Source organism: Shewanella sp. S23-S33, assembly GCF_043359565.1.
GTDB classification, from domain to species: domain Bacteria; phylum Pseudomonadota; class Gammaproteobacteria; order Enterobacterales; family Shewanellaceae; genus Shewanella; species Shewanella oncorhynchi.
This window is the reverse complement of record NZ_JBHFFD010000032.1, coordinates 1-42,132: the sequence shown is the minus strand read 5'-3', so window position 1 is coordinate 42,132 and position 42,132 is coordinate 1. Positions and strand designations below refer to the sequence as shown.

General features: G+C 46.7%; 32 protein-coding genes. 14 read left to right on the top strand and 18 right to left on the bottom strand.

Annotated elements, in window-relative coordinates:
* Nucleotides 1–34: 34 nt before the first annotated feature.
* From sucD to sdhC, 8 genes are all read right to left on the bottom strand, one after another.
* Nucleotides 35–907 (bottom strand): succinate--CoA ligase subunit alpha, encoded by an 873-nt coding sequence (sucD, locus tag ACHA99_RS09325; RefSeq protein WP_028759703.1) that lies wholly within the window; start codon nucleotides 905–907, stop codon nucleotides 35–37.
* Entirely contained in the window at nucleotides 907–2,073 is a 1,167-nt protein-coding gene (sucC, locus tag ACHA99_RS09320) for an ADP-forming succinate--CoA ligase subunit beta (RefSeq protein ID WP_006081976.1), read from the bottom strand. Before sucC ends, sucD begins: the two co-directional genes overlap by 1 nt.
* A gap of 105 nt (nucleotides 2,074–2,178) precedes the next feature.
* A complete protein-coding gene (gene odhB / locus ACHA99_RS09315) occupies nucleotides 2,179–3,369 on the bottom strand; it encodes a 2-oxoglutarate dehydrogenase complex dihydrolipoyllysine-residue succinyltransferase (RefSeq protein WP_393942358.1) in 1,191 nt (396 codons plus the stop codon).
* A 31-nt stretch (nucleotides 3,370–3,400) separates the two neighbouring features.
* Nucleotides 3,401–6,232, bottom strand: coding sequence for a 2-oxoglutarate dehydrogenase E1 component (sucA, locus tag ACHA99_RS09310; protein ID WP_028759702.1), 2,832 nt, complete (start codon nucleotides 6,230–6,232; stop codon nucleotides 3,401–3,403).
* Between the two features lie 214 nt (nucleotides 6,233–6,446).
* Nucleotides 6,447–7,154: a succinate dehydrogenase iron-sulfur subunit gene (locus ACHA99_RS09305; RefSeq protein WP_393942356.1), complete on the bottom strand. Its 708-nt coding sequence runs from the start codon at nucleotides 7,152–7,154 to the stop codon at nucleotides 6,447–6,449.
* 11 nt (nucleotides 7,155–7,165) lie between these two features.
* Nucleotides 7,166–8,932 carry a succinate dehydrogenase flavoprotein subunit gene (gene sdhA, locus ACHA99_RS09300; protein ID WP_105252695.1) on the bottom strand — a complete coding sequence of 589 codons (1,767 nt, stop codon included), beginning with the start codon at nucleotides 8,930–8,932 and terminating at the stop codon, nucleotides 7,166–7,168.
* Nucleotides 8,933–9,280, bottom strand: a complete 348-nt coding sequence (gene sdhD, locus ACHA99_RS09295) for a succinate dehydrogenase, hydrophobic membrane anchor protein (protein WP_028759700.1) — start codon at nucleotides 9,278–9,280, stop codon at nucleotides 8,933–8,935.
* A complete protein-coding gene (gene sdhC / locus ACHA99_RS09290) occupies nucleotides 9,274–9,669 on the bottom strand; it encodes a succinate dehydrogenase, cytochrome b556 subunit (RefSeq protein WP_012089416.1) in 396 nt (131 codons plus the stop codon). The genes sdhD and sdhC overlap by 7 nt, the downstream gene beginning before the upstream one ends.
* Before the next feature lie 414 nt (nucleotides 9,670–10,083).
* Between sdhC and ACHA99_RS09285 the strand changes: the two genes are divergently transcribed.
* The 4 genes from ACHA99_RS09285 to ACHA99_RS09270 all read left to right on the top strand — a co-directional run bounded on the left by ACHA99_RS09285 (nucleotide 10,084) and on the right by ACHA99_RS09270 (nucleotide 19,041).
* Nucleotides 10,084–11,370, top strand: coding sequence for a citrate synthase (locus ACHA99_RS09285; RefSeq protein ID WP_105252697.1), 1,287 nt, complete (start codon nucleotides 10,084–10,086; stop codon nucleotides 11,368–11,370).
* A gap of 298 nt (nucleotides 11,371–11,668) precedes the next feature.
* Nucleotides 11,669–12,733: an efflux RND transporter periplasmic adaptor subunit gene (locus ACHA99_RS09280; RefSeq protein WP_263191604.1), complete on the top strand. Its 1,065-nt coding sequence runs from the start codon at nucleotides 11,669–11,671 to the stop codon at nucleotides 12,731–12,733.
* Between the two features lie 12 nt (nucleotides 12,734–12,745).
* Nucleotides 12,746–15,997 carry an efflux RND transporter permease subunit gene (locus ACHA99_RS09275; RefSeq protein WP_393942350.1) on the top strand — a complete coding sequence of 1,084 codons (3,252 nt, stop codon included), beginning with the start codon at nucleotides 12,746–12,748 and terminating at the stop codon, nucleotides 15,995–15,997.
* Nucleotides 15,994–19,041: an efflux RND transporter permease subunit gene (locus ACHA99_RS09270; RefSeq protein ID WP_393942348.1), complete on the top strand. Its 3,048-nt coding sequence runs from the start codon at nucleotides 15,994–15,996 to the stop codon at nucleotides 19,039–19,041. The genes ACHA99_RS09275 and ACHA99_RS09270 overlap by 4 nt, the downstream gene beginning before the upstream one ends.
* A gap of 125 nt (nucleotides 19,042–19,166) precedes the next feature.
* On the opposite strand, the gene yqfB is transcribed toward ACHA99_RS09270, so the two are convergent.
* Complete coding sequence (gene yqfB, locus ACHA99_RS09265) at nucleotides 19,167–19,484, bottom strand: N(4)-acetylcytidine aminohydrolase (protein WP_113940516.1); 318 nt, start codon at nucleotides 19,482–19,484, stop codon at nucleotides 19,167–19,169.
* A 338-nt stretch (nucleotides 19,485–19,822) separates the two neighbouring features.
* On the opposite strand from yqfB, the gene ACHA99_RS09260 reads away from it, so the two are divergent.
* Nucleotides 19,823–20,020, top strand: coding sequence for a DUF2986 domain-containing protein (locus ACHA99_RS09260; RefSeq protein WP_028759693.1), 198 nt, complete (start codon nucleotides 19,823–19,825; stop codon nucleotides 20,018–20,020).
* Between the two features lie 226 nt (nucleotides 20,021–20,246).
* Here ACHA99_RS09260 and ACHA99_RS09255 read toward each other — a convergent pair whose 3' ends face one another.
* Nucleotides 20,247–21,788 carry an MATE family efflux transporter gene (locus ACHA99_RS09255; RefSeq protein ID WP_173496817.1) on the bottom strand — a complete coding sequence of 514 codons (1,542 nt, stop codon included), beginning with the start codon at nucleotides 21,786–21,788 and terminating at the stop codon, nucleotides 20,247–20,249.
* 45 nt (nucleotides 21,789–21,833) lie between these two features.
* Nucleotides 21,834–22,691, bottom strand: coding sequence for an ion transporter (locus tag ACHA99_RS09250; RefSeq protein WP_028759691.1), 858 nt, complete (start codon nucleotides 22,689–22,691; stop codon nucleotides 21,834–21,836).
* Nucleotides 22,692–22,863: 172 nt separating this feature from the next.
* Here ACHA99_RS09250 and ACHA99_RS09245 point away from each other — a divergent pair, with 172 nt between their 5' ends.
* The 3 genes from ACHA99_RS09245 to ACHA99_RS09235 all read left to right on the top strand — a co-directional run bounded on the left by ACHA99_RS09245 (nucleotide 22,864) and on the right by ACHA99_RS09235 (nucleotide 24,788).
* Nucleotides 22,864–23,376 (top strand): murein L,D-transpeptidase family protein, encoded by a 513-nt coding sequence (locus ACHA99_RS09245; RefSeq protein ID WP_028759690.1) that lies wholly within the window; start codon nucleotides 22,864–22,866, stop codon nucleotides 23,374–23,376.
* A gap of 174 nt (nucleotides 23,377–23,550) precedes the next feature.
* A complete protein-coding gene (locus tag ACHA99_RS09240) occupies nucleotides 23,551–24,234 on the top strand; it encodes a VOC family protein (protein ID WP_393942345.1) in 684 nt (227 codons plus the stop codon).
* 293 nt (nucleotides 24,235–24,527) lie between these two features.
* Complete coding sequence (locus ACHA99_RS09235; protein ID WP_006081993.1) at nucleotides 24,528–24,788, top strand: DUF5062 family protein; 261 nt, start codon at nucleotides 24,528–24,530, stop codon at nucleotides 24,786–24,788.
* Between the two features lie 154 nt (nucleotides 24,789–24,942).
* Here ACHA99_RS09235 and ACHA99_RS09230 read toward each other — a convergent pair whose 3' ends face one another.
* Together ACHA99_RS09230 and ACHA99_RS09225 are read right to left on the bottom strand one after the other, a co-directional pair.
* Entirely contained in the window at nucleotides 24,943–25,881 is a 939-nt protein-coding gene (locus ACHA99_RS09230; protein ID WP_393942342.1) for a M23 family metallopeptidase, read from the bottom strand.
* A 298-nt stretch (nucleotides 25,882–26,179) separates the two neighbouring features.
* Complete coding sequence (locus ACHA99_RS09225) at nucleotides 26,180–27,052, bottom strand: 6-carboxytetrahydropterin synthase (protein ID WP_393942340.1); 873 nt, start codon at nucleotides 27,050–27,052, stop codon at nucleotides 26,180–26,182.
* Between the two features lie 482 nt (nucleotides 27,053–27,534).
* Between ACHA99_RS09225 and ACHA99_RS09220 the strand changes: the two genes are divergently transcribed.
* On the top strand, nucleotides 27,535–28,533 hold the full coding sequence (locus ACHA99_RS09220) for a cytochrome-c peroxidase (RefSeq protein ID WP_393942338.1): 999 nt from the start codon (nucleotides 27,535–27,537) through the stop codon (nucleotides 28,531–28,533).
* Nucleotides 28,534–28,691: 158 nt separating this feature from the next.
* Here the strand turns inward: ACHA99_RS09220 and yejK are convergent, their stop codons facing one another.
* Complete coding sequence (gene yejK, locus ACHA99_RS09215) at nucleotides 28,692–29,720, bottom strand: nucleoid-associated protein YejK (protein ID WP_006081997.1); 1,029 nt, start codon at nucleotides 29,718–29,720, stop codon at nucleotides 28,692–28,694.
* A gap of 77 nt (nucleotides 29,721–29,797) precedes the next feature.
* Here yejK and ACHA99_RS09210 point away from each other — a divergent pair, with 77 nt between their 5' ends.
* Nucleotides 29,798–30,016, top strand: a complete 219-nt coding sequence (locus ACHA99_RS09210; RefSeq protein ID WP_011847036.1) for a YejL family protein — start codon at nucleotides 29,798–29,800, stop codon at nucleotides 30,014–30,016.
* A gap of 66 nt (nucleotides 30,017–30,082) precedes the next feature.
* Nucleotides 30,083–31,870, top strand: coding sequence for a DUF3413 domain-containing protein (locus tag ACHA99_RS09205; RefSeq protein ID WP_393942335.1), 1,788 nt, complete (start codon nucleotides 30,083–30,085; stop codon nucleotides 31,868–31,870).
* 253 nt (nucleotides 31,871–32,123) lie between these two features.
* Here ACHA99_RS09205 and ACHA99_RS09200 read toward each other — a convergent pair whose 3' ends face one another.
* Nucleotides 32,124–33,230, bottom strand: coding sequence for an NADH:flavin oxidoreductase/NADH oxidase (locus ACHA99_RS09200; RefSeq protein WP_168825364.1), 1,107 nt, complete (start codon nucleotides 33,228–33,230; stop codon nucleotides 32,124–32,126).
* 117 nt (nucleotides 33,231–33,347) lie between these two features.
* On the opposite strand from ACHA99_RS09200, the gene ACHA99_RS09195 reads away from it, so the two are divergent.
* Entirely contained in the window at nucleotides 33,348–34,214 is an 867-nt protein-coding gene (locus ACHA99_RS09195) for a LysR family transcriptional regulator (protein WP_393942333.1), read from the top strand.
* Nucleotides 34,215–34,296: 82 nt separating this feature from the next.
* Here ACHA99_RS09195 and trmY read toward each other — a convergent pair whose 3' ends face one another.
* The 3 genes from trmY to ACHA99_RS09180 form a co-directional block, all read right to left on the bottom strand.
* On the bottom strand, nucleotides 34,297–34,893 hold the full coding sequence (trmY, locus tag ACHA99_RS09190) for a tRNA (pseudouridine(54)-N(1))-methyltransferase TrmY (RefSeq protein WP_028759682.1): 597 nt from the start codon (nucleotides 34,891–34,893) through the stop codon (nucleotides 34,297–34,299).
* Between the two features lie 647 nt (nucleotides 34,894–35,540).
* Complete coding sequence (locus ACHA99_RS09185; RefSeq protein ID WP_393942330.1) at nucleotides 35,541–36,629, bottom strand: ATP-binding protein; 1,089 nt, start codon at nucleotides 36,627–36,629, stop codon at nucleotides 35,541–35,543.
* Nucleotides 36,626–37,354, bottom strand: coding sequence for a response regulator (locus tag ACHA99_RS09180; protein WP_393942328.1), 729 nt, complete (start codon nucleotides 37,352–37,354; stop codon nucleotides 36,626–36,628). The genes ACHA99_RS09185 and ACHA99_RS09180 overlap by 4 nt, the downstream gene beginning before the upstream one ends.
* Nucleotides 37,355–37,519: 165 nt before the next feature.
* On the opposite strand from ACHA99_RS09180, the gene ACHA99_RS09175 reads away from it, so the two are divergent.
* Nucleotides 37,520–38,677 (top strand): efflux RND transporter periplasmic adaptor subunit, encoded by a 1,158-nt coding sequence (locus tag ACHA99_RS09175; protein WP_393942325.1) that lies wholly within the window; start codon nucleotides 37,520–37,522, stop codon nucleotides 38,675–38,677.
* Nucleotides 38,678–38,693: 16 nt separating this feature from the next.
* Nucleotides 38,694–41,813 carry a multidrug efflux RND transporter permease subunit gene (locus tag ACHA99_RS09170; protein WP_393942323.1) on the top strand — a complete coding sequence of 1,040 codons (3,120 nt, stop codon included), beginning with the start codon at nucleotides 38,694–38,696 and terminating at the stop codon, nucleotides 41,811–41,813.
* Nucleotides 41,814–42,132 lie beyond the last annotated feature (319 nt).

Here is a 42,132-nt window from a genome sequence, read left to right as displayed (position 1 = left end):
CGCCTTAGGCGCCTTTTATATTCGAAAGGTTAGCTTACCAACCTGTACGAATACGCAGCGCTTTGCCGATATCAGCAAGCGAGCGGACAGTTGTCACGCCCGCTGCTTCTAATGCAGCAAATTTGTCTTCTGCAGTACCTTTACCGCCAGCGATAATCGCGCCAGCATGGCCCATACGCTTACCTGCAGGTGCAGTGACACCCGCAATATAAGACACAACAGGCTTAGTCACGTGTGCTTTAATGAAAGCCGCCGCATCTTCCTCAGCGTTACCACCGATTTCACCGATCATAACGATCGCTTCAGTCTGTGGATCGTTTTGGAACATTTCCAGTACATCAATGAAGCTAGTACCTGGAATTGGGTCACCACCAATACCTACGCAAGTAGATTGGCCGAAACCTTCATCCGTTGTTTGCTTAACCGCTTCATAAGTCAGAGTACCTGAACGAGAAACGATGCCCACTTTGCCTTTTAAGTGGATGTGACCTGGCATAATGCCGATCTTACATTCACCTGGGGTGATAACACCTGGGCAGTTAGGGCCGATCATGCGAACGCCAGTTTCTTCAAGCTTCACTTTAACTTGCAGCATGTCCAGTGTAGGAATGCCTTCAGTGATACAAACGATAAGCTCGATGCCACCGTCGATAGCTTCAAGAATGGCATCCTTACAGAACGGAGCCGGAACATAGATCACAGAAGCAGTCGCACCAGTCGCAGCCACAGCGTCTTTCACAGTGTTGAACACTGGCAGACCTAAGTGAGTTTGACCACCTTTACCAGGAGACACACCGCCCACCATTTGCGTACCGTAATCGATAGCTTGTTGTGAGTGGAATGTACCTTGACCGCCAGTGAAACCTTGGCAAATTACCTTGGTATCTTTATTGATTAAGACAGACATTATTTGCCCTCCGCAGCTTTAACTACTTGCTCAGCCGCGTCAGTTAGACTGGTAGCTGCAATGATATCTAGACCTGATTTAGCTAATACTTCACGGCCAAGTTCAGCGTTAGTACCTTCTAAACGAACCACAACAGGTACTTTAACGCCCACTTCTTTAACTGCGCCGATAATACCTTCTGCGATCATGTCACAACGTACGATACCGCCGAAAATGTTAACCAGAACCGCTTTCACATTGCTGTCAGACAGAATGATTTTGAATGCTTCTGCTACACGTTCTTTCGTCGCGCCGCCGCCTACGTCTAAGAAGTTCGCTGGCTTGCCACCGTGCAAGTTAACGATATCCATAGTACCCATCGCCAGACCTGCACCGTTCACCATACAGCCAACGTTACCGTCTAATGCAACGTAGTTCAGCTCGAACTTAGCAGCGTGAGCTTCGCGGGCATCATCCTGTGATGGATCGTGCATGCCTTTGATTTTTGGTTGACGATAAAGTGCGTTACCGTCGATACCGATTTTACCGTCTAGGCAGTGTAGGTTGCCTTCAGTGGTAATAACCAGTGGGTTGATTTCAAGCAATGCGAAATCATGATCAACGAACATAGTCGCCAGACCCATGAAAATCTTAGTGAACTGCTTCATTTGAGTTGGGTTTAAACCTAACTTGAAGCCAAGATCACGTGCTTGATAACCTTGTGGGCCAGTCAAAGGATCTATGATTGCAGTGTGGATGAGTTCTGGCGTTTCTTCTGCCACTTTCTCAATTTCAACACCACCTTCAGTCGACGCCATGAACACAACACGACGAGTCGCGCGGTCAACAACGGCACCTAAGTACAGTTCGTTAGCGATGTCGGTACAGCTTTCTACTAAAATTTTAGCAACTGGCTGGCCTTTCTCATCAGTTTGATAAGTCACCAGATTTTTGCCTAACCAGTGTTCGGCAAAGGCTCTGATTTCTTCTTTATCGCCAGTGACTTTAACGCCACCTGCTTTACCGCGGCCGCCTGCGTGTACTTGACACTTAACAACCCATAAATTTCCGCCAATATGGCCTGCCGCTTCTACAGCTTCTTGGGCTGTATCACATGCAAAACCTTCTGACACTGGTAAACCATATTCGGCAAATAAGGATTTTGCCTGATACTCATGCAAATTCATGATGATCTATCCGTATACTTCTAATCAAATCCAACTGGCCCGTTTGGGCCAGTCACGAGGGTATGTCTGGCTATTTCTTTAAGCGCAATCTCTTATCGAGTTGTGTTACAGATCAAGCAGCAGACGAGTTGGGTCTTCTAGGAAGTCTTTAATCGCAACCAAGAAACCAACAGACTCACGGCCATCAACAATACGATGGTCATATGAGAGTGCTAGGTACATCATGGGCAGGATTTCAACCTGACCATTGACTGCCATTGGGCGATCTTTAATGGCATGCATGCCTAAAATCGCACTTTGTGGCAGGTTAAGGATCGGTGTAGACATCAGTGAACCGAAAACACCACCGTTAGTCACAGTGAAGTTACCGCCAGTCATGTCAGCCACAGTCAGCTTACCGTCACGGCCTTTAAGGGCTAAGTCACGAACTGCTTTTTCGATTTCAGCTAAGTTCATGGTATCTGTGTCACGTAGCACTGGTGTTACCAGACCACGTGGTGTTGATACTGCAATGCTGATGTCGAAGTAGTTGTGATAAACGATATCATCGCCATCAATAGACGCGTTGACTTCTGGGAAACGTTTCAGCGCTTCAGTCACGGCTTTGATGTAGAAAGACATAAAGCCTAAACGGATACCGTGGCGCTTTTCAAAGATATCTTGGTATTGCTTACGGATATCCATGATTGGCTTCATGTTCACTTCGTTAAACGTCGTGAGCATAGCGGTAGAGTTTTTCGCTTCTAACAAGCGGTTTGCGATTGTCTTACGCAGACGTGTCATTGGCACGCGCTTCTCGCTACGGCCAGCCGCTAACGGAGCTACAGCAGGTACTGCTGGCGCCGCAGCTTTAGGGGCAGACTTAACGAAGGCTTCTACGTCTTCTTTCGTAATACGACCACCCACACCAGTGCCTTTTACTTTGCTGGCATCAACATTGTGCTCTGCCAGTAAACGGCGAACAGATGGGCTTAACGCATCACTGCTTTCATCGCTGGTTTCAGCTGCAGGCGTTGCCGCTTCAGCTTGCGCTTTAGTGACTTCTTTGCCCGATACAGCACCGGCGATGAATTTAGCGATCACTTGTTCACCCAGAACAGTGGCGCCTTCTTCAAATAAAAACTCGCCAATGTGGCCATCTTCTGGCGCAACCACTTCAAGAACCACTTTATCGGTTTCAATATCAACCAGGTTTTGATCACGAGAAACTTGCTCGCCCACTTTTACATGCCAAGTGGCAATCGTGGCATCGGCAACAGATTCTGGTAGTACGGGTACCTTGATTTCGATACTCATGAAAAACTATCCTTTTATAAAATGTCTATTACTACAGTGTGATTGTAAGTTTCAGGGCACTGTTCACTAAAGATTCTTGCTGATGTGTGTGCAACTCAGGGTAACCACACGCTGGTGCGGCTGACGCTTCACGACCAGCATAAGTTAACTGTGCACCTGCAGGAACCGCGGCCCAGAAATGGTGTTGACTAGAGTACCAAGCACCTTGGTTCTGTGGCTCTTCCTGACACCAAACAAAATCTTTCACATGTTGGTAATCAGCCAAAGCAACGATCATTTCATCATGTGGGAACGGATATAACTGTTCGACACGGATTAACGCTACGTTAGTGATATTTTCTTTACGACGTTTTTCCAGCAGTTCGAAGTAAACCTTACCACTGCAGAAGACAACTCGGTCAACCTTGCTTGCTTCCAACGTATCGATTTCACCGATCACATTTTGGAAACTGCCATTGGCTAATTCTTCCAAGCTTGAAACCGCTAATGGATGACGTAGTAATGACTTAGGCGACATGACGATAAGTGGACGACGCATAGGACGCACCACTTGGCGGCGCAACATATGGTAGACCTGTGCAGGTGTTGAAGGCACACACACTTGCATATTGTGGTTAGCACACATCTGCAAGAAACGCTCTAAACGGGCGCTTGAATGCTCAGGGCCTTGACCTTCATAGCCATGGGGTAACAACATAGTCAGACCACATAAACGGCCCCACTTCTGCTCACCCGATGACAAGAACTGATCGATTACCACTTGGGCACAGTTAGCAAAGTCACCAAACTGCGCTTCCCAAATAGTCAATCCGCCGGGTTCTGCTGTGGCATAACCATACTCAAACGCCAGTACTGAGGCTTCAGATAATACTGAGTCAGTAATATCAATTGGGCCTTGTTCATCAGCAATATTGCGCAGTGGCATGTAAGTCGTGCCATCGTTTTGATTGTGCAATACAGCATGACGATGGAAGAAAGTACCGCGGCCAGAATCCTGACCTGTAATACGTACACGCTTGTTGTCTTCCAGAATCGAGGCATAAGCCAGCGTTTCTGCAAAACCCCAATCGAGTGGCTTCTCGCCTTTTGCCATCGCTAAACGGTCGCTATAAATCTTAGCAACCCGTGATTGCAATGGATGACTTTCAGGTACATAGCTCAGTTTGTCAGCCAGACTTTGTAAACGCTCAGCCGACATAGAGGCTTGATACGCTTCGTCCCACTCACGACCGATATACGGTGTCCAATCAACAGAATGCAGCGTCATTGGGCGCCATTCTTTAACCACACAATCACCTTGATCTAATGCATCACGGTAATTATTGATAAGACCAGTCACATCATCAGCAGCCATCACGTTTTCAGCGATTAGCTTGTCTGCATAAATCTTACGTGGCGTTGGGTGTTTCTTGATCTTGGCATACATCAGCGGCTGAGTTGCACTTGGCTCATCGGCTTCGTTATGACCATGACGGCGATAACACACCAATTCAACCACCACATCACGTTTGAACTCGTTACGATAATCAACGGCTAACTGCGACACAAAAGCAACGGCTTCGGGATCATCAGAGTTAACGTGGAAAATCGGTGCCTGAACCATCTTAGCGATGTCAGTACAGTATTCAGTCGAACGAGTATCCGCATGGTTAGAGGTCGTGAAGCCCACTTGGTTGTTCACTACGATGCGAATACTGCCGCCGACTTTAAAGCCACGGGTTTGAGACATGTTGAATGTCTCTTGTACTATCCCTTGACCTGCAATTGCAGAGTCACCGTGGATAGTAATAGGCATAACTTGTAAGCCATCCTTACAACCGCGACGGTCTTGACGGGCACGTACAGAGCCAATCACCACAGGGTTAACGATTTCAAGGTGCGATGGGTTGAAGGCCAGTGCTAAATGCACATTGCCGCCCGGCGTTTCAAAATCAGAGGAGAAACCTTGGTGGTACTTAACGTCACCAGAACCGTGGGTATCAGCATGCTTACCCGCGAACTCGTCAAACAGTTCAGCTGGACGCTTACCTAATACGTTCACTAACACGTTCAGACGACCACGGTGAGCCATACCGACGACGATTTCTTTAGTACCGGCTTCACCTGCACGATAAATAATTTCGCGCATCATAGGCACTAACGCATCACCGCCTTCTAACGAGAAACGTTTCGCACCAGGGAATTTAGCACCTAAGTATTTTTCAATACCTTCTGCGGCGTTAAGGCCTTCAAGAATGCGTGTCTTAACACTTTTATCGTAGTTAGCTTTACCTAAGGAAGGTTCGAGACGTTGTTGGATCCAGCGTTTCTCATCGGTATCGGTAATGTGCATATATTCAGCACCGATAGAACCACAGTAGGTGGCTTTCAGCGCTTTTACCAAATCCGCGAGCTTCATGGTTTCGCCACCATGAGCAAAAGAACCTGTATTAAACTCACGTTCCATGTCTTCTTTAGTCAAGCCGTGGAAAGCAGGATCTAAATCAGCTACGGGTTCACGTTTCCACAGTTCGAGGGGATCAAGATTAGCACCTTGGTGACCACGGAAACGATGGGCGTTAATTAATTGCAGGACTTTAACTTGTTTAGCATCCATTTCAGGATCCGTCACACGAGCTGAGCTCTTATGGCGACCTTCTAACGCTAAACTGCGAAAATAATCACGTACTTTTGAGTGAGCAGCTTCAGGCGCATCAACAGAGGCACCGTTCACAGGAGGGAGATTATCAAATACCGCACGCCAATCATCAGCGACTGACTGTGGGTCTTCTTGATAGGCTTCATACATCTCTTCTACGTAGGTCGAATTTGCACCACTTAAGTGAGATGATTCGAGCCAGGCTTTCATGATGCCTTGGTGCATTTCTATTCCTTTCAAACTTTATACACGTGCTTAGCCATAGTATTAAATATGCAGTCTGTAGAGATTACCTTCGACGCATAATTTCTGCCGCCCCTAGATGTCCAGATATACGGCGCGTTGTCTTCCATTACATACGCAAAAGAGTCACCTTCTGCTACCAGAAAGTGACTCTTCAAGAGCTATATTATTATTGGTTTCAGCTCGGGTTCTCGCATTACACTGCTCGCTTCAACAGCATGGACTTAATATGACCAATTGCTTTAGTCGGATTAAGACCTTTTGGACAAACGTCAACGCAGTTCATGATGCCATGGCAACGGAACACGCTATAGGCGTCGTCCAGCTCAGATAAACGTTCTTCTGTAGCTGTATCGCGACTGTCGATCAAGAAACGATATGCATGAAGCAGACCGCTTGGACCGATAAACTTATCAGGATTCCACCAGAATGATGGACAAGCCGTAGAACAACAAGCACACATGATACATTCGTACAAACCATCTAAATGAGCACGCTCTTCAGGGGATTGTAAGTGTTCACGAGCAGGTTGTTTCTCATCATTGATGAGGTAAGGCTTGATCTTCTCATACTGCTTATAGAACTTAGTTAAATCAACAACTAAGTCACGAACAACAGGCATACCTGGTAATGGACGTATTTCTAATTTCTTGCCTTTAAAGGTTGAAATTGGGGTAATACACGCCAGGCCATTCTTACCATTCATGTTCACGCCGTCTGAACCACACACGCCTTCACGGCATGAGCGACGGAATGACAAAGTCGGATCTTGCTCTTTCAACTTGATCAGTGCATCGAGCACCATCATGTCAGAGCCTTCAGCCACTTCTAAGCTGTAATCCTGCATATACGGTTTAGTATCTACGTCAGGATTGTAGCGATAAACTGCAAATGTCAATTTCATCTTTGCAACTCCTAGTAGGTACGTTTCTTCGGCGGGAATGCTTCACGTAACTTAGGTGCCATGTTCACTGCACGACGATCCATCGTTTCAGTGATTGGGTCAAATAAGCTGTGGCATAACCAATTCTCATCATCACGCTCTAAATAATCTTCACGTGAGTGAGCACCGCGACTTTCGGTACGGAAGTTAGCCGCATAAGCCGTGGCGATTGCCGTTGCCATCAAGTTATCTAACTCTAAACATTCAATACGTTGAGTATTGAATTCACGAGAGTTATCAGACAATTTAGCATTTGCAAGACGTTCACGAATCACTTTCAACTGCTCTAACCCTTCAGCCATAGCATCGCCACGACGGAATACAGAAAAGTTTAATTGCATACACAGTTGCAGATCCTTACGGATTTGCGCTGGGTCTTCGCCATCTTTATTGCTTTCCCAACGATTCAGACGAGCCAAAGAGGCAGCAATATCCGCATCGCTAGCATCTTTTGGATCGTCAGTCTCATCCAAAGCTTTACCTAAATGCTGACCCGCTGCGCGACCAAAGACCACTAAATCAAGCAGTGAGTTACCACCTAAACGGTTTGCACCATGTACAGATACACAGGCAATCTCACCCACAGCGAACAGACCAATAACATCTTGTTCAGTGCCGTCTTCATTCTTACGAATAACTTGACCACTGACCTTAGTTGGTAGACCGCCCATCATATAGTGACACGTTGGTAGTACTGGAATTGGACCATCGGCTGGATCGATATGGGCAAAAGTACGAGACAATTCACACACGCCTGGTAAACGTGCTTCTAATGTTTCTTTACCTAAGTGATCAAGCTTGAGCAAACAGTGTGGGCCTAATGGACCGTCTAAACCACGACCTTCGCGGATTTCAGTCATCATAGAACGTGCTACCACGTCGCGTGATGCCAAATCTTTCGCGTTAGGGGCATAACGCTCCATGAAACGCTCGCCGTCTTTGTTCAGCAGATAACCGCCTTCACCACGACAACCTTCAGTCACAAGTACACCCGCGCCGGCGATGCCAGTTGGGTGGAATTGCCACATTTCCATGTCTTGCATTTGCACGCCAGCACGCATTGCCATACCAACGCCGTCACCGGTGTTGATATGCGCGTTAGTCGTCGAAGCGTAAATACGCCCTGCACCACCGGTCGCAAGAATCGTTGCTTTAGCTTTGAAATAAACGATATCGCCCGTTTCAATTTCAATCGCAGTACAACCCACAACGGCGCCATCATCGTTTTTAACGAGATCTAATGCATACCATTCTGAGAAGACTTGCGTCTTATGCTTAACGTTTTGTTGGTATAAACAGTGAAGCAAAGCATGACCAGTACGGTCGGCAGCTGCCGCAGTACGCGCAGCCTGCTCGCCACCAAAGTTCTTAGATTGACCACCAAATGGACGTTGGTAAATCGTACCATTTTCGAAACGAGAGAAAGGCAAACCCATTTGCTCAAGTTCAATCACGGCTTCAGGACCGGTTTTACACATGAACTCGATCGCTTCTTGGTCACCGATAAAATCGGAACCTTTCACGGTATCGTACATGTGCTGTTCCCAATGATCTTCATGGGCGTTACCTAACGCAACAGTGATACCACCCTGTGCAGATACGGTATGAGAACGGGTTGGGAATACTTTTGATAAAAGCGCACAGCTTTTACCTTCTTTGGAAATCTGCAGCGCTGCACGCATACCAGCGCCACCGGCACCGATCACTACAGCATCAAATTCGCGTACTGGAATACTCACTTAGACACCCCACACAATAACAATGCCGGCCGCTAAATAACAAAATACGGTAACGACAAAGGTGAACTGTAAAACACCACGTAACGACGTGCACTTAACGTAATCTGTCAGCACTTGCCATACACCAATCCAAGCATGTACTAATAAGGCTACCAGCGTCAGAAGTGTAAACACTTTCATTGGCAGAGCACTAAATAGGCCATGCCAGACGTCGTAGGTGAGAGGGGAACTACATGCAATAAAGCCAACCAAGAAAATGGTGTAACAGGCGAGGATCACTGCACTAGCGCGTAGTAGAATATAGTCATGAACACCACTGCGTCCAAAACTTGCTGCATTGGTTACCATACCCAGATCCCCGCTATGATTGAAAAGGCTACCGTTAAGGCAAATACAGCTTTCGCTGATGCGGCACCCGATGACAATTCTTCCCAACGACCGGTATCCATTACTAAGTGGCGCAGGCCACCAAACAAGTGATAGGCCAGTGCAGTCATAATGCCCCACAGGATAAACTTCATCACGAAGTTATCGAATAGAGACTGTACGCCAGCGAAACTTTCAGCTGATGCTAAAGATGAATTTAGCAACCAAATGAGAATGCCAACTGCGAACAGCATGATGACACCGGAAACACGGTGAAGAATTGACACAATCGCTGTTGCAGGAAAGCGAATGGTCTGCAGATCTAAATGGACAGGTCTTTGCTTTTTCACGTTCTGCTCACTCAGCTCCATTGAGCATTTTTTTTGTTATGTGAACCGCTTTTGTACAAACTTTAAACAGGAGGTTGATCACTGCAAAAGTAAACACAAAAGCAAAGTTTAAACAAACAGTTAACTATCTGAGCACGCACTCATTTAACATGTAAACAAAGGGTGCTTTATAATCGTTGTTTGCGGCCCTTATTGGGCGAGGCAAGTATACTCGCGGCAAATGTCAAATACAAACATCACAGAATGCAAATTATGTTTTTTTGACTATTTTTTACTGTAAGTGCCAGTTACAAATAGAAAAGTAAAGGCTTTTATACCATGGTCTAACAAATTTAAACGCTTATTTAAATTGAAATGTGATCTAGAATGGCTGTAAAGTAATGGCGGTTTGACATGCCGCACTCACAGATAAGAACTAAGTAAGGAGAACGGGGTATGGCTGATTTAAAAGCCAAATTAGAATTACCAGGGAACGACTCGATAGAATTGCCAGTAAAGCAGGGAACCGCTGGTTTTGACGTAATCGATATCAGTAAACTTGGCAGCAAAGGTTACTTTACTTTTGATCCAGGTTTTCTTGCGACTGCCTCCTGTGAATCTGCAATTACCTATATTGATGGTGATCTAGGTATATTGTTACACCGTGGCTATCCAATCGATCAACTTGCCGTTGACTCCGATTACCTAGACCTGTGTTATTTGCTGCTTTACGGTGAACTACCGACCAAAGCGCAATATACTGAGTTTGTACATACAGTTAAAACCCACACTATGGTTCACGAGCAGCTAGCCTTCTTCTTTAGAGGTTTCCGTCGTGATGCACATCCTATGGCCATGTTATGTGGTGTGACGGGTGCATTATCTGCATTTTACCAAGACTCTCTGGATGTTAACGATCCACGTCACCGCGAAATCGCCGCTTATCGCTTAGTCTCAAAAATGCCTACGATAGCAGCCATGTGCTACAAGTATTCTTCAGGCCAGCCATTCGTGTACCCACGTAATGACTTAAGCTATGCAGGCAACTTCTTAAGCATGATGTTTGCTGTACCGTGCGAAGAATACGTCGTGAACCCTATTGTTGAACGTGCAATGGACAGGATCTTCATTTTACATGCAGATCATGAACAAAACGCATCGACTTCAACAGTACGTTTAGCCGGTTCTTCAGGTGCAAACCCATTTGCGTGTATTGCAGCGGGTATCGCATCTCTTTGGGGCCCTGCACACGGCGGCGCTAACGAAGCCTGTTTGCAAATGTTAGAAGAAATCGGTTCAGTAGACCGTATTCCTGAATTCATTGAACGCGCTAAAGATAAAAATGATCCTTTCCGTCTGATGGGCTTTGGACACCGTGTTTACAAAAACTTTGACCCACGAGCCAAAGTGATGCGTGAAACCTGTCATGAAGTGCTGAAAGAACTGAAAGTACAAGATCCACTCTTGGATGTGGCAATGGAGCTTGAGCGCATTGCACTTGAAGACGAATACTTCATTTCTAAAAAGCTGTATCCAAACGTCGACTTCTACTCTGGCATCATTATGAAAGCCATTGGTATTCCAACCAGTATGTTCACTGTGCTATTTGCACTGGCACGTACTGTAGGCTGGATTGCTCACTGGAAAGAAATGTTAGATCAACCAGGCCACAAAATCAGCCGTCCACGTCAGTTATATACTGGTGAAACTGCGCGTGATTTCGTCGCACAAGACAAACGCTAAGTCCCACGACTTACGCATTAAAAAGCGCCTAAGGGCGCTTTTTTCATTTCAAATAATCCTCTTTTAAACTTACTTCTCCTGACAAAATACATTGTTGCAATTGCGCACTTGTGTAATCTTAATTAACCGCGTTTAGTTATTCTCATCACTTTTTAAACCTTTTGGCTACATTTAGTAAGAATCACAAATCACACTTAGCCAAAAATACGACTAACAGACTGAAATTAAACAACTTTAAATATTGGCATGGTTTCTGCTAACAACTGACATCACAATAAAGACAACAGGTAACATTCTTATGGAAAAGTCAAAAATTGCTCAATTCACCCTGCCACTGCTAATGATTTCGATGCTAGCAGCCTGTGGTGAGGAAGAAGTGGTCAAAAAAGAAGAAAAATATGCCATTCCCGTCGAAACCACTACAGTGATGCAAGGAAACGTTTCTTCTTTTTACAGTACAACTGCCACCTTAGAAGCGCCACAGGAAGCCAATGTAGTGAGTCGTATATCAGGACTCATTGAATCTCTCGCTGTTGAAGAAGGTGACCGCGTTCAAAAGGGCCAAGTGCTGGCTGTTATTGATGCCAAGAGGCAGCAATATGATTTAGACCGCTCAGAAGCCGAAGTCAAAATCATCGAACAAGAATTAAATCGTCTGAAGAAAATGAGCAACAGAGAATTTATCAGCGCGGATTCAATGGCCAAACTTGAATATAACTTGCAAGCCGCTATCGCTAAAAAAGATCTCGCCGAACTGCAAGTAAAAGAAAGCCGCGTACTGTCCCCTATCAGCGGTGTAGTTGCTAAACGCTATGTGAAAGCTGGCAATATGGCGAAGGAATTTGGCGATTTGTTTTATATAGTCAACCAAGATGAACTTCACGGTATAGTTCATTTGCCAGAGCAACAGCTTGCGAGCTTAAAACTCGGCCAAGAAGCACAAGTGTTTAGTAATCAACATAGCAAGAATGCTATCCACGCCAAAGTGTTGCGCATAAGCCCGATTGTGGACCCACAAAGTGGCACCTTTAAGGTGACACTTGCTGTGCCGAATCAAGAGGCGCGCCTTAAAGCTGGCATGTTTACCCGGGTTGAGCTCAAATACGATACCCACGAGAACGTGATTACCGTTCCCTATAGCGCCCTGATTAACCAAGATAACAGGCAAGCTCTGTATGTTATCGATGGCACTAATGCTAACCGCCGTGAAGTCGAAATTGGCTACCGTGAAGGTGATTCGGTAGAAGTGATTACAGGTATTAACCCCGGTGAACAAGTCGTGACCCGTGGCCAGCAAAACTTGAAAGACCAATCCTTAGTCGAAGTGATCACCCCACTCGATCTTGCTTCCGCTAAGAACTGATAGGAGCCTTTCATGTCAATTATCAGCACTTCTGTTAAACGGCCAGTCACGGTATGGATGTTCATGCTGGCGGTGATTTTATTCGGTATGGTGGGATTTTCCCGCCTAGCGGTGAAGTTACTGCCAGACTTAAGCTATCCCACATTAACCATTCGCACTATGTATGACGGCGCGGCGCCAGTTGAAGTCGAACAGCTCGTCTCTAAACCAATTGAAGAAGCCGTTGGCGTGGTCAAAGGCTTACGTAAAATCAGTTCTATTTCGCGCTCAGGCATGTCAGATGTGGTGCTTGAGTTTGAATGGGGCACAACAATGGATATGGCGAGTTTAGATGTACGTGAAAAACTCGACACTATCGCTCTGCCGCTCGATGTTAAAAAGCCCTTATTACTGCGTTTTAACCCCAACCTTGACCCTATTATGCGTCTCGCGCTGTCTGTGCCCAATGCATCTGAAGCCGATCTCAAACAAATGCGCACCTATGCAGAGGAAGAACTTAAGCGTCGTTTAGAGGCGCTATCTGGGGTCGCCGCCGTGCGTTTATCTGGCGGCCTAGAGCAAGAAGTGCATATTCAGCTCAATCAAGAAAAACTGTCGCAGCTCAATCTCAATGCCGATGATATTAAACGTCGTATTAATGAGGAAAACATCAACCTCTCTGCGGGTAAAGTGATCCAAGGTGATCGCGAATACTTAGTACGAACGCTAAACCAATTCAACTCATTAGATGAACTCGGCCAAGTGATCGTCTATCGCGACGAGCAAGCTTTAGTCCGTTTATTCGAAGTTGCTACCATCACAGATGCCTACAAAGAGCGTAGTGATATCACCCGCATCGGCAGTCAAGAATCGATTGAACTGGCCATTTATAAAGAAGGTGATGCAAATACTGTCGCTGTCGCCAAAAAACTGCGCGATGAACTCGTCAAAATCAATCAAGACCCTAAGCAAAATAAGCTCGAAGTGATTTACGATCAGTCTGAGTTTATCGAAAGTGCGGTCAGCGAAGTCACCTCTTCTGCGCTGATGGGCAGCTTGTTATCTATGCTAGTGATTTACCTGTTTTTGCGTAATATCATCCCGACACTGATTATTTCTATCTCGATACCCTTCTCAGTGATCGCCACCTTTAACATGATGTATTTTGCCGATATCAGCTTAAACATCATGTCATTAGGTGGTATTGCCCTTGCCATCGGTCTCTTGGTCGATAACGCCATTGTGGTATTAGAGAACATAGACCGCTGCCGTAGCGAAGGCATGAGTAAATTAGAAGCTGCAGTGACGGGGACTAAAGAAGTGGCAGGCGCAATTTTTGCCTCAACACTCACCACTCTTGCGGTGTTTGTGCCGCTAGTATTTGTGGATGGGATTGCTGGCGCACTCTTCTCAGACCAAGCGCTAACGGTCACTTTTGCGCTGTTAGCATCGCTATTAGTCGCGTTAACGTCCATTCCAATGCTGGCATCACGTGAAGGCTTTAAAACCTTACCCGCGCTGATAAAAACGACACCTAAGGATAAACCCACCACTAAAATGGGTAAGCTTAAACACTATAGCGCGACTGTGTTTTCCTTTCCTATTCTATTAATTGTTAGTTACTTACCCAGTGCACTACTGACCTTAGTGTTGATTTTAGGCCGCTTCTTCTCATGGCTTATTGGTCTAGTGATGCGCCCGTTAAGCTCAGCATTTAACTTTGTCTACCACAGTATTGAGAAGGTTTATTACAAGCTTCTGGCCTCGGCGCTGCGCCAACAAAAAGCAACACTGTTACTCACGATTGCAATAACAGGCGCTTGTATTAGCTTGTTACCGCGACTTGGTATGGAGCTTATTCCGCCAATGAATCAGGGTGAGTTTTATGTGGAGATCTTGCTACCGCCGGGTACGGCAGTGAGCGAAACAGACAAGATATTACAGCAACTTGCACTGTCCATTAAAGACAGAGCCGAAGTTAAACATGCTTATAGCCAAGCCGGTAGTGGCGGTTTGATGACTTCGGATACTGCCCGCGGGGGTGAAAACTGGGGCCGCTTGCAAGTGGTGCTTAACGACCACAGTGCCTATAACGCAGTCACTCAAGTATTACGTGATACTGCGCGCCGCATTCCTGAACTTGAAGCGAAAATTGAGCAACCTGAGTTATTCAGCTTTAAAACGCCACTGGAGATTGAACTCACAGGTTACGATTTAAACTTACTCAAACGCAGCGCAGATAGTCTCGTCAAAGCATTATCCGCCTCGGAGCGTTTTGCCGACGTGAACACCAGTCTACGTGATGGTCAACCTGAGCTAAGTATCCGTTTCGATCATGCAAGGTTAGCGGCTCTAGGAATGGATGCACCAACGGTTGCAAACCGTATTGCCCAACGTGTTGGCGGTACTGTTGCCAGTCAATACACAGTGCGTGACCGTAAGATTGATATTCTAGTGCGCAGTGAACTCGCGGAGCGGGATCAAATCAGCGATATCGATGCCTTAATCATCAATCCGAATAGCAGTCAGCCTATTGCATTAAGCGCAGTTGCAGAAGTGTCATTGCAATTAGGCCCATCGGCGATTAACCGCATCAGCCAACAACGTGTGGCTCTCGTATCAGCTAACCTCGCCTATGGTGATTTAAGCGATGCGGTTGCACAGGCGCAGCAGATACTATCGCAACAAGTGTTACCCGCATCGGTTCAGGCCCGTTTTGGTGGTCAAAATGAGGAAATGGAGCACTCATTCCAATCACTCAAAATTGCCCTTATCTTAGCGATTTTCTTAGTGTATTTAGTCATGGCGAGTCAGTTTGAATCACTGCTGCACCCCTTGCTTATCCTTTTTGCCGTACCTATGGCATTAGGTGGCAGTGTACTTGGGCTTTATATCACCCAGACTCACTTGAGTGTGGTGGTATTTATTGGCCTTATCATGTTGGCGGGGATCGTCGTGAACAACGCGATTGTGCTTGTGGATCGGATCAATCAACTGCGTAGCGAAGGTGCTCAAAAACTTGATGCCATTCGCGATGCAGCTAAATCGCGCCTACGCCCGATTATGATGACAACCCTCACCACGACCTTAGGCTTATTGCCGATGGCGCTAGGTCTAGGTGATGGCTCAGAGGTGCGCGCACCGATGGCGATTACGGTGATCTTTGGTCTGAGTTTATCAACACTACTGACCTTAATAGTGCTCCCAGTGCTCTATGCCCTATTCGACCGTAAAGAATACGCAGTAACTGGCTCACATGTAAACGTAGAGGAGGCTCGCCCATGAACCTCACCCGTTTAGCCATTAAGCGCCCCGTAACCACCAGCATGTTCTTCTTTGCTATCTTGCTGTTTGGTCTCGCCTCGAGTCGCCTATTACCGCTGGAAATGTTCCCCGGTATTGATATCCCACAGATAGTGGTGGAAGTGCCTTACAAAGGCTCGACCCCTGCTGAAGTGGAACGCGATATTACCAAAGTACTGGAGGAATCCCTCGCGACTATGGGGGGGATTGATGAGCTTGAATCAGAGTCCTCCCAAGAAGGCGCCGAAATCGAAATCAACATGAAGTGGGGAGAAAACGTTGCCACTAAGAGCTTAGAAGCGCGGGAAAAAATCGATGCTGTGCGGCATTTACTGCCCAAGGATGTGGAGCGGGTCTTTATCCGCCAATTCTCCACCGCCGACATGCCTGTGCTCACCATACGCATCTCAAGTGATCGTGAGCTTTCAGGTGCATTCGATCTACTCGATAAACAGCTCAAGCGTCCGCTTGAACGTGTTGAAGGTGTCTCTAAGGTCAGCCTGTACGGCGTTGAGCAAAAGCAAATTGAGGTACGCATCAATGCCGACCGCCTTGCCGCCAGTGGATTTTCAGCCACAGATTTGCAACAACGTCTCGGCAGAGAGAACTTTGTGCTGAGCGCAGGTACACTCAGGGCCAGTAATATCGTTTATCAAGTTTCACCTAAGGGTGAGTTTAGAAACCTTGAAGATATCAAAGCACTAGTACTGATCCCCGGATTGACCTTAGGCGATATCGCCGATGTACAATTTGCCCTACCTGAACGTATCGAAGGTCGACATTTAGATAAGCACTATGCCGTGGGTTTGGATGTTTTTAAGGAATCTGGCGCTAACTTAGTCGAAGTGTCAGACCGTGTCATGAAGGTGATTGAACTTGCTAAGCAGGACCAACAGTTCCAAGGTATTCGCCTGTTTATCATGGAAGATCAAGCCTCTGGAGTAAAATCTTCACTAATGGATTTGCTGCTTTCAGGGTTAATCGGTGCACTGCTGTCCTTTGTAGTGCTGTACTTATTCCTGCGTAATTTGAAAATGACTTTAGTGGTTGTGTCATCCGTGCCTATTTCAATCGGTATGACGCTCGCCGCTATGTATCTACTCGGTTACAGCTTGAATATTCTGTCTATGATGGGACTCCTGCTCGCCGTCGGTATGCTGATTGATAACGCTGTGGTTGTCACTGAGAGCGTACTGCAGGAAAAACAGGGTAAACACCCTAAGGACAATGAAGAGTCAGTCATGACGGGAGTTGATAAAGTGTCTCTGGCGGTATTGGCAGGCACAATGACAACCGCCATTGTATTTTTACCTAATATTTTTGGCGTAAAAGTCGAGATCACCATTTTTCTAGAGCATGTTGCTATTGCGATTTGTATTTCACTCGCCGCGTCGCTATTGGTCGCAAAAACCTTAATCCCTTTGATGTTGACTAAGTTTCACTTCGACATCGCACCCGAAAAGGATGCGGGTAAATTACAACGTTTTTACAATAATACCCTAGATTGGGTATTGCTCAGACCCTGGCGTTCAGGCGTGATTGCTATAGTGATACTCGCATCCACCGCCCTGCCGCTATCTATGGTTAAACAGGACCAAGAAGACAGCGAGAGCAATGAGCGAATCTACATTAACTATCAAGTAGAAGGTCGACACAATCTCAATGTTACTGAGGCAATGATCAACCAAATGGAAGAGTATCTTTATAACAATAAAGAGGAATTCCATATTGATTCTGTCTACAGCTATTATGCCTCTGACGATGGCTCATCAGTGATCCTCCTAAAGAAAGATTTGCCTATGTCAGTGGATGAGTTAAAAAAGAAAATCCGTAGCGGCTTCCCTAAGTATTCCATCGCCAAACCACAATTTGGCTGGGGCAATGACAACTCTGGCGTGCGAGTCACACTGACAGGGCGCTCAACCTCTGAGCTGATTAACTTGAGCGAGCAAGTTATTCCTTTATTGCAAAATATCAAAGGATTACAAGATGTTCGCTCCGAGCTTAACGGCGCTCAGCAAGAAGTGATTATCCGCATTGATAGACAAATGGCGGCGCGGTTAGATTTAAAACTCAATGAAATTGCCTCAAGTATCTCCATGGCACTGCGCGGTTCACCGCTGCGATCCTTCCGCCACGATCCTAATGGCGAGCTGCGCATCGAAATGGCCTACGAGAAAGAATGGCAAAAGTCACTTGAGAAACTCAAGCAGTTACCCATAGTACGCCTCGACCAAAGAGTGTACACCTTAGATAATCTGGCGAAGATTGAGATCCAACCCCGCTTCGATACTATCAAACACTTCAATCGCCAAACCTCGCTGTCGATTGGAGCTAACTTAGAAAACCTCACCACAGAAGAGGCGCAAACTAAGATCAAGCAAGTGATGGAAAATATCCGTTTCCCCGATGGTTACGACTATTCACTCCGTGGTGGCTTCGAGCGCCAAGATGAAGATCAGAACGTGATGGTGACTAATATGCTCTTGGCTGTCGCGATGATTTATATTGTTATGGCGGCGTTGTTTGAATCTCTACTGTTACCGACGGCGATTATTACCTCGATCCTATTTTCCATCACAGGTGTATTCTGGGCGCTGTTTATCACAGGCACCCCTATTTCTGTGATGGCAATGATAGGTATCTTGATTTTAATGGGGATAGTGGTGAACAACGGTATCGTTCTGGTGGATCAAATCAATCAGATGACACCGGATCTCGACAAATTGTCTGACACCATTCGGGAGGTGTGTATCACCCGTTTGCGGCCAGTGTTAATGACAGTAGGTACAACAGTACTGGGATTAGTCCCACTGGCAATGGGTGATACCCAAATCGGTGGCGGCGGCCCGCCATATTACCCCATGGCAATCGCCATTATCGGTGGCTTATCGTTCTCGACAGTGACTAGCTTGTACTTAGTCCCCCTGTGCTATCAAGCTTTTTATCGGATGCGTCACCGCACAGCGATTCGCTTAGGCCAAGCCGATCACTTTGCCAAAAAACTGTTACCTTGGACGGTTTAGTTGTCTTGGATAGCTGATGTTCTTGAACAGTTCAGCAATCTTCGACAACTTAATATGCCATTGAATTTGTAATAAAAAGGCTGCTGTGCGGCCTTTTTTGTTTTACAAAATTACGCTCTATACTTTTACTGCGGTAAAACCCTAAACTGGATCATAAACAATTGCTCAAGACCGGGATAAATTTCTGCAATCACATCACGTAGCTGCGGCAACGTCATATTCTCTTGCTTAGCATGAATGTCTGAGAGCTCAGTTAAGGTCACTGGCACGACATCAATAATATGGATATCACAAAACCAGCGGTCGGTTTCGAAGGTTGAAACGGGAAGTGTTTGACCTGCAATCACATGAGATTCCGTTTCATCACGCAATGTAATGGTTTTAGTGCCACTTAATATATCGTGCTCAAAACGCTCAAAAAAAGTGATTTTAGTTAATAACACACATCTTCCTCGGCTCAGGATATGAGCAATAAAATAACAGTAGAGTCAATTTTTCAAACTCATAATGCTAGGCAATATAATGGCTTTTGATCCACACTGACAGCCTACACCGCAGAATTTGCAGCATTTGTCGTGTGAAATACTAACAGCGCCGTTTAAGTCAAATTGTTATGCTAACGCCATTTAGCAAAACTAGTTCCCAAAGAGTAGCCGTTGTTTTCGACAAAATTCAGCAAAACATGGTCAGTTCGCTCAGATTGAGTTAGAATCCCGCCTCAATTGAGCCCTTGGCCTCATATTCCTGCGCGTAGCGGGTGCGAAACGAAATTAGAGACGTCATGAACAAGAAACAAAAGATCATCAAGAAAATAGCTAAACGCGCTAAGGCCAGACTGAATAAAGTCGACCCAGTGACTATCGGCTCACCTGCAAAATCAGGTTACATCTCTAAGGCTGATCGCGCAAAAATGGCGGCATCAGAAGCCGCGACTGAACAAGTCGAAGGCCAACAAGACACGCCAAGTATTGAAGAATAAGAAGCTCAGCAGAATAGTCTTTTAGCGGCGTATTTTGGCATTGTTAGCTTAACTAAATGAAGTGCAAACGCCGTTTCAAACAAAATGCCACAAGCAATCTTGTGGCATTTTGTTTTTCAGCATTCCTATCATTAGCAGCTTTCTGACTGCTCCTCATTATTAAGAGCTCATTTTTATCTGCGTTCTTGCCCACAGCTTCTACACGGCACAGCTAAGCCACATAACGTCAATTAGGCTTTTTCCCCTCGTCTAAATAGGGCAATACGGGCTCATTTTCTTGCTCCTCCGTTAATTGCGCCATCTGCACGCAAGAGGATGAAAGTGGATTGGTCGCACTCGGTAAGTTCTGTGCAACACAATTAGCGATTTCCTCTTCCTCACTCAGTACGACATTGCGGGGGATAGCATTCGCAGCATCAAGATTAGGCGCAGCTGAAAACTGTGCCTGCGCCGCCACTTTATCCACTAAACGATAGGCAACCCACACACCTAATGTACCAAACAAAATAGACCCTAAAATTTGCCCAATCAATACACCGTAAACACCACCCCAAAGTGCACCAAAATACACAAAGGGCACAGTGCCTAAAGTAGCCTTACCTACGTTAAATAGCGTGGAATATTTGGCCTTGCCAAGGTTATTAAAGGACGCATTCGCCACGAATAAAATCCCCGAAAAGATAAAGAATACCGCGATATAACTGCAGAAAAAGTGAATAAGATCAGCACTATCGCCCTTCATATCAAACACACTGACCAAATGTGACTTAAGCATAAACAGCAGCAAAGACATTACCAGCACATACACGGTACAAAACTGGATGGCGCGGGTTAAACTCTCGCGTACTCGGTCAAACTGACCTGCGCCAAAGTTTTGCCCAACAATAGGTCCAATCGCGCCGGACAGTGCAAAGATCATCCCAAAAGCCACAGGGATTAAACGCCCTAATACTGCCCAGCCTGCCACATAAGCGTCACCGAAATCGGCGATCGCTCGGGTCACAAAGGCATTTCCGATGGGAGTTGCCACATTGGTTAACATCGCTGGACCTGCAATGGCAAAGATGGGCTTAAGATCGGCGATAAAATGTGCCTTATCGAAATGGCCTAACAATTTATGCTTAACCACCACACCGCGAGCGGCAATCACAAATACCGCCACCCGCGCTAAAACGGATGCCAATGCAGCGCCTTCAATCCCCATGGCGAACATGAAGATAAAAATCGGATCAAGTACAGCATTAACGCCGCCCCCCGCTAAGGTCGACATCATAGATAACTTTGCATCACCCACGGCGCGCAAAGCCCCGCCGAGTGCCATCGCAAGACAGATAAAAGGCAAGGAAGGCACGAGAATATACAAATAGCTCGCAGCAAGCTCTGCCGTATGACCACTCGCGCCGACTAAGGCAACTAGCTCAGGAATAAAGGTGGTGACCACAGCCGCCACCAGCACACTGATCAGTGTCGTCACAACCGCGCTATTGAGTAATAAGCGCTTTGCCAACACCACCTCTTTTGCGCCAATCGAGCGAGACACTAAAGCCCCTAATGCAATCGATAAACCAATTCCAATCGATGTGGTAAAAAACGAAATACTCCCCGCATAGCCCACAGCCGCAGCGAGTTCATGCTCTCCCAATAGGCTCAGAAAAAAGATATCCAGTAAATCCACGACAAATAAGGCAGAAATCCCTACCGCGGCGGTCGAACTCATCACTAAGATATGGCGTAATATGGGGCCTTCAACAAACTTGGCTTGCGTCATACGTGTCTTTTACCTACAAAAAATAAAAAGTGTTCGCCGAAGTCATCATGAAACGCCTTTATCAACGGGCACATCCAAGCTATCCAACTCACATCCACAACGACTACAATACATGGCATCAATATCATGACCTGTCTTATGACATTGATTACACGAGCGTAAATCTCGATGACGCCCTACTTCTTGGGATATCTCGGCGGTTAAAATCCCCGTTGGGATTGCAATAATCGAGTAACCAATCAGCATAGTAAAAGCCGCAATCGCCTGACCTAACCCAGTTTTCGGGGTAATGTCGCCGTAACCGACTGTAGTAATAGTCACAATTGTCCAGTACACAGATTTAGGGATTGAACTGAAACCATTATCAGGCCCTTCAACCACATACATTACTGAACTCAGTACCATAACGATCAAACTGACCGAGAAGAAAAACAAAAAAACCTTACGACTCGACTGCATCATCGCCCTAAGTAAAACATTTCCTTCACTTAAATAGCGCAGTAACTTAAGTACGCGGAAAATCCTAAACAGCCTAAGTATCCGGATAACTAAGGTAAAGTTAGCGCCAGGGATCAGCAACGCCAGATAACTTGGCAATACCGATAACAAATCCACTAAACCATAAAAGCTGCGAGCATATAACACAGGATGAGTCGCGCAGTACAAACGTAGGCCATATTCAATCGTAAAAATAATGGTAAATACCCATTCCAACACAGAAATAAGCTGGCCGTATTCGCGATGGAATATCTCTACTGTGTCGAGGAACACTAAGCCGACACTCAACACAATACACACCATGAGGGCGATATCAAAATAGCGGCCAGCGGGAGTATCAGTGCCAAAAATAATGGTACGTAATTGACGTTTTAACGGACTTTCGGACTCGATATTCTCAGACATAAAAGCTTTTACTTCCTTGCAACAAACTGACTAACACAGGGATTACAGTATAAATATGCCACGAGTCTGCCATGCAATTGCACCTAGCTCAAAATTATCTACTCACAGTGGGATAAAATTGCGGTATGATGCCGAAAAAAGCCAACAACCTGTGTTTATTTTCGAGGACTTCATGCGCGCCACCCTACTTTCCACATTGACATCTCTCACTGTGACTATCGCGGCTCTCGTTTCACCCGAATTACATGCCTCTGGCATGGGTAAAGTGGATCTGGTGGTGATCACTAAATCCGAATCCAGTATGGCTTTATTACGCGATGGCAAAGTGCTCAAACAATATCGCATCGCCATGGGTGACCTACCCGCTGGACACAAATTAAAGGAAGGCGATCAACGCACACCACAGGGGCGTTATACCCTAGATTATAAAAAGCCAGATAGTGCTTATTATAAATCGATCCATATTTCCTATCCTAATGAAGAGGATAAACTCAGAGCCAAAGCCTTAGGCATTAGACCCGGAGGCATGATCATGATCCACGGCCAAAACCCTAAGTCGTCACTGCCGCCAGAACAAGCACAGCAATACAACTGGACTGACGGCTGTATCGCGATTACCAACGCCGAAATGGATGAAGTGTGGAAAGTAGTCGATGAAGGAACGCCGATTGAGATTTGGCCGTAACCTTAGCCAATATCCAGATGGCAAAATGCCAAATAGATAATTGAACGATATCAAACACGCCCAGCTTAATGGGCGTTTTTATTTAACCTTTTAAAGCATGATGTTAGTTGTAATAGTCTCAGTCATTTACTTAAGGGATAAAACTAACGCCAATAGAAATGCCTTGGAGTATTTATGCCTAAATTCAACGAGCCTGTTGCGCCGCACAGTGCAAACCTCAGCTATGAGCAATTAATCCAAGGCTGGCCCGCCTTCGAAGCACAGATTTTAGCCTTGCTTGAAACCTTAGACTTAGCAGATAAAGCACTGGTTTGCGACCATGTCGCGCTGCGCGTCAATTCCATCGCCAGCGCCAATGCCCTGAAAGACGCCTTTAGCCGCGTAGGAAAAATCATTTCAGACAACATTATCAATGGCCGTACGATTCTGATCATCGAGCTAGACACGCCACTCACACTCGGTCAATTTAGCATTGCCTGCGTCGAGCTTCCCTATCCTAGTGATAAAGTTTATCCACAGGAAGGCTGGGAGCACATAGAATTAGTTATTGATTCTAAAGCCAAAGATTGCGATACCTTGAGCCAAGATTTACTGGTCTTATGTCCAACACTCCGCCCTTTACTCAACCAAGGACTGAGTCCATTGCCGCAATCTGAGCAGACAGCTGAATCAGAGCAGTCAAGATTACCAGACTTGCCATCCCAAGCTGAGATTAAGGTCAAGATGAGCTCGCCCAAAGGCGATAAAGAACGTTTAGCCAATCCAACTATCGCCTTTAAACGCGGCAATGTGTGCATTAAAGTACATCCCCATGGCATAAAAGTGGTCATCGCGAGTGAACAAGTATCTGAATGTTAAGTCAGACTTAAACTCAGGCAGATAAAACTGAGCTTAGATTTTCATCGGTACTTGCCTTAGCTAAAACCTACGACAGTAACTGAGTTAACATCTGAGTTGATGATAATTTAATCAGATTCAATATTCTCGTTATTTTTAGGTCAGTTTTTTTGGTGGTTTTGTCAAAAATCGCCAAAATTAAATCAAAAAAACAGCATATTTAGCGTAACTTAGGAACTATAACTCGCAGATGCCATCAGGCACAAATTATCGTGTCCAGTAAATGGATGCTATGTGCAAACAGAGGATCGCCAATGAAGCCACACAAGAACGAAGCACAAATATTGAAGTTCGCCATGGAAATCGGCGTGGGCTATGCCAAAAAACGCGGATATGCGGACTTTGATAAAGGCATCTCACCTAAAGACAAAGTGGAATGTATTTACCGTTTATTGGTCACTGACAACTTGATTCAGCCACTGGCCAAAGATAAAGAAGATGGGCCAAACATGAAACACAAACTGATTTTATGGATCACCCGCCAACTGCCTGCTGATCATCCACTATTGAAGTAATCTTTTTAGACGACTCGGTTAAAAATGATTATTGGCAAGCAGACATTTTAAGCTAGCCTAGAAAGAAGCCAACTCGCTAAGTGTTCACGATAAGGATCACCATTAAATGGCGCATCATTGCGCCATTTAAGTGAGCCAGAACTGGATATCAAACCTAGCCCTTTTTGGCCGCTTTGTTAGCTTTCTCATTCGCTAGCACTGTTGCCATTGGCGGCACTATGGTCGTAGGGTCGAGGCGCATTTGATACCAGTTCACTCGCCAATCTAAGTGTGGACCATTTGCACGGCCTGTTGCGCCCACCTCTGCCACGGCTTGACCTTGCTTAACCACTTCACCCGCGTTGACGTAAAGCTTACTCAAGTGCAAAAAGCTCGAACTCACGCCATAGCCATGATCGATCACCATAGTCCCGCCCGAATAAAACATGTCAGGCACAGACAGGCTTATCACACCATCGGCAGGGGCGACCACTACAGTGCCGGTTTTCGCCGCCACATCCACCCCAAAGTGTGGATTACCGGGTACATCGTTATAAATACGCTGGCTACCGTAAACGCCTGAAATACGCCCCGTCAGAGGCCAAATAAACGCCTGTAAAAATGCAGTTTGCTCGCTAAATGTTGCCCGCGCCGCTTTTACCTGCGCCGTGTCTTTCGCCGCTCTTTCCTGCGCGACGGGATCAGGCTTCATAATCTTCGAGCTAATGCCCTTTACACTTTGAATATCGTACTCTCGCTTGGTTAAGGTTAAAGGCTTAACCTCAGTCAAACCATCGGGATAAACCAAGGTTAGCTGCTGGCTCAGTTCACCGTCGCGATCAAAACCAAAGGTAAAATGACCGTCTGGCGTGACCTTGATGGCTTCACCATTTAAGCTAATCTGAGTGCCCGCTGGCGCTTGACCCCGCATTAATGCGCCTTGCTCTAACTTACCCTGTAAACTCACCTCAGCTTGTACCTGAGGCGCAATGAGCACTAGGCCCAAAGTGAATAATGCCGATAAGCAGCGCACTGGATTTGAACTTAGGGAGGCTCCACCGTGAGATAAAAATTGCGATACTTTATTTCTCAACATCTTATTATTTTCCAGCATCTTAGTTTCCAATATCCTAGTTTCCAACATCTTCAAAAAATCCTTATCGATGGGCAATAGGGATCAAGACCCACTAAATACATTCATCGCGACACAAAACGCAGCCGAATTCAATCAATGCCACGTTAACCTAACGCACCATAAAAATCGATTCTGCAAACCCACATCCCTGTCGTAATCTCAGTTCAGCCTATGCTAAAAACAAACAAAAAAGCCCCGATAATCTACCGAGGCCTATTAAATCCGTGATTAAAAGGTGAATAGTTTAAGTCCATTCACTTATATCAGCTCGTAGTGCCTATCCCTTAACGACGATCGCGCCCTTGCCAACACCTTCAAACGCCACCACTTTAAACTGACTTCCTGGCACTTTAGCGACTAATGTCGTGGCAATATAATCGGCTAACAACTCAACCGTCGTGTCGTGGGGAATTAAATCACAGCATTCCTTTGGCATTGCCAATTGGAAATCCCCTTGGGGGGCTTGGTAATGAAAACCATAGTGGCTGTCATCGGTTATCCGCGTTTGCGGCGAAAGATTAAGGGTCTTAACTGAAACCAAGTCCTCTTCACTGCCTAAATAAATATCGTGCCAACGTTTGGCCCAATACTCATCCCACTTAGGTGCTGGACTGCCATTTTCATAAACGTGAATAGGACTACGATGCCCATGGGCGATACGCTGACAATTACCATCGTGTTTACGTAAACCATGGCTGTAATGGTAATAAGGCGTATCGAGGATTTCGTGTCTTAAGGTGAGTGTGATCCCTTCGACATTCTTAGGTAAAGCTTCACGCAACACTTTCTGTAAAAAGGCATTCACGCTGGGAATATCAATCTCTTCGGTCGGCACTAAGGCAAAGGCTTGTGAAGGACAGGCCAAATGAATTTCACCTAACTGACTATCAAAATCCATCCATACTCTATCGCCCTGCTGTTGCCATCGCACACTGCTGCAGGCCGTAGGCACTAATAAACGATGATCGGCCACCGCATCTATGGTCTGCTTAATCGTACGTTTGACTTTAGCAAAATCGAGTACCATGTTTTGCTCGTCTAATCCGCCCTCTAGCAGAACATCAACAATCCAACTCTCCCCCACCATGCCGCGCTTTGGGCACAAATAGGAAAAATCGATCACAGTTAAATCTTTGACAAACAATTGCATTAACGCTCCTCGGCAGAAAAACAGTCCGCCTATGTAATTTTATAGCACCGCTTGGCGATGGCCGAGCATGCTAACTTGAGGCACTCAACACGAGTTAACTCAACATGAACAGAGATTCTAATCAATTCCGTCTGTTGTCGCGACAAATGAATCCACTCGGCCTAATATTTTGTATCAGATGTGTGTATCAGATGTGTGTATCAGGTAGTCGAAAATCCAGCAATGCAACTCATTGCAACCATCAGGTACCGATAGGCAGAAAGCAACAATGCATCGACCTTGTCGATTAACAGATAAAGCCTTAACAGAAATACCACTCAACCTAGCAAAATAACAACGTAAAAACAGCGAATTAGATCGCAAAAGCTTAATCCGCAACAACGATAGACCCAATCGAAACAAAGCATTATCACTCAGCATTATTAACCGCTAGCATCCCTGTTAAACCATACAAAAACCAAGGTTATATAGGGAGAAATAAGATGACCAAACTTACATCTATCGCAATCTTCATCGCAGGTATGTTAGCCAGTACCCATGCTATCAGTGCAGAACCCATCGAAGTCATTACAGCAGCCAAGATCACTGAGCCTGAAAAAGTTGAATTAGGTAAAATGCTGTTCTTCGAACCCAGACTGTCTAAATCTGGCTTTATCTCTTGTAACTCTTGCCATAATTTATCCACTGGTGGTGTCGATGCTCTGCCAACGTCCATTGGTCATCATTGGCAGGAAGGCCCAATTAACTCGCCCACAGTGCTTAATGCCGACTTTATGCTGGCTCAATTTTGGGACGGTCGTGCCAGTGATTTGAAAGAACAAGCCGCGGGCCCTATCGCCAACCCGAAAGAGATGGGCTTTACCCATGAACTCGCAACTGAAACTATCGCCTCTATGCCCGCCTACCGAGCGCACTTCGCCAAGGTCTATGGCGATGAAAAAGTCACAATTGACCGTTTAACCGATGCGATTGCCACCTTTGAAAAAACCTTAGTCACCCCTAATAGCCCCTTTGATCAATATCTTCTGGGCAAGCAAGAGGCCATCAGCGCGAATGCCAAAGCGGGTTACCAACTCTTCAAGGATAAAGGTTGCGTGAGTTGCCATAACGGCCCCGCTGTCGGTGGAACCATGTATATGAAAATGGGACTCATCAAACCGTTCCACACCAATAACCCAGCAGAAGGTCGTAAGGGCGTCACAGGTAAAGAAGCTGATAAACATGTATTTAAAGTACCGACACTACGCAATATTGAGCTCACCTATCCCTACTTCCATGACGGCAGCGTCTGGACCTTGGAAGAAGCGGTGAATACCATGGCAGACATTCAATTAGGGCAAAAACTCTCTGACCAAGAAGTGAAAGAAATGGTTGCCTTCCTTGAGTCCTTAACGGGCGATCAGCCGCAAATCACGCTACCTATTTTGCCACCATCGAATAAAGATACGCCACGTCCAGTGCCATTTAGCTCCAATAATTAACATAGGCAACGAGTCACTGACTAAGAAGTACTCACTTAGCTGTACTCACTTAGCATAGACACTAAGTCAGCGCGACTTAGCACAGCAAAAAGGCCGAGAGTAAACACTCTCGGCCTTTGGTTATTCTTTCGCTTAAAAAACGATGGATTAATTAAGTGCTATTCGCCTTTAAGACGACGATCAAGCTGATCTTTTAAGTTTGCTGGCACACCTTTGATTAAAATCGTGTCCGAGATGGGATCGTAAATCACCCGTTGGCCTAAGTGACCGCCGTCAAAACTTAACGTTACACCGCCACCAGTACCAGAAAACTTCTTCAATTGACGCAGGGTTGATTTGTCGGCCGGAAACTCTTCATCAAGATCATAACTGCCGCCACGGGCAAAATCATAGAAGGAGTCCATGCCTTGATCGGCTAACTCATCGGCCAAGTCTTTGATCTCAATGTCAGCGCCTTCATCGAAACGCTCACTACAGTATTCAAACACTTTATTGCGGCACTGCTGACGCTCGTCTTTCGTCAACTCACTGCTGGCAACAAAATCTTCAACCGCATTCATTAAGGTTTTGTTTTGCGCCTTAGTATTGACGCCTTCTACGCAACCCATAAAGTCGAGGAAAAAGTCAGCGACTTTACGTCCCGCACGGCCACGGATAAAGGAGATGTACTTGCGAGAATCCTTATCGGCTTGCCACTCAGTTAAATCAATACGCGCCGCGAGTTGGATGTTATTTAAATCCAAATGGTTATTTTGCGACAGTTCCATATCATCTAATACTGTCATTGACGACTTAGCACTTAATAAAGCCACAAACAAATAATCGCTGGTGATGCTGGTATAGCAAGACATCAACAGGAAACCGCCTTGACTGAAGTCGTATTTCGACAATTCTTCTTGCAGTAATTTACTGGCTTGACCGGAAAATTCCACAAACCCTAAATCGCCGCCACGGTATTGAGTTAGCGCATTGGCAAAGGCGGGATTCGCCTCACCGTCGTCACCATGGATACCAAAATAGCCAAAACCTTTACCGGCCTTTCCCGTATATGTCTGATGCAACTCGTCGAGCATCACCTCGACCGCCTGACCGTTCAGCAGAGGTTGAGGACGCAAACGGCAGCGTAATTGCCCCTGACTGTCCTGAGAAATCTCGTGAATAATTGCGTGTTCGATGTTAATACTCATAAGCCCTGATAGTGATACTGGGATAAATCCGCTATTATATGCCGCTAATCCATTCCAAAGTGAAACATTTTTTGATTATGGCAATCCAATCGAAATACTCAAACACCCAAGTTGAATCATTAATCGCCGAAATATTGGCTGTGTTAGAAAAGCATAAAGCACCGACTGACCTGAGCCTGATGGCATTGGGTAACTGCGTGACTAACCTGCTAGAACGTAAAGTGCCCAGCGAATCGCGCCAAGCCGTGGCCGAACAATTTGCAAAAGCACTCGCACAATCGGTTAAATCCCAGTAAGTTAACTGGGTAATAATCATCAAAAGAATATAAGATACAAGGCCTTTTAGGAATAAGCGGATCACTATGGTCGAGCGAAAAAAGCAAATGAGCCGCGATCGGGTTTCCCGGCTCATCAACTGGGGACATTGGTTCGCCTTCTTCAATGGCTTATTAGCCATGATAGTCGGCAGCCGATATCTTGGCAGCGTGGGTTATCCAGAAACTTGGTATGGCTGGGTTTATCTAAGCGTCAGCACTATTGGTCAGTTTAGCTTTCTCGCCTTTATCGCCTATTTGGTCTGCCTGTTCCCACTGACCTTGATATTGCCTTATTCGAAGATATTAAGAGGCGTCGCGGCGGTGATCGCGACCCTAAGTCTTTGTATCTTATTGTACGATACCATTGTTTACGCCGATTACGGCATGCACTTGAGCCCCTTCGCCTTCGATTTAGCTTGGGCGGATCTCAATGCCCTGCTCCGTGGTACTTCTTATATCGTCACCCCGTTGGCCATCATCGCCATTGAACTGACCATGGCCAATTTTTTGTGGAAACGCATAGAGAAAATCCAAAAACTTAATTTAGGCAATAAAGTTATCACCTTAGTGTGTATCTGTTTTATCAGCAGCCACTTGATCCACATTTGGGCCGATGCCGCCGATATCACCGAAATTACCCGTTTCGACGATACTTATCCTTTATCTTATCCCGCGACTGCTCGCTCCTTTATGGAAAGTCACGGTATCGATGGTTCATACCAAGGCGATGACGTCAATCACAACACCAGTGTACTCAGTTATCCAGAGCAGCCACTCACCTGCCAAGCCGACACGAAAATTAACGTGTTGATGATTACCATAGACAGTTTGCGGGCGGATATGGTCGATGGCAAAAGCATGCCATTCCTACAACAATACACTGAAAATAATCAATCTTTTACCCAGCATTTCAGCGGCGGCAACCAATTTAGAACAGGCATGTTTTCGCTACTCTATGGCCTGCAAGGCAGTTATGGCGATGCACGAATTTTTAACAGCACCAGTCCTTTACTGACTAGAAGTTTTCAACAAGCAGGCTATGAATTGGGGCTTTTCCTCCCTGAAACCAATCTCAATTTACGTTCATCACAGGCGATGTTTAATGACTTTAATCCTGTCATAGCCAAAGAAACCAATGGCAGCGCCGATGCCGATTTGCACACAGTGGCCAGTTTTAACGAGTGGCACAGCATTCAACATAAACCTTGGTTTGCGCTCGTTAACTTAAAAGCGCCAGAAAATTTTGATACTCCCGTGGGTTTTCTGGGTATCGAAACAGTGAAAGCCAATACCGACCTTATGCCAGCGCAAAAAGTACTGTTTAATCAATATCGCCAATCTCTGTATTTTGTCGATCAACAACTCAAGACGATGCTGGCCAATGTGTCCAACGACACCTTAGTGATTATCACTGGGGTCAATGGCAAAATGTTCACCAGCAATAGTGATGAAGCTAATCGCAACCTGTCACCACAGAGTGTCAAAGTGCCATTAGTGATCCACTGGCCGAATACGGGCGCTGCTAAGGTCAAATACCGCACCAGCCATTACGGCATTGCGCCGACTTTAATGACCCACGTGCTAGGTTGCACCAATAACACGACAGATTACAGCGCTGGCCGCAGCCTATTACAACCTGACAAAGAAACGTGGATCTATATAGGTGATAGCCGTATTTTTGCTATCTATCAAGAAGCAGAAGTGACAGTGATTGACCGCCACGGTAAATATCGTATTTACGATGAAAACTATGAACATAGGCTCAATAAAAAAATGAGCGCGCCTGAATTAATTGAAGTGATGCGTGAAGGTCGACGTTTCTATAACCACTGAGCTTCATCATCTTAGTTAAGAAAGCCCCATTCCTACAGGATTGGGGCTTTTTTATTCCCTGGCGACTGGATGAATACGAAATGCACGAAGCTTGGATTTAACTGCGTGGGGCTGCGTGGCCATTATCTTGAAGCTAGTCTCTTGTAGCTAGTCTCTTATGATGGACCTTACCTGCCACTAAAGCCAAAAGCCGCTATCGCTAGATAACGGCTTTTTAAGGCTTAGGTTTAAATCAACTCAAGTCACTCTACAATCAATCGGCTTTAACCGTAGAGTAGCGTGCTAACCAATGGGCGTAAGAAGCGGGTAATACCCAAGATGGGCGCGCAATTTTCAAGGTTTGCGCCGCTTGATATGGCCAATGTGGATTCGCTAAAAACGCTTTACCTATCATCACTAAATCCATTTGTTCATCTTCAATGGCCGCATTGGCTTGATGTGGATCATCCATACCCCAAGAAGTCGCAACGGGGAACCCCACTTCTTGACGAACCCGCGCTGCAATAGGCGCCAAAAATGCAGGACTCCATGGAATATTTGCCGTTGGGGTCGAGAAGCAAATGCTGACGTTTAACATATCGAGCCCCGCTTGCTTAAATTGCTTCACCAAGGTTATCGATTCCGTCAGTGTTTCTTCATCTTTATGGTCGAATTCAATCACGCCAAATCGCGCCGTTAAGGGTAAATGCGATGGCCAAACGTCTCTTACCGCGGCAATGGTTTCTAACAAAAAGCGTCCGCGCCCTTCCGCACTACCACCGTATTGGTCGGTGCGTTGATTAGCATAGGTTGAAAAGAAGCTTTGGGCTAAATAACCGTGGGCGAAATGCAGTTCTAACCATTCAAATCCTGCCGCTAAAGCACGCTTTGCCGCCGCCACAAAGTCGGCTTTAACCCGCTCAATGTCCTCAATCGTCATAGCGGTAGGCACTTTAGGTAAGTTTGCGCCAAATGCGACAGCTGATGGTGCAATCGGTTGCCAACCTCGCGCGTCATCATCGGCAATATGATCATCCCCTTCCCACGGGATATTGGCACTCGCTTTACGGCCTGCATGACCAATCTGAATGCCTGCAACAGCACCCGCATTTTTAATCGCACTAGCCACTTTTGCTAAGCCTTGTGCTTGTTCGTCATTCCATAACCCAAGGCATTTGGGGGTGATACGGCCTTCAGGAGAAACCGCAGTGGCTTCAACCACAACAAGACCGGCACCGCCACGGGCAAGGCTAGTGTAATGCACCTGATGCCAGTCGTTGATGAGTCCGTCCGTGGCTTGATATTGGCACATGGGCGCAACGGCAATACGGTTTTTGAGGGTGATGTCTTTAAGTTTGAAGGATGAAAATAGATCGGCCATGGTGTTTCCTGTGTCTATTAAGATCAAAAGGTATTTGAATACTGAATGACGACAGACTAGTCTTATCGTGCCATAATTAAAAGCACGTACAGATTATAGATTTGATAAATTTTTCTTATGACAAATCCACAGTGGTTACACACCTTTAGCGTGCTAGTCGAGAAAGGCAATTTCACCCGCACCGCCGAAGCTATAGGTATCACCCAAGCGGCAGTGAGCCAGCATATCAGTCGCTTAGAAGAAACATACGGCACACTGTTTTTACGCCGCCCCCGCCAGCTTGAAATCACTCCCATAGGGGAAAACCTGCTGACCTACGTTAAAGAAGTTGAATGCGCGCAGAAACGCCTACAACAGAAACTTATCCATGATGACGCCAATACCGGTGATATTAGCCTTATCACTCCAGGTAGCATTGGTTTAACGCTTTTTCCATTATTAATCGAATTACAACAAGCCTGTCCGGCGTTAAGCATTCGCCACCGTTTTGCACCTGATAGTGAGATAGTGGCCTCAGTGTTGGCCAATGAACATGAAATCGGCATGGTAACCTTAAAACCTTCCGATCCTCGTATTCACAGCACACATTTTACCGAAGAGCCGCTTGAACTTGTGGTACCTGCGAGCCATAAACAAAATGAATGGGCTGATTTACAACGACTAGGATTTATCTCCCATCCCGATGGTGAGGCCATGGCGACTCGGCTGCTTAGCCGTAAATATCCAACTCACCCCGGCATTCAAGAGATCCCCTGCAAGGGATTTACCAACCAAATCAGCCTCATTCTCGAACCTGTCGCAAAAGGGCTAGGATTTACGGTTATCCCCCAATACGCCCGCAAAGCCTTTGAACGACAAGAAGATATCTATGTTGTGGAATGTGGCAGCCAAGTTGTAGACACCATTTGGCTTATCCACCGCGCGGAATGGCCCTTGTCACGCAGAGCCCAAAAAGCGATTACATTTTTAAAGGGGAAAATATAAAACCCCATTAAAAAATGGGGCTCGATACACACGTTACCACAGGAATAGTCAGCGTTAGCAACGGATACAGAAGACTCAGAGGCTATTGATTGATATCCAATTCATTATGGATCAATACCACGCACTGAGAAGCAAACAGCATCTTTGGCCCTAAGCTGATCTTTTGCGCGCCGAGTCGTTTCAAGGTATTAAAACTTTTCTTCGGCATAGGAATATGATCGGTCAGCAAAAAGCACGGATTACCCACAAATTCTTGCTCACGGATTGAAGTGCCCTTCTTATCCATCATAAACAATTGATAATCCACCGCGAGGTCCTGTACCAGCTTTTCAAAACTGATAGTGCTAACACTGATGCCCTCGTCAACAACACGGGTTTGCTCCTTCGTCATACCTCGAGAAATATCTAAGGCTTTGGCAATTTTAGTGAGCAAAGCTTGCTCGTGAAAACCACCAATATGGCAAATATTTCGAGTATCGAAGCAGATAGTGCGGGAAAAATCATGGGTACTTTCTAGCACCAAATAAACGACAACATCGTTTCGATGGGACTGAGCCACAAAGATAGTGTTCATCAGGGTATGAGCTAAAATCTCGGTATGCGCCTCTTGGCCGACAGAAGCCAAAAACAACTGACTGTCAGTAGGTGCTGATCTTGCTCGTAAAACAAACGCGCGCATAGGTAAATGTCCTACTCAATAATGTCTTAAATGCTAAATGGCGGATGCATATAATTTGTGAAATTGACGATTTCGCCTTGAAAATTTTTGCCTTTTGCCTTTTGCCTTTTGCTGTGCCAAAGCCAGCCTAATCACTCGAACTTGAACCTTAGTCGCAAGCAGCGTTAATCATATGGGCAGCGAAAAGGTATAAAAAACAAAACCCGTATAGCAATGCTAACACGGTGTTTTGTTTTACTTAACTGCTGGTTATTTTAATGATTAAAACAAACTAACAAAAAGTATCTAATTTGATCGGTATGAGAAGATTCGAACCTCCACTCCCTGATACTCTATAACAGTGAACTGCTTAATCATAACCTGCTAAATTTAAACATAAATAATGTAATTTTGCACGTTTTAATTACCTCAAAAATTTATGTACAGTTACACGAAAATGCGATATCAAGGCTACAAGTACAACAAATTGAGCGTATTCAAACAAAATAACATCCCATTAGTTGTAATCAATATCGGATAACAACCAAAGGGATCTAGGGAATACCTAAAATCCCTGCATTTTCCCGATTCAGCAATGTGCTCTGACGCGGTGGCCATACATGCAGGAATCACTAAGCACGTCACCGTTCATATAGATAATTCCAGCATCAGGACAAATTAAGGGGCTCTAAACTTGTCTTAACAGGCCAAGAAAGGACGAATATTGTTCCTCCACGACCCGATGGCTGGCAAACCACGTGGCCGCCGTGAGCTTCAGCAATTGTCTTAACCACTGCGAGACCGAGTCCACTGCCACCACTTTTTCGAGAGCGAGACGGATCAACTCGGCGAAATGCCTCGAATATGTAGCTTGCGGCTTCATCAGGAATACCAGGGCCTTCATCTTCTACGGTTAGATAACAACTTGCTCCCACGCTGTAAAGTCTTACAGTCAAAGTGCCAGGATCAGCATGCTGGCGTGCATTTTCCAGCAGCGCCATCAGCGCCTGCCGTATTCGTATAGCATCACAGTAAACTTTAAGTCTTGTATCAAGTTCCTGCTTCAGTATGAGTCCCTTAGCGTCTAACACCGCAGCGAAAGTCTCAATCACCGCACTAAGTTCATCGGCTAAACAGACCTCATCCCGCTGTAACTCTAGATGTCCACTGTCATTGAGGCTCAGCACTCGTAAATCTTCGATAAGGTGATTGAGGCCTTCAACCTGCCGTAACAGTCCCTCGAAGAGCTCACTGCTGGGGCTAAAAACACCTTCCGCTAACCCCTGCAACCGACCACGCAGAATAGTAACTGGGGTACGAAGTTCGTGAGCGATTGCCGCGTTCCAAAACTCCCGCTCGCGAGTCATATACTCTAGGCGCTCGGCCATAGCATTAAAGTCACTCACCAATTGCGCCGTCTCCCCCATCGCATGTTGGTCCATTCGCGCACGCGCGTTAAGCTTGCCTTGGGCGACTTCGCGTAGGCTATATGCCACAGAGTTTAGAGGAGTAAGAATGCGCCGTGACAGGCGAATGGCAACAAATAGCGCCATCCCCAACGCGGCTATGATAGTGCAAACTATCCATAGCATTTCCATCTGAGAAGGCATCCAGGTTTCAGATATACTGCCTGGCAGGTAGGCCACTGCAATGGCATAGAATACATAGGAGCCAAACACTGACAGGAAAATGATGCCTAACGTCATTACCGCTAAGGACTGGATAATTTGCCTGCGCAAACCCGCTGCTTGCCTCATACTTCACCACCAAAGCGATAGCCAACCCCCCAGACACTGAGCGGCACTCCTTGAATATCGAGGGCTTCAAGCTTTTTACGTAACTTACTGATATGACTGTCTACGGTTCGTTCCTGAGTATCGCCCTCAGGCAAGCAATTAATTAACAGCTCCTCACGACTAAAAGCACGTTTCGGTGTACGCATCAAGCAAGCGAGAAGTTTGAACTCGGTCAAGGTCAGATCCAGTGCCTGCTGCTGACCATTACAGATTACGCTAGCCTCGTGGCTGTCTAAGTCGATTTGGAACTGACCAACGCGCAATATTTGGGTATTTATAGGTGTGTTAGTGCGAGCGCGTCGCAGTACCGCCTGCACCCTAGCCACCACTTCGGCGGGATTGAATGGTTTAACCACGTAGTCGTCAGCACCGAGGCGTAACCCCATTAATTTATCGATATCCTGATCAAGCGCGGTGAGCATGATCACCGGCGTGTCACCACGGGAGCGAATTTCATTCAGTACATTCCAGCCATCGAGATTCGGCATCTGTACATCGAGCAGTAATAGATCGGGCTTAAATGCTTGGTGCATAGCTAGCGCTTGGATACCATCGATAGCATGTTGAGTTCGCAGCCCACTGCGCTGCAAATAAGCGATAAGGATATCGGCAATCTCTGCTTCATCCTCTGCAATTAACACCAGTGCCGAAGTCATAGAACTTACGGACGCATTGAGATTAGCCATGGATTGCCCCAACGTTAAAATGGTTGAACTTTATCACCCCCTCCATACATTCTCCACAATGTCTCGAATAATTCGCAATACTGACTCGTCATAATTCAGCATTAGTTCTCTAGCGTTTGATAAAACGCCATTAGTGAGATCGCTGTACATTGAGGAGAGTAGATTATGTACATCAAACAGCGGCACTTAAGCTTTGTGTTAGTTGTAGGAATTGCCGTGTTGGGATTGGTAGGTTGTGATTCAGCGGTACAGGATGAAGAGACAACTGCTCCGGTTCAAGTGTCAGTGATGACATTAAAAAATGAAGAACTATTGGTGACTAAAGATCTGCCCGGTCGTGTCGCTGCGGTTCGCAGCGCTGAGATCCGCGCGCAAATTAGCGGCATAGTGCAAGGTCGTCTATTCGAACAGGGCGCCGAGATAACATCTGGCACTGTGCTGTTTCAAATAAATCCAGCGCCATTTAAAGCTGATGTCGATATTGCTGCTGCAGCGTTACAGCGTGCCGAAGCGGTATGGGTTCGGGCTCGTCAAGAAGCCGATCGCTTAGCCTCTTTGATACAAACCAAGGCCGTCAGCCAACAAATGCATGACGATGCTATTTCCCAGCGTGATCAGGCTGCCGCAGATGTAGCCCAAACCAAAGCGACGCTGGCACGACGTCAGTTAGATCTACAATTTGCCAGCGTTGAAGCCCCCATCTCCGGACGTATAGATGAAGCTTTAGTGAGCGAAGGTGCATTGGTCTCACCGACCGATACCACACCCATGGCGAGGATCCAACAAATCGACCAAGTGTACGTTGATGTACGTTTGGCAGCATCAATGTTGGAGGCGATGCGTCAGCAGGCCAACTCTGGAGCCCCGGAGTTGGCTGTTGAGATCCTTAGCAGTAGTAGCGAGCCTCTTGGCATGCAAGGGCATATCTTATTTTCAGGTATTCAGGTAGATGCAGGTACTGGCGATGTACTGCTGCGCATACTGGTAGATAACCCGCAGCATCGTCTGTTGCCCGGTCTCTTTGTAAAAGCTCGCATTCCACAAGCTTACTATCCTACGACTCTGAACGTGCCTCAGCAGGCACTGACTCGCAAGGCTGGTCAACCCCAAGTGTGGGTGCTTGATAAGCAAGCTAAAGTGCAGCCTGTGGCCGTTAAGGTCGATGAATTGGTGGCAGGTCGCTACCACGTAGTATCCGGCCTAACCGCTGGTCAGCTGATAGTTGTTGAAGGTATCGAACGCCTAAGCCCTGCAGCACAAGTGAATGCCCGACCTTGGCAACCCTCTGTCGTTCCTCAGCAACTTAGCGCTGTCGTGCGCTGAATTTGGAGAAGTCGCCATGCCCCAGTTTTTCATCAACCGCCCAGTATTTGCTTGGGTGATAGCCTTATTTATCGTACTGATTGGCGTCATCGCCATTCCAAAATTACCCATCTCCCGCTACCCATCAGTGGCACCCGTGTCGGTGAGCATTTATGCCGCTTATCCTGGAGCCACGCCACAGACACTTAATGACTCTGTAGTAAGCCTTGTCGAACGTGAACTATCGGGGGTAAAAAACCTACTGTACTTCGAATCATCGGTGGACAGCTCGGGCAGTGCACAAATCACCGCCACCTTTAAACCGGGCACGAATGCTGAAATGGCCCAAGTGGACGTGCAAAATCGTATTAAGGCTGTCGAACCACGCCTACCTCAAGTTGTACGACAGAGCGGTCTGCAGGTTGAGTCGGCCGCTTCAAGCTTTTTGATGATGATTGGTATGACATCTCCAAACGGCCAATTCGACGAAATCGCGCTAAACGACTATTTAGCGCGCAATATTGTCGAGGAGCTGCGCCGAATCGACGGTGTTGGTCGCGTGCAATTATTCGGTGCTGAGCAGGCTATGCGCGTCTGGGTAGACCCGAATAAACTCACCGCCTATAGCCTGACAATGAACGACCTTGCTATCGCTATTGAGCAGCAAAACGCACAAATAGCCCCAGGGCGACTCGGTGATGAACCTGTCTTACAGGGACAACGACTGACGGTCCCCCTAACAGTGCAAGGACAACTCAGCACGCCCGAGGAGTTCGCTGCTATCGTCCTACGTGCCGGTGCCGATGGCGCAAAATTGGTGCTCGCAGATGTGGCTCGGGTCGAGCTGGGCGCTCAGTCCTATGGTTTTTCTAACCGTGAGAATGGTGTGGCGGCGACCAGTGCTGCTATCCAGCTCTCGCCAGGAGCCAACGCTGTACGCACAGCTTCTGCGGTACGTGAACGTCTAGCCGAACTGGCGCTGAGTATGCCTGCTGGCATGAACTACTCAGTGCCATTCGATACCGCCCCCTTCGTCAAAGTGTCTATCGAAAAAGTAATCTATACCCTGTTTGAAGCTATGGCGCTGGTATTTATGGTGATGTTCCTGTTCCTTCAGAACCTGCGCTACACACTTATACCAGCTATCGTCGCGCCCATAGCGCTACTCGGTACCTTCGCGGTGATGTTACTGGCTGGCTTCTCAATCAACTCGCTGACGATGTTCGGCATGGTGCTGGCCATTGGCATTATTGTTGACGATGCTATTGTGGTGGTGGAAAACGTTGAGCGACTGATGGCTACCCAAGGACTGTCGCCGCGGGAGGCAACCTCACAGGCGATGAAGGAAATTACCGGTGCGGTGATCGGTATCACGCTAGTGCTGACCGCCGTATTCATCCCCATGGCCTTCGGTAGCGGCTCAGTGGGAGTGATCTATCAACAATTCACTTTGTCGATGGCGGTGTCTATTCTGTTTTCGGCCTTCCTCGCACTGACCCTAACGCCAGCACTATGCGCCACGCTACTGCGCCCAGTTAGTGCTGATCACCATCAAAAAGGCGGTTTCTTCGGCGCCTTCAACCGTGGATTTGAACAACTCACCGCAGGCTACAGTGAACGCGTAGCACGATTGGTTGGACGCAGTGGACGTATGATGGCGGCATTCGCCGTACTCTGCATGGTGCTAGTCATCGCTGCAGGGCAATTGCCGTCATCCTTCCTACCAGAAGAGGATCAAGGCTATTTCATGACCTCCATCCAATTACCCACAGGCGCTACCAGCGAGCGCACGCTGGATGTGGTCAAAGCCTATGAGACACACGTCGCCTCACGCCCTGCGCTGGATGCAAATATGGTAGTGCTGGGCTTTAGCTTTGCAGGCTCCGGCCCCAATGCAGCCATGGCCTTCACTATGCTCAAAGATTGGGATCAGCGTAATGGTGCTACGGCTGCCGAAGAAGCGGCACTGGCGCAGCAAGCTATGGCTGATAACGTTGAAGGCACAGTGATGAGCCTGATGCCGCCAGCCATCGACGAGCTGGGCACATCCTCCGGTTTCACTCTGTTCCTGCAGGATAGAGCTAACCGGGGCGAGGCTGCATTGATAGCTGCACAGGCACAATTACTGGCACTGGCTGCGCAGAGCGAGGTGGTCAGCGATGTCTACCCAGATGGCCTACCGCCCGGTGAGAGCATTAGCCTGAATATCAATCGGTCAAAAGCCGAGGCTATGGGTCTGTCCTTCGCCGCGGTCAGCAGCACACTTTCGGCGGCCATGGGATCACTGTATGTCAATGATTTCCCAAATAATGGACGTATGCAGCAGGTCATACTGCAGGCCGACGCTACGGCACGAATGCAATTGGACGACGTGCTCAGCCTGCGCGTGCGTAATTCAAGTGGTGGCATGGTGCCTCTACGGGAAGTAGTGACGGCTGAATGGAAAGAGTCACCACAGCAAATGATGCGCTTTCAGGGCTTCCCGGCTATGCGTATTTCCGGGGGGGCTGCAGCTGGCGTTTCCAGCGGCGCAGCGATGACCGAGATGGAACGCTTAGTGGCGCAATTGCCGCAAGGGTTCGCGGTAGCTTGGACGGGGGCATCATTGCAGGAGCGCCAATCGGCGGCGCAGGCACCGTTGCTAATGTTGCTGTCCGCTCTGGTAGTATTTCTGGTACTCGCTGCGTTGTACGAAAGCTGGTCGATCCCACTTTCGGTGATGTTGGTCGTGCCGCTGGGTCTGCTGGGCGCGGTAACGGCAGTAATATTGCGTGATATGCCTAACGATGTGTTCTTCAAGGTGGGAATGATCACCATCATCGGTCTATCGGCAAAAAATGCTATCCTCATCGTCGAGTTCGCCCGCCAATTGCATGCCGAGGGCCATACGCTGATAGATGCTGCAGTGACCGCTGCACGCTTGCGTCTGCGTCCAATTTTGATGACCTCATTGGCATTTACTCTCGGAGTAGTACCCTTAATGCTTGCGAGCGGCGCCAGCGCCGAAACTCAGCATGCAATCGGTACTGGCGTATTCGGTGGCATGCTCAGTGGCACCTTGCTGGCAATATTCTTCGTACCGGCGTTTTTTGTCTTTGTCATCGGCACACAAGAGCGCTTGAGTGCCTGGCTTGCGCGGCATAATACTGCCAAATAGCCTCACCCGCTTTGATGCTCTGTAGGAAAGTCTACCAACACAATCCTATTGAGCATTAAAGCTGATCAATATATGTGTAATAATTTTAAACGCTGGAAATGTAGGTTCAGTGATAGTAATCGTTACTGCGTATCCGGCTTAAGGTTCCGACGTTCAAATCTGTAATTGGTTCTCTAAGAAGTGGTGCAATGCTGGACTCGCCTACAGTGTATTATTCGATTCATGGAAAGAGTAAGTACATTTCGCCAATATTCCCGCGCTATTTAAAAAGATGAAGCCATCGAAAAGTGAGCAAAATCCCTGATATCTAATGCTGCCG

Coding starts and splice junctions, on each gene's coding strand:
- ACHA99_RS09180 (WP_393942328.1), bottom strand. CDS start 37,354: ATGGCTAATCTCAATGCGTCCGTAAGTTCTATGACTTCGGCACTGGTG.
- ACHA99_RS09245 (WP_028759690.1), top strand. CDS start 22,864: ATGCGCGCCACCCTACTTTCCACATTGACATCTCTCACTGTGACTATC.
- ACHA99_RS09200 (WP_168825364.1), bottom strand. CDS start 33,230: ATGGCCGATCTATTTTCATCCTTCAAACTTAAAGACATCACCCTCAAA.
- ACHA99_RS09280 (WP_263191604.1), top strand. CDS start 11,669: ATGGAAAAGTCAAAAATTGCTCAATTCACCCTGCCACTGCTAATGATT.
- sucD (WP_028759703.1), bottom strand. CDS start 907: ATGTCTGTCTTAATCAATAAAGATACCAAGGTAATTTGCCAAGGTTTC.
- ACHA99_RS09270 (WP_393942348.1), top strand. CDS start 15,994: ATGAACCTCACCCGTTTAGCCATTAAGCGCCCCGTAACCACCAGCATG.
- ACHA99_RS09255 (WP_173496817.1), bottom strand. CDS start 21,788: ATGACGCAAGCCAAGTTTGTTGAAGGCCCCATATTACGCCATATCTTA.
- ACHA99_RS09275 (WP_393942350.1), top strand. CDS start 12,746: ATGTCAATTATCAGCACTTCTGTTAAACGGCCAGTCACGGTATGGATG.
- odhB (WP_393942358.1), bottom strand. CDS start 3,369: ATGAGTATCGAAATCAAGGTACCCGTACTACCAGAATCTGTTGCCGAT.
- ACHA99_RS09305 (WP_393942356.1), bottom strand. CDS start 7,154: ATGAAATTGACATTTGCAGTTTATCGCTACAATCCTGACGTAGATACT.
- ACHA99_RS09205 (WP_393942335.1), top strand. CDS start 30,083: ATGGTCGAGCGAAAAAAGCAAATGAGCCGCGATCGGGTTTCCCGGCTC.
- sucC (WP_006081976.1), bottom strand. CDS start 2,073: ATGAATTTGCATGAGTATCAGGCAAAATCCTTATTTGCCGAATATGGT.
- ACHA99_RS09225 (WP_393942340.1), bottom strand. CDS start 27,052: ATGCAATTGTTTGTCAAAGATTTAACTGTGATCGATTTTTCCTATTTG.
- sdhD (WP_028759700.1), bottom strand. CDS start 9,280: ATGGTAACCAATGCAGCAAGTTTTGGACGCAGTGGTGTTCATGACTAT.
- yejK (WP_006081997.1), bottom strand. CDS start 29,720: ATGAGTATTAACATCGAACACGCAATTATTCACGAGATTTCTCAGGAC.
- trmY (WP_028759682.1), bottom strand. CDS start 34,893: ATGCGCGCGTTTGTTTTACGAGCAAGATCAGCACCTACTGACAGTCAG.
- ACHA99_RS09185 (WP_393942330.1), bottom strand. CDS start 36,629: ATGAGGCAAGCAGCGGGTTTGCGCAGGCAAATTATCCAGTCCTTAGCG.
- sucA (WP_028759702.1), bottom strand. CDS start 6,232: ATGCACCAAGGCATCATGAAAGCCTGGCTCGAATCATCTCACTTAAGT.
- ACHA99_RS09230 (WP_393942342.1), bottom strand. CDS start 25,881: ATGCTGGAAAATAATAAGATGTTGAGAAATAAAGTATCGCAATTTTTA.
- ACHA99_RS09175 (WP_393942325.1), top strand. CDS start 37,520: ATGTACATCAAACAGCGGCACTTAAGCTTTGTGTTAGTTGTAGGAATT.
- sdhC (WP_012089416.1), bottom strand. CDS start 9,669: ATGGAGCTGAGTGAGCAGAACGTGAAAAAGCAAAGACCTGTCCATTTA.
- ACHA99_RS09285 (WP_105252697.1), top strand. CDS start 10,084: ATGGCTGATTTAAAAGCCAAATTAGAATTACCAGGGAACGACTCGATA.
- ACHA99_RS09210 (WP_011847036.1), top strand. CDS start 29,798: ATGGCAATCCAATCGAAATACTCAAACACCCAAGTTGAATCATTAATC.
- ACHA99_RS09240 (WP_393942345.1), top strand. CDS start 23,551: ATGCCTAAATTCAACGAGCCTGTTGCGCCGCACAGTGCAAACCTCAGC.
- ACHA99_RS09170 (WP_393942323.1), top strand. CDS start 38,694: ATGCCCCAGTTTTTCATCAACCGCCCAGTATTTGCTTGGGTGATAGCC.
- ACHA99_RS09260 (WP_028759693.1), top strand. CDS start 19,823: ATGAACAAGAAACAAAAGATCATCAAGAAAATAGCTAAACGCGCTAAG.
- ACHA99_RS09250 (WP_028759691.1), bottom strand. CDS start 22,691: ATGTCTGAGAATATCGAGTCCGAAAGTCCGTTAAAACGTCAATTACGT.
- ACHA99_RS09220 (WP_393942338.1), top strand. CDS start 27,535: ATGACCAAACTTACATCTATCGCAATCTTCATCGCAGGTATGTTAGCC.
- ACHA99_RS09235 (WP_006081993.1), top strand. CDS start 24,528: ATGAAGCCACACAAGAACGAAGCACAAATATTGAAGTTCGCCATGGAA.
- ACHA99_RS09195 (WP_393942333.1), top strand. CDS start 33,348: ATGACAAATCCACAGTGGTTACACACCTTTAGCGTGCTAGTCGAGAAA.